The following is a 57,002-nucleotide window of genomic DNA, read 5'->3' on the forward strand; positions in this document are numbered from 1 at the left end:
CAAGTGCTCAAGCCAAGCGGCATCCTGTTCAAGAATGACTCCGCTGCCCGTGATGCCGAAGGCCTCAACCGCTACGTCGAAACCGTGTTCGGCCTGGTGCCGGAATGGGTCGCGCTGGAAGAGAACGGCGTGAAATTCGAAGCACCGGTCATCCAGGGTCAGAAAACCGGCTGGTTCTACGACCACCGCATGAACCGCGCGCGCCTGGCCCCTTATGCCAAAGGCAAACGCGTGCTGGACCTGTACAGCTACATCGGCGGCTGGGGCGTGCAAGCGGCCGCATTCGGCGCCAGTGAAGTGTTCTGCGTCGACGCGTCGGCCTTCGCCCTCGACGGCGTCGAGCGCAACGCCGCGCTGAACGGTTTCGCCGAGAAAATGACCTGCATCGAAGGCGACGTGTTCGAAGCCCTCAAAGAGCTGAAAGCCAGCGAAGAACGTTTCGACGTGATCGTCGCCGATCCGCCGGCCTTCATCAAACGCAAGAAAGACATGAAGAACGGTGAAGGCGCCTACCGTCGTCTGAACGAGCAAGCCATGCGCCTGCTCAGCAAGGACGGCATTCTGGTCAGCGCATCGTGCTCGATGCACCTGCCGGAAGACGATCTGCAGAACATTCTGCTGACCAGTGCCCGCCACCTGGACCGCAACATCCAGATGCTCGAGCGTGGCGGCCAGGGCCCGGATCACCCGGTTCACCCGGCCATCGCCGAAACCCGCTACATCAAGAGCATCACCTGCCGGTTGCTGCCAAACAGCTGATTACGCCGGTTTGACGGGGAGCCGGCCGGCTCCCCGTTCTATTATCTGTTACTGAACCCCCTCAAACTTCCTACACTTGCAGTCCTACGAACTTGCAGGACGTTTCCCTGTGTCTTTAATTAATAAGAATTCGCCTGACAAAACTTGTTCACACCTATGATTGTTCCGACAAAATTTCTGGAGAATTCCTACCTAATATCGCCTTGATAAGCGCTCATTACACTCTATGATTGAGAGTGTCACAACGAAGTGACACTCACTTTCAATTACAAGGAGTTCCAAAATGAAAGCAATTACTCTGGAAGCTAACAGCATCGCCAACCTGGCTTTTCTGGTTGCCCCTAAAGCCCGTTAAGTAAATGAGGCGCTGGGGAGTGCCGGCTACCCAGCGTTTTCCATGGCATTGCCCAGAGCGAACCGCCCATCATGCAGATCAGCCCTCATTTATTCATACTTCCTCGCACGCCGGGTCAGATAGTTTGGGATTACAAGAACCACAAGCAGTTTGAACTGAACCTTAAGTATTCAACTCGACTGGCCGAACTAATCGACAACCCCGAAAAATTTAACAACCACAATACAATTGACACTCAGCTACTCAACGCCGGAATACTCACAACATCAACAGCAAACATTATTGAATGGGGCTGGGACGAACTATCGAAGATATATCATATCGGCACCAAGAACATTCCTTGCGAACATATTCCGCAAGACATTAATGAATGGTCAAAACAATACCTTGATCATTGCACCGACGTGCTGAGCACACCCTCGCCGAAAGCCAGACGCTCCGAACGCCTGGAAGGCGAGCTGATCGCCCTGCCAAAACCTCCCTGCCTGCCGGAGGGCTCCCTGGCAAACGCCTTGGTCAATCGGAAAACCTGTCGCACCTTCACCGGTGAAGCCGTTTCACTCGAAGCGGTGAGTACATTGCTGTACCTGTCCCTTGGTTATCTGCATGAGCGCAAAAACGACGTCGACGAAAGCATTGTCGAAGGTCTCGGCGCCCGGCGAAGCAGCCCGTCCGGTGGTGGACTGAACGCCTGCGAAGGCTTTCTGCTGGTGCAAAACGTCAGAGGCCTGCAACCCGGTCTCTACGCCTACCACCCCGTCGGGCATGCACTGAGTTTTGTTAATCCGTTGCCTCGTCAGCCTTTGGGTCAACTGATGTGCGGGCAACATTTCATCAACAACCTGCCCGCAGGCCTGTTCATCACCAGTCGATTCGACAAGCTGTGGTGGAAATATGAACACTCGCGGGCCTACCGAATGGCTTACGTCGAGGCCGGCCATATTTCTCAGACCTTTCAACTGGCGGCCACTTCACTGGGATTGAACACTTGGCTGACCGGCGCCTTGACGGATGATCAGGTCGAGACACTGTTGGGCCTTGAGAACAGTGCAGAACAACCGTTGTTTTTTGTCGGCTGCGGCCAGAGCGACGGGCAAGTGATGTGCAAGGAGTTGAAAGCGCTGTTGTGCAATCGGGGGCAGGAACAATGACCGAGCCTCTCATCGACCCCGCCTCATGGGCCAATCGCTTTACCCTCGGAGACTGGAATACCCGAGCCTCGGTGCGCATCAGCGAACACGCCTATCAATTGCCCTCGGACCTGCAGCATCAACTGGAAACCCGCCACTGGTTTCCACCGGCCTTTCTGCCTTACCTGAATCACCCGGCGGTCAAAGCAGCAGGCAGAGGGATCATTCATCGCCTGACCGCCAACCATTTGGTGCATTTCCTCGACTACACCACCCTGCTCGAACACCGCATCGTCAACCGATCCGTGGAAACCATCGCTCACAACGAACTGGGGGTCTCCATCCCCCAACGGATGAAAACGGCCGCGCTGCAGCTCTACACCGATGAGGCCTATCACGCGCTGTTTTCAAATAGTCTCGCCGAGCAGATTGCTGACATTTACAGCATGACTGATCGCCCGGTCATGCCCCAGCGGATAGCCCGGCTGAACGCCCTTCTCGACCGCACACCGGACAAGCACAAAGCACTGGCGTGGTTTCTCGTCGGTTTCGTCTCGGAAACGATTATCGCCAAGGAACTGCTCGACGTTTGCCGCGACACGTTGGTCAGCAGCGTTCAGGAAATGCTCAGGGACCACCTCGCCGACGAGGCGCGACACAGTCGCTACTTTTGCGAAGTGTTCCATTATCTGTGGCTGCAACTGAGCTGCGGCCAACGCACGTTCACCGCCAGGTTGCTCCTGGAAATCCTGCTGATCTTCTTTGAAGTCGATGAACGCTGGCTTGGCGAAAGTCTGCGCAGCGCCGGCCTGGGTGAAACGCCTGTGGCGCAGATCCTTTGTGATCTGAGCGGCCCGCAAGCACAACGCCTGCGCGCCCGGTCAGGTGCTGGTGCCACGCTCGGCGCAATGAAAAAGGCAGGGTTCTTCGATCTGCCTGCCAATCGGCAGCTTTTCTCCAGGGCAGGGCTTCTCGATGAATGAAGAAAACGATGCAGTCGGCGGCAAAAAACGTCGGTCCGCGGTGATTCTGTTGATGACGATGGTGTTGCTCGGCGTCTTTCCCCTCGATGTCCTGCTGCCGTCCTTCCCGGCCCTGGCCGAACACTTCCAGACCACGCCAGCCGACATCGCGTTCTCCATCAGCCTGTTTGCCATCGGCATTTCCCTTTCTCAATTGCTGATTGGGCCACTGTCGGATGCCATCGGGCGCAAGGGTTTATTGCTGGCTGGAATGGCCGTCTCGATTGTCGGAGCGATAGGGTGTGTCCTGTCGACCGAGTACGCCTGGTTCCTGATATTCCGGTTGATCCAGGCCATCGGCTGCGGCTGCTTTGTGCTCTCACAGGCGCTGGTTCAAGACCTGTTCAGCGGCAAGGAGCGCGATCAATTGCGGATCATGATGGTCACCGCCAGCGGAATGTTCATTTCGGTTTCGCCTCTGGCGGGCACTTTGCTGCAAGAGGCCATGGACTGGCCCGGAAGCTTCGTAGCCTTTATCGTTTTGGCCGCCGCGGTGTTCCTGAAGGCCTGTTTCTTTCTGGAAAACCTGCGTCCCGTGCCGGCTCCGCGCCAAAGCATCATCCAGTCGTATCGGAAGATCTGTCTCGATGCAGGTTTCCTCGGCTATTGGCTAATCGCCGCCATTGCCTTCACTTGCCACTTTTCCTTCATCGTCATCTCGCCACTGATCTTCATGGAACAGTTGCAACTTTCGCCGTACGAATTCTCTTTGACCCTGTTGCTTTACGGTGCGGCCTACCTCGTCGGAGGGGTCGTCGCTCGGGTTTTCGCCAATCGGGTAGCGCCCGACACTCAGATCATCGTGGGCCTGGGCCTGATCTTTTTCTCGGGGCTGTTCATGCTGTTGCTTTCTGCCTTGGTGGGGCTTTCGATCCTGACGGTGCTGGTCCCGATGATCATCTGCACCGCCGGCACCACCATCGCCCGCCCGGTGGCCACGTCCAAAGCCATGGACGTATTCCCGGACAACTCCGGTACTTCAGCCTCGGCCGGCAATACCTTGGTGTTTATCTTCGGCGGGGTGATCAGCGCCCTCATCAACTTGAGCGGGAGTCATCTGCAAACGACTCTTGGATTAACTTTCCTGATATTGAGCACCCTTGGTGTCGGCCTCAATGCACTGATTACCCGCCGGCATCAGGCAGTGAGTAACGGGTGAAACCTGCCAGTCGTCATCCCGCACGTTGTGTCAGCGCTGGATCAACGCTTCCCGGCATTCCCTCCTGACGCCAGCCGTGTAGAATCGCGGCATTCATCGCCAGTCATCCCCCGGCGGGTTTATGAGCTCAAGCTGAAGCGCGCGGCGATCCCGCAAAGTTATCGGCAACTTCCGGACACACGGCCATTTCTGGGTGTTCCAGACGTCAATAGAAGCTCACTTCCCTTTTGATACCTGATTAGCCGCCCGGAGTGCTTCATGCCTGATTACCGCTCGAAAACGTCCACCCATGGCCGCAACATGGCCGGCGCCCGCGCACTGTGGCGCGCCACGGGGATGAAAGATGACGACTTCAAAAAGCCGATCATCGCCATTGCCAACTCGTTCACCCAATTCGTACCGGGTCATGTCCACCTCAAGGACCTCGGCCAGCTGGTCGCCCGCGAAATCGAACGCGCCGGTGGTGTAGCGAAAGAATTCAACACCATTGCCGTGGATGACGGCATCGCCATGGGCCACGACGGCATGCTCTATTCGCTGCCGAGCCGCGAGATCATCGCCGACTCCGTCGAATACATGGTCAACGCCCACTGCGCCGACGCCATCGTCTGCATCTCCAACTGCGACAAGATCACCCCCGGCATGCTGATGGCGGCCCTGCGCCTGAACATTCCGGTGATCTTCGTCTCTGGCGGCCCGATGGAAGCCGGCAAGACCAAACTGGCCAGCCACGGTCTCGACCTCGTCGACGCTATGGTGATCGCCGCCGACTCCAGCGCTTCTGACGAGAAAGTCGCTGAGTACGAGCGCAGCGCCTGCCCGACCTGCGGTTCGTGCTCCGGTATGTTCACCGCCAACTCGATGAACTGCCTGGTTGAAGCCCTGGGCCTGGCCTTGCCGGGCAACGGTTCGACCCTGGCCACCCACAGCGACCGCGAGCAGCTGTTCCTGCAGGCCGGCCGCACCATCGTCGAGCTGTGCAAGCGTTACTACCACGACAACGACGAATCGGTATTGCCGCGCAACATCGCCAACTTCAAGGCGTTCGAAAACGCCATGACGCTGGACATCGCCATGGGCGGTTCCACCAACACCATCCTGCACTTGCTGGCTGCCGCCCAGGAAGCCGAAATCGATTTCGACCTGCGCGACATCGACCGCCTCTCCCGCCACGTGCCGCAACTGTGCAAAGTCGCGCCGAACATCCAGAAGTACCACATGGAAGACGTGCACCGTGCCGGCGGGATCTTCAGCATCCTCGGTTCGCTGGCTCGTGGCGGTCTGCTGCACACCGACCTGCCGACCGTGCACAGCAAGACCCTGGCCGAAGGCATCGCCAAGTGGGACATCACGCAGACCGACGACGAAGCGGTGCATATCTTTTTCAAGGCCGGTCCTGCGGGCATCCCGACGCAAACCGCGTTCAGCCAGTCGACCCGCTATGAAACCCTGGACGATGACCGTGAGAACGGCTGCATCCGCAGTGTCGAGCACGCTTATTCGAAAGAAGGCGGCCTGGCCGTTCTCTACGGCAACATCGCTTTGGACGGCTGCGTGGTGAAAACCGCTGGCGTCGACGAATCGATCCACGTGTTCGAAGGCAACGCGAAGATCTTCGAAAGCCAGGACAGCGCCGTACGCGGCATCCTCGCGGACGAAGTGAAGGCCGGCGACATCGTGATCATCCGTTACGAAGGCCCGAAAGGCGGCCCGGGCATGCAGGAAATGCTCTACCCGACGTCGTACCTGAAATCCAAAGGCCTGGGCAAAGCCTGCGCCCTGCTCACCGACGGTCGTTTCTCCGGCGGCACGTCGGGCCTGTCCATCGGCCACGCTTCGCCAGAAGCGGCTGCGGGCGGCGCGATTGGTCTGGTACAGGACGGCGACAAGGTACTGATCGACATTCCGAACCGCTCGATCAACCTGTTGATCAGCGACGAAGAAATGGCTGGGCGCCGTGCCGAGCAGGATCAGAAAGGCTGGAAGCCTGTGGAAAAACGTCCACGCAAGGTGACCACTGCACTGAAAGCCTACGCTCTGCTGGCAACCAGCGCCGACAAGGGTGCTGTGCGTAACAAGGCGATGCTTGACGGGCTGTAAGGCTTAACCGTCGAACAAAAAAATACCCCGCCATGTGCGGGGTATTTTTTTGCCTGATCGTTCCCACGCTCTGCGTGGGAACGAACATCACAGATCCAAAGTAGGAGCGAGGCTTGCCCGCGAAGGCAGCACCTCGGTCTTACTGAATCTCCTCCGGTTTCACGATCACCCAGTTCTTGTCCGCCGTCACCGGCAACCCTTCCTTGGCCTGAGCTGCCGCGTGCTTGGCCATCATGCCGTTAATCTGGGTCATGTATTTGTCCTTGCGGTTGACCCACAAGTGGATGCCGCCCTTGGCCACGTCGACGCTGTGAAACAGCATGAAACCGTCGCTGCTCGGGGTGTCGCCGCCCACCAGCACCGGTTTTTTCCACTCATCGATGTAGGTCAGGATCGCCGCTTGTTTACCTGCCATCCAGGTCGCAGGGGTCCACAGGTACGGGGTCAGTTCGAGGCCGAGGTTGGCCTTCTCGTCATACTTGCCAGCGGTGATTTGCTTGCGTGCCGTGGTCAACTCGCCGGACTTGGGGTCCTTGAGCAGCAGGCTCACGCCAATGACGTTTTGCGGTTTCACGTTGTAGCCGTACTTCGGATCGGAAGCGACCATGCGCACCAGCTCTTCGGAGGCGGCGGTCATCACATAGACCTCGATGCCGTTCTCCATCAGCTTGTTGTACAGCTCGGTTTGACCCGTGAAGACTTTCGGCGGATTGACGTCGAGTTTCTTGACCACGTCGCCTTCGTAATAAGTGGCCGGCACCGGTTTGCCGGACGCCATCAACTCATCGACATAAACCTTGAGCTCTGTGAGCGTGAAACCGGAGAACACCTGGGCGACCCATGGATAGCAAACCATGTCGTCGAGTTCGCAGAGGCGATAGTAGTAACTGAACAGGCTTTCCTTGTGGTCGGCGGTGTCCTTGAACGGAATCAGTTTCAGGGAGGGGTCGAGTTTCTCGCGGGTGATCAGGCCCTTGTTTTCCATGTACGGCAGCAACGACTCTTCGAGGTCGTAGCGGTAACTGGTGTTGTCCATGTCGAACACCGCGTAGTTACCTTTGTTGGCGTTGGCCGCAATCATCGCGTCCAGCGCCTTGGCCTGATCGGCTGGCCAATGCTTCAAATCCGTGGCAAACACCTGGCCAGCTAGGCCCAGACAGAGTGCGGCAGCCAGAAATTTCGGTGCGAACTTCATCTGCATTTCTCCCTGATTCAAAGATATCGACGCTATCAAATTAGTGTGACAGTCCCCGTCTGCCTGCGACCGCCCGCGTCCCTTCCGCGTCAGGTGCATCTCCGACAACGACACCCTCTTATTCCAAAAACGACAGTTAACAGACTTTTTTGATATTAATTCATTAGTTTTCAAGCTGTTAGGCTTGCCGGTTCACAGCTGCCCCGGAAGGTGGCTGGCACAAGTCTCTCTCGGAGTTCACATGAATCTGCCGCTGATCCTCAATCTGCTGGTGTTCCTCGCGCTACTATTCGGTCTCGCCCAAACCCGCCACACCACCTGGAGCCTGGCGAAAAAAGTCCTGCTCGCGCTGGTGCTGGGCGTAGTGTTCGGTGTTGCTTTGCACACGATTTACGGCGCCGGCAACCCGGTGCTGAAAGCCTCGATCGGCTGGTTCGATCTGGTGGGCAACGGTTACGTGCAATTGCTGCAAATGATCGTGATCCCGCTGGTGTTCGCCTCGATCCTCAGCGCCGTGGCGCGCCTGCATAACGCGTCGTCGCTGGGCAAGATCAGCTTCCTGACCATCGGCACGCTGCTGTTCACCACCGCCATTGCGGCGCTGATCGGCATCGGCTTGACCAACCTGTTCGGCCTGACCGCCGAAGGCCTGGTGGCAGGGACGCAGGAAATGGCTCGCCTGCAAACTATTCAGACCGACTATGCGGGCAAGGTTGCCGACCTGAATGTGCCGCAACTGCTGTTGTCGTTCATTCCGCAAAACCCGTTTGCCGACCTCGCTCGCGCCAAGCCGACCTCGATCATCAGCGTGGTGATCTTCGCTGCGTTCCTGGGTGTCGCGGCGCTGCAACTGCTCAAGGATGACGCCTCGAAAGGTCAGAAAGTGATCAATGCCATCGACACCCTGCAAGCCTGGGTGATGCGTCTGGTGCGTCTGGTGATGAAATTGACCCCGTACGGTGTTTTGGCGCTGATGACCAAAGTGGTCGCCGGTTCCAACCTGCAAGACATCATCAAGCTCGGCAGTTTTGTGGTGGTTTCCTATATCGGTTTGGGCCTGATGTTTGTGGTCCATGGCTTGCTGGTGTCGGCGGCCGGGATCAACCCGCTGCGGTTCTTCCGCAAGATCTGGCCGGTACTGACGTTTGCGTTCACCAGCCGCTCCAGCGCCGCGACGATTCCGCTGAGCATCGAAGCGCAGACCAGCCGCTTGGGCATCCCGCAGTCCATCGCCAGTTTCGCCGCTTCGTTCGGCGCGACCATTGGCCAGAACGGTTGTGCCGGCCTGTACCCGGCGATGTTGGCGGTGATGGTTGCGCCCACCGTGGGCATCAACCCTCTGGACCCGCTATGGATCGCAACGCTGGTGGCGATTGTGACGTTGAGTTCGGCCGGTGTGGCGGGCGTGGGTGGCGGGGCGACGTTTGCCGCGCTGATTGTGCTGCCGGCGATGGGCTTGCCGGTGTCACTGGTGGCGTTGCTGATTTCGGTTGAGCCGCTGATCGATATGGGCCGCACGGCGTTGAACGTGAGTGGTTCGATTACGGCCGGGGCGATTACCAGCCAGATGATGCAGCAGACGGATAAAGAATTGCTGGATGCGGATGAGCATGCGGAGTTGGCTCACGCTTAAGTCTTCATTGACAGGGCAGGCCTCATCGCGAGCAAGCTCGCTCCCACAGGGTTCGGCGGTGCTTACACAATTTGTGTTTCACCTCGTCCACTGTGGGAGCGGGCTTGCCCGCGATGCTTTCAGGCTTTTTCCCAGACTTCGAAGTTGTACGCCGGCTTATCATCCGCAGCCGGATTCTCGATGTTCGACACCAGTTTCCACGCCTTCAAATCAAACTCCGGAAACCACGCATCCCCTTCCGGGCTCAACGCCACGCGCGTCAGGTACAGCCGATCCGCCTGAGCCATCCCCTGCGCATATAACTGCGCCCCGCCAATCAGCATCACCTCGTCGACGCCCTGTTCCTTCGCCCATTCCTGCGCGCGAACCACGGCAGCCTCCAGCGATGGATAAACCTCCGCGCCTTCCAGCACCAGATCCGCCTGACGGCTGACCACGATGTTCAACCGGCCAGGCAACGGACGACCGAGGGAATCCCAGGTCTTGCGACCCATGATGATCGGCTTGCCCAAGGTGGTGGCCTTGAAGTATTTGAAGTCCCCCGGCAAGTGCCAGGGCATGCTGTTGTCGACGCCGATCACACGGTTTTCACCGAGGGCTGCAATCAGGCTGAGGGGGAGTGATTTAGTCATGGCCGCGAGGATACCAGAGCCTTCCGTACCCCGATAAGCGCCACAGCGGTTATGCTCACAGCTCAATTGAGCGACGGGAAGCCGCGTGACTGAACTGACTCCACTGCAAAACCTCTGGCTGACCGAGACGGTACGCCTGCGTGAAGAACACGCCGGCCCCCTGGATGATCTGGAAGCCAACCGACTGGCCCGCAGCGCCGGCGGCGATCTGCCGACGCGGATTCAGCGCCGGGCGGTGTGGCTGGCCGAGCGCGACGGTTTGGCCGACGCCCTCAACCATTGGCTGCAAGGCGCGCGACTGGCGCTGATCGTGATGGCGGTGCTGGCGATCGTCAGCGGCGCGGGCCTGGCGTTTGCCGCGCTGGGTGACGGTCAGACCCCGGTGAATGTGTTCTGGGCCCTGGGCAGTCTGCTTGGGCTCAATCTGATTCTGCTGTTGAGCTGGGCGTTGGGACTGGTGTTTGCCGGTGAACACGGCGCCAGCCTTGGACGCTTGTGGCTGTGGCTCAGCGAAAAACTCGCTCGCGATGCCAAAGCCGCGCAACTAGCGCCGGCCCTGCTGCTGTTGTTGCAACGACAGAAACTCAATCGCTGGGCGATCGGCGTGCTGGTCAATGGGCTGTGGTTATTGGCGATGCTCAGCGCCCTGGCGATATTGCTGACGCTTATGGCGACGCGACGCTACGGCTTCGTCTGGGAAACCACCATTCTCAGCGGCGATACTTTCGTCGCCATGACCCAAGCCCTCGGCGCCCTGCCGGCCTTGCTCGGTTTCAGCGTACCCACGGTGGAGATGATCCGCGCCAGTGGCGATGCCGCGCTGAACATCGAAAGCGCTCGCCAGGCCTGGGCGGCATGGCTGGTGGGCGTGTTGCTGGTCTACGGCGTTTTGCCGCGTCTGTTGCTGGTGGTGTTCTGCCGCTGGCGCTGGAAGTCCGGCCAAGCGGCTTTGCGCCTGGATTTGAACCTGCCCGGTTATGCCCAGCTACGCGAACGCCTGATGCCCACCAGCGAACGACTCGGCATCAGCGATGCCGCGCCTGCGCAACTTCATCGTGTGGAAAGCGGTGTCAGTGAACAACAAAGCGATGGCGCGCTGCTGGTGGCCATCGAGCTGGATGATCAACGCCCGTGGCCGCCGCAACTGCCGAAAACCGTGAGCAATGCCGGCATCCTCGACAGTCGCGAATCGCGCAACAAACTCCTCGAACAGCTGAGTCGTTTCCCCCCCGAGCGTTTGGCCATCGCCTGCGATCCACGGCGATCGCCGGACCGTGGCAGTCTCGCGCTGATCGCCGAACTGGCGCGCAACGCCGCCGCGACCCGGGTCTGGCTGTTGCAAGCGCCAAGCGGCGAAGCGCTGGATGCCGAGCGTCTGGGCGACTGGCACATCGCACTGCAACAGCTGGACTTGCCGTTCGCCGATTGCGCGCCGCTGAACTGGCTGGAGACGGGTCATGACTAATCCGTGGAAAGCACCGTTGAAGCTCGCCGTGGTCGGCCACACCAACGTCGGCAAAACTTCCCTGTTGCGCACCCTGACCCGGGATGTCGGTTTCGGCGAAGTCTCCCATCGACCAAGCACCACCCGCCACGTCGAAGGCGCGCGCTTGTCGGTGGACGGCGAGCCGTTGCTGGATCTCTTTGACACGCCAGGCCTGGAAGACGCCATCGCCCTGCTCGACTACCTCGAACGTCTGGAGCGTCCCGGCGAACGGCTCGACGGGCCGGCACGGCTCGCAAGATTTCTTGAAGGCAGCGAAGCCCGGCAGCGCTTTGAACAGGAAGCCAAGGTGCTGCGGCAATTGCTCGCCTCGGACGCGGGCCTCTATGTGATCGACGCCCGGGAGCCGGTGCTGGCCAAGTACCGCGACGAACTGGAAGTGCTGGCCAGTTGCGGCAAACCGCTGCTGCCGGTGCTGAATTTCGTCAGCAGCGCCAACCATCGCGAGCCGGATTGGCGTGAAGCCCTGGCACGCCTGGGTTTGCATGCCCTGGTGCGTTTCGACAGCGTCGCGCCGCCCGAGGATGGCGAACGTCGACTCTATGAAAGCCTCGCCTTGCTGCTGGAAAACTCCCGCGAACAATTGGAGCGCCTGATCGCCGATCAACAGGCCCAACGCCTTGCCCGCCAGCAAAGTGCGGCGCGGCTGATTGCCGAGTTGCTGATCGATTGCGCCGCGTGCCGGCGCAGCGTGATCAGCGATGCGGAGCAGGAACGGCAGGCCATCAGCGAACTGCGCAAAGCCGTTCGCCAACGGGAACAACGTTGCGTCGAAGCCTTGCTCAAGCTTTACGCCTTCCGCCCACAGGATGCGGCGGCCAGTGATCTGCCGCTGCTCGATGGTCGTTGGGGCGATGATTTGTTCAACCCGGAAACCCTAAAGCAACTCGGCGTCAGGGTTGGCGGTGGCATTGCGGCCGGTGCGGCCGCCGGTGCCGGGGTCGACTTGCTGGTGGGCGGCCTGACCCTCGGCGCGGCGGCACTGGCCGGCGCGATTGCCGGCGGTGCGCTGCAAACCGCACGCAGTTATGGCAGCCGGTTGATGGGCAAGATAAGAGGCCAGCGGGAATTGACGGTCGACGACAGCGTGTTGAGGTTGTTGGCATTGCGTCAGCGGCAATTGCTGCAAGCGCTGAATGCGCGTGGGCACGCGGCAATGGACAGCATTCAGGTGGCCACGCCGCAGGACAAAACCTGGCGCGAAGGCAAACTGCCCGAAGCCCTGCACAAGGCCCGGGCGCATCCGCAGTGGTCGTCGCTGAATCCTCATCCCAAGTTGAGTCAGGCGGAGCGGCAGGAGCAGATAGAAGCGTTGGCGCAGCAACTCTGAATCTGATCGTTCCCACGCTCCCGCGTGGGAATGCAGCCCGTGACGCTCCGCGTCACTGGACGCAGAGCGTCCCTTGAGGCATTCCCACGCAGAGCGTGGGAACGATCATGCGGCTAGGAGGCGCAACGCCTTTTCCTTCAAGACCCCAAGATCAATCACCGGCACCCACATCTCCTTGGCCAACTCATCCCACTGCCGCATGCGCAAACTGACTTCGCACAACGGATCCTGTTCGAAGGCTTCAGCCTCGGCAGGCGTCATCACCCCGCCCTGATATTCCAGGGTCCGGCGGCTGGCTTCGCTCAAGCGCTCGTAGTACCCGGGCTCTTTGAGCGTCAGGTAACGCTTGGCCTGAACGTGGTATTCCACCAGCCGCGCCATGCGCTCGCTGAAACCGGCTCGACGCAAGTAATCGGCGCCCAGACGCTCGTGGCTGACCACGCCGAAACCGCCCATGTTCTCGGCGCTCTCGCCACAGATATGGCCGATGTCATGGAAGAACGCGGCCAGCACCACTTCATCATCGAAGCCCTCAGCCATGGCCAGCTCAGCCGCCTGGGACATGTGCTCGATCTGCGACACCGGCTCGCCGATGTAATCGCTGTCGCCAAAGCGCTCGTACAAACCGAACACCTCGGCAATCACTTGTTCATGACGCGCCATCAATCTTCCCCCAACACTTGAGCGACATTACGTTCGGCCATCGCCGGCCCGACACTCATGCCGACCCCGGTGTGCATCAGCGCCACGCTCACACCTGGCGCAGGACGCAAGAACGAGAACGGCCCTGGCCCACGTGAACCATAGACACCCTGCCAGCGCTCGACCACTTGCACCTTGCAAGCCAGGGTTTGTTCAGCGAGCTCGATCATCCAGCTGTCCACTTGCTCGGCATTGAACGGCGACGGATCGCTGCCGTAATGGTGGGAGTCGCCGATGATCAATTCGCCGTAAGGCGTCGGGCTGATCAGCAGGTGGATGCCGTTTTCATGCAGGTGCGGTTCCTCGCGCAGGATTTGCGCCTGCACTGCCGCCGCTTCCGGCAGATCAGCGAAGGCACCGTAGTGCACGCAGCTCAAACCGGTGAGCAACGCGTGCTGCAAGTTGAGGTTGACCTGCGGTCGGGCGCGGAGCATTTGCAGGCGACAGACTTGCGGGTTGAGCGCGGCAATCGGCTCGGCCAGCAACGTCTGATAGTCATGACCGGAACAGACGATGATCTGCTCGGCGCTGAAAGTACCGGCGGTGCTGTGCAGGCGACCCGGCTCGATGTCGCGCACCAACGTGGAGAAGTGAAACTCGACGCCGAGGTCGCGGCGCAGGTAGTCGATCAACGCCGGAATCGCTTCGCGCGAATACAGTTGCTGATCGTCCATACCGTGCAACGCGGCGCGGTGATGGCTGAACTGCCCGCCGTACAGATCGCGCAATGCAGCGCCGCGCAGCAGGTCGACGCGGTAACCGTGTTCCACGGCGCGGCCGGCGCAGAAGGCTTCCAGCAAGTGTTCTTCGGCTTCGCTGCGGGCAAACAGGTACGAGCCGTTGCGCTTGAGTTGCAGGCCGGCCCGTTGTGCCCATTGGCCCCAGATCTCGCGGCTGGCTCTGGCCAGTTCGAGCATCGGGCCCGGTGGCTGGCCGGTGACGAGGGCCTGGCCGAAGTTGCGGACCGAGGCGCCGAGCGGGGTTTCGCTGCGTTCGAAAACCGTGACTTTGAGACCGCGTCTGGCAGCGGCGTAGGCGTGGGACAGGCCAAGAATGCCGGCGCCTACGATCAGCATGTCGTTGTGTTGTGTCATGAAGTTCCCCCAATGATCGTTCCAACGCTCTGCGTGGGAATGCAGCCATGGACGCTCCGCGTCCACTGTGACGCAGAGCGTCACGGGATTCATTCCCACGCAGAGCGTGGGAACGATCGGTGTCAGTTACTTGGCAGCCACTTTCTCGGACTTGCCGTCATAACGCTTGCGCCACTCGGTCAGGATCTCGTCACGATTCTTCGACGCCCAGGCAAAGTCGTTCTTGATCAAACGCTGCTCATAATCCGCCGGCAATTCGGTCTGCGGTTTGGCGATGCCAGGCTGTGCAAGGACAGCAAAGTTCTCTTTGTACAAATCCATCGCCGCCGGACTTGCCGAGAAGTCAGCCAGTTTCTTCGCCGCCTCTTCGTGCGGTGTGCCCTTGATCACAGCGGTCGCTTCGATCTCCCAGCCCAGGCCTTCCTTCGGCAGGATGATGTCCAGCGGTGCACCCTGGCGCTTCAACTGAACGGCCGGGTACTCGAAGGAAATACCGATCGGGAACTCACCCGCCGCCGCCAGTTTGCAAGGCTTGGAACCGGAGTGAACGTACTGGCCGATGTTCTGGTGCAGGTCGTCCATGTACTGCCAGCCCTGCTTCTCGCCGAAGGTTTGCAGCCAGGCGCTGACGTCGAGGAAACCGGTGCCGGACGAGGCCGGGTTCGGCATCACGATTTTGCCTTTGTACTCAGACTTGGTCAGATCCTGCCAGCTCACAGGCTTGGTCAAACCCTGTTTTTCGGCTTCGACAGTGTTGAAGCAAATGGTCGCGGCCCAGACGTCCATACCGACCCAGGCTGGCGGGTTGGCCGCATCGCGGTAGTTGCCGCCGATCTTGCCCAAGTCCTTTGGCGCGTAGCTTTGCAGCATGCCTTGCTGATCGAGGATCGCCAGGCTCGACGCCGCCAGGCCCCAGACTGCATCAGCCTGTGGACGGGCTTTTTCGGCCAGCAGTTTCGCAGTGATGATCCCGGTGGAGTCGCGTACCCACTTGATCTCGATGTCCGGGTTGGCCTTTTCGAAGGCTTCTTTATAGGTCTTCAGCTGTTCGGCTTCGAGGGCGGTGTACACCGTCAACTCGGTTTGCGCTGCGAAGGCGTTCAGGCTGAAAGTAGCGAGCACAGCAGCGGCCAGGGCCATAGGCTTGAACATGATCGGTTTCCTGTCTTGTGAGTTGAGGGTGTGAATCAGTGGCCAGGCGCGGTCTGCCGCCAGGCCTGGGAGCGGCGCAGCAAACCGCGCGAAGCCCAGGCCAGCAGCAGGGACACGCCCGCCGAGGTGAACAGAATCAGGGTCGACATCGCCGCCGCGCCGCCGACATTGCCGGCGTCATCCATGTTCAGCACCGCCACCGCCGCGAGGATGGTGTCGGGGCTGTAGAGGAAGATCGCCGCCGAAACGGTGGTCATCGCCGAGACGAACAGGTAGCGCACGATGTCCAGCAACGCCGGCAGGCAGATCGGCACGGTGACCCGCAGGTAGTGCCGATACAGCGGCGCCTTGAGCGACAGCGCGGCGGCTTCGAACTCGGCGTCGAGTTGACGCAACGCCGTGGTCGCCGTCATTTGCGCGGTGGTCAAATAGTGAGCAATCGTGCAGACCACCAGCAGGGTCATGGTTCCGTAGAGCACATGCAGCGGGTTGCCGGTGAGGTTGAAGAAGAAGACATAACCCAGGCCCAGCACCAGACCCGGCACCGCCATCGGTACGAAACTGAGCATGCGCAGGGTCAGGTTCAGTCCGCGCTGGCCTTTGGTTTTTTCCATCAGGTAGGCGCCGGTGAAGATCAGCACGCTGCCGATCAACGCTGTGCACAAAGCCATCTTCACGCTGTTGCCGTAGGCCAGCCAGCCGCCGCCCGCCGTGTCGTTGAACTGGTAGTGGTTGAGCGACAGCGACAGGTTGTACGGCCAGAATTTCACCAGCGAGGAGAACACCGCCATGCCGAACACCAGCAGCAACACCGCGCAGATCAGCAGCACGATGGCCAGGTAGCAGCCGTCCCGCAGCTTCGACGGAGCCGGTTGAAACACCTGGGCCCGGCCGCTCATGGAGTCGCCATGACGCCGACGCAACCAGGCATCGACCGCAAAACTGAACAGCGCCGGCAGCAACAGCACCATGCCGATCAACGCGCCGCGACCGAACTGTTGCTGACCGACCACAGCCTTGTAGGCTTCCAGCGCCAGCACTTGATAGTCGCCACCGACCACCACGGGCACGCCGAAGTCGGTGATGGTCAGGGTGAAGACCAGACAGAACGCCGCGAACACCGCCTGACGGGTCGCCGGCCAGGTGATGCTGCGAAAGGCTTTCGCGGGGCTGGCACCCATGCTGGAAGCGGCATCGAACAGTCGCGCATCCGCCAGGGAAAGCGCCGACAGAAGAATCATCAGTGCGTGTGGGAAGGTGTAGATGACCTCGCCGAGGACAATGCCCCAGAAGCCGTAAATATTGTCCGAGAGCAAACCGCGCAACATGCCTTGGTTGCCGAACAGATACACCAGCGCAATGCCCGGCAACATCGACGGCGCCATCAGCGGCAACAACGACATCCCGCGCCAGATACCTTTGCCGGGGATCAACGTGCGTTGCAGCGCGTAGGCAAACAGATAAGCCAGCGGTACGACTATCGCCGCAACGCTGAGGGAAACTTTCAGGCTATTGCCGAGCAACCAATGGAAGTTCGCACTGGTCACCAGTTCGCGAGCCGCGACCAGACCACCGCCCTGCCCCGCTTCAGAACTGAAGCCACGCCAGAAGATCGCCAGCAACGGCATCAACACCGCGATGCCGAGCAGCACCAGTAAAAGGACTTTGCCGCCGACCACGAACACCCGGTCGCCGATCTCGGCACGGGAGGTCTGCCGAACCTGCTTGTGCGGTATCGGCAGCGCGATGTTCGCGCTCATCAGGCAAACACCTGCAGGCTGCGCGGTGGCAAGGCGACCATGATCTGCTGCGCGCCAAGACGCGGCATCGCTTCCGGCGCGAGTTCCGCCAGCAATGCGTGGCCGGGCAGTTGATCGAGTTCGAAGCTCATGCGGCAACGGTTGCCGAGGAAGGTGATCTCGCGGACCTTGGCCGGGAACAGGTTTTCTTCATGCACCAGCGGGTTGACGTTGATCGCTTCCGGGCGGCAGAACAGACGGCCGGACGTGGTTTTAGCGCTGCCATCCGCCAGGCGCATGCTCATCCCGCCGACCTGGGCGTGGCTGTCGCTGCTGCGGCTGAAGGGCAGCCAGTTGCCCTGGCCGACAAACTCCGCCACAAACGGTGTCGCCGGGCGGTCGTAGATTTCCTGCGGCGTGGCGTACTGCTCGACCTTGCCGTTGTTCATCACGGCGATGCGGTCGGCCATCAACATGGCCTCGTCCTGATTGTGGGTGACCATCAGCGTGGTGATGCCGAGGTTGCGCTGCAGTTGACGCAGTTCGGTGCATAGATGTTCGCGAACGCGGGCGTCGAGGGCCGACATCGGTTCGTCGAGCAGCAACAACGAAGGCGCTGGCGCCAATGCCCGCGCCAGTGCGACACGTTGCTGTTGGCCGCCGGAGAGTTGGCCGGGGTACTTTTTCTCGCTGCCGATCAGACCGACCAGCTCCAGCATCTGACCCACGCGCTTGCGCACTTCATCGCGACCACTGCCGGCGAGGCCGTAGGCAATGTTCGCTTCGACGGTGAGATTGGGGAACAGCGCGTAGGACTGGAAGAGAATGCCGTAGTCCCGCGCCTGGGGTGCCAGGTGCGAAACGTCGCGATCGCCGAGGTACAACTCGCCGCTGTCTTGTTTCTCCAGACCGGCGATGCAGCGCAGCAAGGTGGTCTTGCCACAGCCCGACGGGCCCAGCAGGCACACCAGCTCACCGGCCGCCACGTCGAGGGAAACATTATCCAGCGCGGTGAAAGCGCCAAAGCGTTTCTGCACGCCGCGCACTTTCATCGGGGCGCCGGGGTTGGTCAGGGCAGTTGCGATCGAGTGGTTCATGGACGGGCCTCATCAAGCAGATGAAGCCATCCTAGGGATGTAATGCGTACGTCATGTGGCAGTGAGGCAAAAATGGCTGATAGTGGTATTCAAGGATTTGGGTCCACCGCCGATCGTTCCCACGCTCCGCGTGGGAATGTAGCCCGGGACGCTCCGCGTCCCATCAAGAGCCGAACGCGGAGCGTCCGTTGAAGCATTCCCACGCGGAGCGTGGGAACGATCATTACGCCGGGGCCATTTCCTGCGCCAATCCCAGAAACGCCGCCGGCAGCCGCGCGCCTTTGCGTTCCTTGAGGCAGTACAAATACTCGGGAATCTGCGGCGCATTCTCAATCGTCAGCACGCGCAGTTGTGGATCATGCGGCACTTCCTGCCGGGCGATGATGCTGATGCCGATGTTGCGCAGCACCGCCTCACGAATCGATTCACGGCTGCCTATCTCCAGCAACGGCCCGAAACTCACCCCGGCGCTGGCCAACAATTCTTCGGTCAATCGCCGAGTGGTCGAGCCCGACTCACGCATCAACAGCGTATGCCCGGCCAGCGCACTGAGCGACACATGATCGTGTACCGCCAGCGGATGATTGCGATGCACCGCCAACACCAGCGGATCGCTGCCGAGCACCCGACGAATCAGCCGCGCATCGTCGAGCAACTGCGAGGACGCCGCGACGTCGACCCGGTAATCCTCCAGCGCCTCCAGCACCTGCTGGGAGTTGCCGATTTCCACCGAAACCTCCACCTGCGGCAGGCGCTCGCGGAAGGTCTTCACCAGATCGAGGATGTAATACGGCGCCGTGGCGGCGATGCGCAACGTGCCCTGGACCTGGCCGCTGTTGCGCAGGAAAAACTCGATGTCGGCTTCCTGCTGCAACAACGCCTTGACCATCGGCAGCAGCCGCGCGCCTTCCTCGCTGACACTGAGGCGGCGGCCGCCACGGTAGAACAGTTCAACGGAGTACTGACTTTCCAGATTGCGGATCTGCGTGGTCACCGTGGGCTGACTCAGGCCGAGCTTTTTCGCCGCCAGGGTAATGCTGCCCAGACGGGCAACCATGTAAAACGCCTTCAGCTCGGCACTCAGCACACCCGTCCCTCTCGCTTACTTGCGCAGCAGGCGCAAACCGTTGAACACCACCAACAGGCTCACGCCCATATCGGCGAACACCGCCATCCACATGGTGGCGATCCCGGCGAAGGTTACCCCAAGAAAGATAGCCTTGATGACCAAAGCGAGCGCGATGTTCTGTTTGAGGATGCGCGACGTCTGCCGCGACAGGCGGATGAATGCAGGGATCTTGCGCAGATCGTCGTCCATCAGGGCGACATCGGCGGACTCGATGGCGGTATCGGTGCCGGCGGCGGCCATGGCGAAACCGATCTCGGCCCGGGCCAGTGCTGGCGCATCGTTGATGCCGTCGCCGACCATGCCGACGTTATGCCCCTGTGCATAAAGGGCTTCGATGGCTTGCAACTTGTCGGTCGGCAGCAGATCGCCCTTGGCCTCGTCGATGCCGACTTGCGCGGCAATCGCTTGGGCGGTGTGGACGTTGTCGCCGGTCAGCATCAGGGTTTTGATGCCCAGGTCGTGCAGTTGCTGGATCGCTTCGCGGCTGGACTCTTTGACCGTGTCCGCCACGGCGAACAGCGCCAGCGGGCCGGATGTGTCGAGCAACAGCACCACGGATTTGCCCTGTTTTTCCAGTGCAAACAGCTTTTCCTCCAGTTCGGGCGAGCAAAGGTTCAGCTCTTCTACCAAGCGGTGATTGCCCAGATGGTAGACCTGACCGTTGATTTCGCCGCGTACGCCGCGGCCGGCCAGCGCCTCAAAGTTATCCACAACCAGCGGTGCCACTTGTTTATCCACAGCCGCATTGGCGATGGCCAGCGACACCGGGTGATCCGATCGCCCGGCCAGTGCCGCTGCAATCGCCGGGGCGGTTGCGTCAGCGGTTGGATCAAGCGACAAATAATCGGTCTGCACCGGTTTGCCGTGAGTAATGGTGCCGGTCTTGTCCAGGGCCAGGTAATCGAGCTTGTAACCGCCCTCCAGATAAACACCGCCCTTCACCAAAATGCCTTTGCGCGCCGCCGCCGCGAGGCCGCTGACGATGGTCACCGGGGTGGAAATCACCAAGGCGCATGGGCAAGCGACCACCAGCAACACCAGCGCCCGGTAGATCCAGTCAAACCAGACGGCGCCCATGAACAGCGGCGGAATCACTGCAACGGCCACAGCCAGCAGGAACACCACCGGGGTATAGATTTTCGAGAACTGATCGACGAAGCGCTGGGTCGGCGCCCGTGCGCCTTGGGCCTGTTCCACGGCATGGATGATCCGCGCCAGAGTCGAATTGTTGGCCGCGGCGGTCACGGTGTATTCCAGCGATCCCGCCTGATTGATGGTGCCGGCGAAGACTTTATCGCCCACAGTCTTCTCGATCGGCAGGCTTTCGCCGGTGATCGGTGCCTGATCGATGGTCGAACTGCCCGACACCACTTCGCCGTCCAGGCCAATCCGCTCGCCGGGACGTACCCGCACTCTCGCGCCGAGCTCAATGGTTTTGACGTCTTGCTCGACCCAACTGCCGTCGGCTTGCTGCACCGTGGCCTGTTCCGGGGTCATCTGCATCAGGCCGCCAATGGCGTTGCGCGCCCGGTCCAGCGACTTGGCTTCGATCAACTCGGCCACGGTGAACAGGAACATCACCATCGCCGCTTCCGGCCATTGGCCGATCAGAACAGCGCCGGTCACCGCGATGCTCATCAGCGCGTTGATGTTCAGGTTGAGGTTCTTGAGCGCGATCCAGCCTTTCTTGTACGTGGTGAGGCCGCCACTGAGGATCGAAATCAGCGCGATGATTGCCACCACCCACGTCGGTGCGGCGTTGGTGAAGTGGATAACTTCCGCAGCCAGCGCACCCACGCCGGACAGCGCCAGGGGCCACCAGTGCTTTTTCTCGGGTATTGGAGCGGGCGCTTCGGTGCCTTGCTCCATCGGTTCGGCCACCATGCCCAGGGACTTGATCGCCTCGATAATCGGCGCCGTGCTCGGCAGGTCATGGGTCACGCCCAGTACCCGATTGATCAGGTTGAATTCCAGTTGCTGCACACCCGCCAGCTTGCCCAGTTTGTTCTGGATCAGCGTCTGCTCGGTCGGGCAATCCATGGCGTCGATGCGAAAACTGCTCAGCCGTGCGCCGTCGGTCGGCTTGTCGCTCAACTTGATCAGCGATGGCGCTGCCGCTTTTGAGGAACAGCAAGAGTCCCCGTGGCCGCCATGCTCGTGTTTCTGCACAGGTTGCAGCTTGTGGCTGTGATCGTGATCGTGATCGTGATCGTGATCGTGATCGTGATCAGCCTCGGGTTTGTGGGTGTGAAGGGAATCGCTCATTAGGTTGCGTCCATGAAGGTGCCTGTTGCCAAGTAAAGACCCTGTAGCCACTATAGGGTCAAGCACCCTTTTGGAGATTGTCGCGATGAAGATCGGAGAACTGGCCAAACTGACCGACTGCGCCGTGGAAACCATCCGCTACTACGAGCGCGAAAACCTGCTGCCGGAACCGGCCCGCAGCGACGGCAACTACCGCCTCTACACCCAGGCCCACGCTGAGCGCCTGACCTTCATCCGCAATTGCCGCACCCTCGACATGACGCTGGAGGAAATCCGCAGCCTGCTGTCCTTGCGCGACAGCCCGCAGGATCAGTGCGAAAGCGTGAATGCGCTGATCGACGAGCACATTCATCACGTGAAGGCGCGGATTGATGGGCTGATGGCGTTGCAGGTGCAACTGCTCGACCTGCGCCAACGCTGTGGCGAGGGGCCGGAGATTGACCAGTGCGGGATTTTGCAGCGGTTGGAAGTGAGCGGCGGGGTTGTGGCGACAGAAGTGGAGCATTCCCACGTTGGCCGCAGTCACGGCCACTAAACACACCGCAAAACCAAATGTGGGAGTGAGCCTGCTCGCGATGAGGCCGTCACATTCAACATCGATGTTGACTGTAAGACCGCCATCACGCCCTGAGCCTTTCCGTCAACGCGATTTTGCTGTGTTCAGCTCGCTGGTCAACGGCGAGCCGTGCCGGAGCAAGGCCTGTAAATAAACCTTTTCGTCGTACACGGTGCTGGTCTTCCAGCACCGATAAACGATCCGGATCCACTTGAACGCCAAGGCCCTGAGGGCGGCTTGGTAAGAGCAGCCTTTGGCCCTTTGCTGGCGATAATAAGCTTCTGCCCACACCGATTGATTGATGCTGTGTGCAGCCCACTCAACAAAGGTCTGGCGCAAAAAAGTTGCGCATTGATAGCGCCAATGAACGACTTTTTTCTTGCCGCTACGTTCGGTAACCGGTGCGATCCCGGCGTATCGCTGCATCGAACTGGCATCCTTGAAGCGATCTCGCTGCTCACCAAAAGCCACCATCAACCGTGGCGCAAGCTGCTGCCCCGCGCCGGGCAAGGCCTGGAAGAGGCGGTAGTCAGCCAGGGTATTGGCGGTTTTTTCGATCTCCAGATCAAAGTCTTTGATCGCCGTGATGACCCCTTTCAGTTGCGAGACCAGGGCCAGCACATACAGCGCTGAAGGACTGACCACGCCTGGATCTTCAGTCAACGGCATGGCTTTGGTGATCAACGCCAAACGCTGCTGATTGAGTTCAGCATGGCGAACATTATGCGCGTGAAGGAACTTCAAAACGCTGGCCGGCCGAGCGCGCTTAAGCACTTCAAATGTCGACCAGCGCGCCAAAAACTCACAGAAAACCAGCGTGTCATGGTCATGAAACAGCTCAAGAGCCAACGGATAATACTGTTTGAGCATGCAGACCAGACGGTTGCTGATCTTGACCCGGTCATCGACCAGCCCACGGCGATGTTCGGTCAGACTGGCGAGCGAACGCATGGCGGAGCTTTGCTGGACCAGTTGAGGAAACCGTTCTGGGTGATTCAGCAACAGCTCAAGCGCCCATTGAGCATCCGTTGGATCATCCTTGGCGCCACTGGGGACGAAGGTTTTACGGTGCCGGGCCAAGGTGCTCGGATTGATCGGAAAGATACAAAAAAACTCATATTTTTGCAGAGCCGCTATCAGTGGCCCTTTGTTCAGCTCCACGGCGACCGCGATCGGGCCACCGTAACGTTGATGCAGCGACTTGGCCCAGCGATCAATCGACTCGGGCTTGTGGTCGATGACCTCGAAACTCCGCTGAGCCTCTCCAGTTATCTGCAAACAGATGTCGTGCTTGGCATCTGCCCAATCAATTCCGATATAAGCAGTGAACCTCTGAGACAGGAGCGTTTGCATGGAACACCTCCACAGGCGCTAAAGTACATGCAGGGACATGCATGCTTGCGTCCAGCGAAGGCGATATAGAGAGCCGTGTCGGGCTTTCCCTGAGAATTCGTTAGAGGGCGCAAGCGCACCTGTGGGCTCGAAGGTGATGGCGTAATCATCGAGTGCTTCGCGAGCATATTCGTAGCCCGCAGGTGCATGTTCCTTCCTCGCCGACAGCGAACTTCCAGCGAAGTCAGTATGGAAGAGAAAGGAACGGACTACCTATATCGCGAGCAGGCTCGCTCCCACAGGGTCTGTGGTCGTTCTTTCGACCGCCATCGGCGCGGGGTGCTGTTTACGAGCATCGCCATACTAATCGACTAGACCAGTTTGAACTCCAGGGTGCCTCGGGGCCCCATGCCGTAACTGATGCCCGGAACCATGCCCGAACCCAGGAAAAGGCTGCAGAACAGATGAACCGACTCACCCCGATGGCCCTGATAGACAGAAGGCTCAATCCGAAACCCGGTGGGTGAATCGGGACTGACCGTCAACTTGCGCTGATAGTCCCGCCAGGCTCCGCCCGACCCGCCATTCGCGCTACTTTTCCAGGACACTTCAATGGCGTTGTTTGTTCGCAGGTTTTTAATCGTTGGAATGATTAGAAAAACGCCATCGGGGTATTGATCAATCTCCAGAACACCCTCCGAGACACCCTCAATAGCAATAGGTCCGGTTTGAATCAGTGCCGGGGCGAACGTCATGAACAACGATGCGGAAGGTAGCGTGATTGCCCCCCTTTCGATCACAAAAATCACCTCGACCCGGTCTCCTTCAAACTGCCTGGCCGTTTCATCGGGAACAGTAAAATGCAATGAGGTGAAGCTCACTGCCGGCTGGGATAGCGACCGGTAACAGTTCCCGGTCCCGCCAAACGCCTGCCATTGCACATGAACCTGATCGCCGATCTGAAATTCCCTATCGTTTACGGGTACGACCACACGCAGTGAATCGACGAAGATAGGTGCGCCGGTGAAAATCTCCATGGGCACCACGCACCCCCATGGATCCAGGCTCGGAATGAAATGAAAGAGCCCCGACTGGCTTTCACAGCCAATGAGCGGCACTCCTGTTAACCCGGTGCTCAGAAGCTTCGTGCCGAAATGTTTCTCCGAAAAGCCGACAGTTCCACCGGCCGCAGTGTTTTTCATGACAAGGCTCCAGAAACAAAAAAAGGGTGTTGCTGACCACGGCCTGATGGCCTCGTGATCAGTCAAACACCCTCTCATTTGTTCGCCTACTGTCAGAAATGACAGTCAGGTAGAACCTTTTCTAATAAAAAAGCCCTACCCGCCAAACGATCAGACAGCCATCGGCGCGGTCATCGGCGCATGGTGCTGATACCCCTCAAGCGAGAAATCACCCGGCTCGATCAACTCCAGCCACTCCGGCTGGTAAACACCGGTCTTGGCAAACTCCGGCACACGATCACTGATCACCAGTTTCGGCATCGGGAACGGCTCGCGCGTGAGCTGTTCGTTGAGCATGTCCAGATGGTTCTCGTAGACGTGGGCATCGCCGATGAAATAGGTGAACCAGCGCGGCGTGTAACCGGTGAGGCGACCGATCAGGCTCAGCAGCGCGGCGCCTTCGGTGAGGTTGAACGGCGTGCCCAGGCCCAGGTCGTTGGAGCGGATGTAGAGGGTCAGGGAAATTTCCTTGGTCTCGACATTCGGGTGGAACTGGTACAGCAGGTGGCACGGCGGCAAGGCCATTTCATCGAGCTGCGCGACATTCCAGCCGTGGAACAGGATCCGGCGGCTGCCCGGGTCCTTGATGATGGTGTCCACGCACTGGCGGATCTGGTCGATCGCCTTGTACAGAACGACGTAGGCCTGCCCGTCTTCTTCGCCTTCGGCGATCTGACGATAACCCTGGCTCAGGGTCTGCTCGATGGCGGCTTTATTGCTGATCGGAATCTGCTTGTACGCTGGCCATTTGCGCCATTGCACACCGTAGATTTCGCCGAGGTCGTCTTCACCCTGACGAAACGGGTTGGCCAGCCACTGCGCGTTTTCGTTGGCGTTCTGGTCCCAGACCTTGCAGCCCAGGGCACGGAATTCGGCGGCGTTGTTCACCCCACGCAGGAAACCGCACATCTCGCCGATGGCCGATTTGAAGGCCATCTTGCGCGTGGTGATCGCCGGGAAACCTTCTTTCAGGTCATAACGCAGCATCGCGCCCGGAAAGCTGATGGTGTTCACGCCGGTGCGGTTGGCCTGTTTGGTGCCGTTCTTGATGACGTGGGCGACCAGTTCGAGATATTGCTTCATGAGTTACCTGTGTCCTTGAACCCGGGGTCGTCACCCCGGGGTTCGAATTTATACAGCGGCCGCCGGAGTCGCCGGGGCGCGGTGATACGCCAGCCATATCAGGAACAGCCCGCCGACGATCATCGGTACGCACAGTACCTGGCCCATGGTCAGCCAGTTCCAGGCCAGATAGCCCAGTTGCGCGTCCGGTACACGGACGAATTCCACAATGAAACGGAAGATGCCGTAGAACAGGGCAAACATCCCGGACACCGCCATGGTCGGCCGCGGCTTGCGTGAGAACAGCCAGAGAATGGCGAACAGCGCCACGCCTTCCAGGGCGAACTGATACAGCTGCGAGGGGTGACGCGGCAGCTGCGCCGGGTCGCTGAACGGCGGGAAGATCATGGCCCACGGCACGTCGGTCGCCTTGCCCCACAACTCGGCGTTGATGAAGTTGCCGATACGCCCGGCGCCCAGGCCGATCGGCACCATCGGCGCGACAAAGTCCATCAGCTGGAAGAACGACTTGTTGTTCTTCTTGCCGAACCACAACGCCGCCAGCATCACGCCGATGAAGCCGCCATGGAACGACATGCCGCCCTTCCAGACTTCGAAAATCAGCGTCGGGTTGGCCAGGTAAGCGTGCAGATCGTAAAACAGCACATAGCCCAGGCGTCCGCCGACGATAACGCCCATCGACATCCAGAAGACCATGTCGGAGAGCTTCTCCTTGGTCCAGGTCGGGTCGAAGCGGTTGAGCCGGCGCGATGCCAGCAGCCAGGCGCCGCCGATGCCGATCAGGTACATCAGACCGTACCAGTGGATTTTCAGCGGACCGATGGCCAGGGCCACCGGGTCGATCTGCGGGTAAGGCAGCATTGCGACTCCTTGTTAAGTTGAAACCAGAATTCCCGGGCGACGCTGCCACCTCAGGATTAAGCCAGCATTGCGAGCTAGAGCAAGAAGCTCAGGCCTACGCAGAACAGCAAAGCGGCGAACAGCCTTTTCAGCAACTTCGGCGACAGCCTGTGGGCCAGTCGTGCGCCGATGCGAGCGAAAAACATGCTGGTCAGGGCAATCCCCAGCAGCGCCGGCAAATAAATAAAACCGAGACTATGGGCCGGCAGCAAGGGATCGTGCCAGCCCAGAATCATGAAACTTAATGCACTGGCCAAGGCGATGGGCAGACCGCAGGCCGAAGAAGTCGCCACCGCTTGCTGCATCGGCACGCTGCGCCAGGTCAGGAACGGCACGGTCAACGAGCCGCCGCCAATCCCGAAAATCGCCGAGGCCCAGCCAATCACACTGCCGGCCACGGTGAGCCCGAGTTTGCCGGGCACCGTTCGGCTGGCCTTGGGTTTGACGTCCAGCGCCAGTTGCACGGCGATGATCAGCGCAAACACACCGATGACTTTCTGCAGGTTCGGGCCGGAGATCGCTTCGGCCGTCAGCGCACCGAAACCGGCGCCCATCAGAATGCCAACGGTCATCCACACGAATATCGGCCAACGCACCGCGCCGCGACGCTGATGCTCGCGGACCGCATTGACCGACGTAAAGATGATCGTCGCCAGGGACGTGCCGACCGCCAGGTGGGTCAGGATCGAAGCGTCAAAGCCCTGCAAGGTGAAACTGAACACCAGCACCGGGACGATGATGATCCCGCCACCAACCCCGAACAGCCCGGCCAGCACGCCTGCGCAGGCGCCCAGCGCCAGATAGAGCAGAAATTCCATGGACGATCCCAATGCTTAGCCAAAACCGGAGCGGCATGGTAACGGATGCGTGGCCTCAGGCTCCACTGCGGATGGCAATGGATCGACAGGCGACGACTGCGTAGAGTGAGCAAAAAACACACAAGGACCACCTTATGTGCCTGATTGTTTTTGCCTGGCGACCGGGCCACGCCCAGCCGCTGATCGTGGCGGCCAACCGCGACGAATTTTATGCCCGACCCAGTCTGCCCTTGGCGCAATGGCCCGAAGCGCCTCAAGTCCATGCCGGTCGCGACCTGGAGGCCGGCGGCACCTGGCTCGGAATCGGGGCCAATGGGCGCTTCGCTGCGCTGACCAATATTCGTGATCCGCATCAGCCACCGTCGCGAAAATCCCGAGGTGAGCTGGTGGCAGGTTTTCTCTTGGGCGACATGCCAATTGATGATTACTTAAGCGACGTTGTCCGACGATCGCTGGAATATGCTGGATTTAACCTGCTGATCGGTAATGCAAACGAACTGTGGCACTTCAATGCGCGGGCGTCTGAGGCAGTGATGCTGCCACCCGGGGTGTATGGGTTGTCGAACGCCGGGCTGGACACGCCGTGGCCGAAACTGCTCAAGGCGCGGGCGGCGCTGGAGGAAGTGCTGGAGGATCCGCAGCCAGAGGCGTTACTGGCGCTGTTGAATGATCCGCAGACGGCGCCGTTTGCCGAGTTGCCGGATACCGGGGTGGGGTTGGCGACCGAGACGTTGTTGTCGAGTGTGTTTATTGCCAGTCCCACGTACGGGACGCGGGCGAGTACGGCGCTGATTGTTCAGGCGGATGGCACACGGCATATGGTCGAAAGGAGTTTCGGGCCGTATGGGGGGCATTTGGGGGAGGTGGAGATAAAGATCTGACAGTCTGGCAATAAATTGTGGCGAGGGAGCTTGCTCCCGCTGGGCTGCGAAGCGGCCCCAAAAAATGGGACTGCTACGCAGTCCAGCGGGAGCAAGCTCCCTCGCCACAGGGCCATCAGCGTTTTAGAGGGCTTTGACCGCAGCCGGATTGACCATCTTCGCCAACCCGAGGTTCTTCAGCGCCAGTTGCAGCGAGCTGTGGATAACTTGCGGGTTGTCGATGGTCATCAGCTCGGCCAGCAATTCCTTGGCCTTGCTCAGGTTGATCTGACGCAGCATCCACTTCACTTTCGGCAGGTTGGTGGCGTTCATCGACAGGCTGTCGAAGCCCATCGCCATCAACAACACCGCAGCCGCCGGATCACCAGCCATTTCGCCGCAGATACTCACAGGCTTGCCTTCGGCATGGGCATCGCGCACCACGTTCTGCAACGCTTGCAGCACTGCCGGGTGCAGGTAGTCGTAAAGGTCGGCGACACGCGGGTTGTTCCGGTCCACCGCCAGCAGGTACTGGGTCAGGTCGTTGGAGCCGACCGACAGGAAGTCCACTTGCCGCGCCAGTTCCTTGGTCTGATAAACAGCCGCCGGAATCTCGATCATCACGCCAATCGGCGGCATCGGCACGTCGGTGCCTTCGTCGCGCACCTCGCCCCAGGCCCGGTGAATCAGGTGCAGGGCTTCTTCGAGTTCGTGGGTGCCGGAGATCATCGGCAGCAGAATCCGCAGGTTGTTCAGGCCTTCGCTGGCCTTGAGCATGGCGCGGGTCTGCACCAGGAAGATTTCCGGGTGGTCGAGGGTGACGCGAATGCCGCGCCAGCCGAGGAACGGGTTGTCTTCCTTGATCGGGAAGTACGACAGCGACTTGTCGCCGCCGATGTCCAGGCTGCGCATGGTCACCGGTTGCGGATGGAACGCGGCGAGTTGCTCGCGGTAGATCGCCAGCTGCTCCTTTTCGCTCGGGAACCTCTGGTTGATCATGAACGGCACTTCGGTGCGGTACAGACCGACGCCCTCGGCGCCACGCTTCTGGGCGCGTGCAACGTCCGCCAGCAGGCCGGTGTTGACCCACAGCGGCATGCGATGGCCATCGAGGGTCACGCATGGCAGGTCGCGCAGGGTATCAAGACCGAGCGCCAGTTGTTTCTCTTCTTCCACCACCTCGGCGAACTGCTTGCGCAGCACATCGCTGGGGTTGGTGTAGACCTCGCCGCGATTGCCATCGACGATCAATTCGATGCCGTCGACCTTGGCATACGGCAGGTCGACCAGGCCCATCACCGTCGGAATGCCCATCGCCCGAGCGAGGATCGCGACGTGGGAGTTGCCTGAGCCGAGGACCGAAACCAGACCAACCAGCGTGCCTTCCGGTACCTCGCCAAGCATCGCCGGCGTCAGCTCTTCGCTGACCAGAATGGTTTTTTCCGGGTAGACCAGATTCTGCTGGCGCTCTTCCTGCAAGTAGGCGAGCAAGCGGCGACCAAGGTCCTTGACGTCCGAGGCGCGCTCACGCAGGTAGGCGTCGTCCATCAATTCAAAACGGTTGACGTGTTCAGTGACCACCTGGCGCAACGCGCCCTGGGCCCACTGACCGGTCTTGATCACCGTGGTCACTTCGTTGCCCAGCGCCTCGTCGGCGAGCATCATCAGGTAGACGTCGAACAAGGCCCGCTCTTCAGGGCGCAGCTGCGAGGCCAATTTGGCGGACAAGGCGCGCATGTCGGCGCGCACGCCTTCGATGGCGGTCTTGAACAGGCCGAGCTCGGCCTCGATGTCGGTGATGGTCTTGTCGGGCACCACGTCCAGATCGGCTGGCGGCAGCATGACCACTGCGGTACCGACCGCCGCACCCGGCGAGCCCGGTACGCCGACGAACTTGGCTTCCTGGATGCCTTTGCCCTGACGGCCCAGGCCACGGATCGAACCGGTGGCTTCGGCGTGGGCGATTACACCGGCAAGCTGCGCGCTCATGGTCACGAGGAAGGCTTCTTCACCTTCATCGAACTGACGGCGTTCTTTTTGCTGAATGACCAACACGCCGACGACGCGGCGGTGGTGAATGATCGGCGCCCCAAGGAAGGAGGCGTAGCGTTCTTCACCGGTCTCGGCGAAGTAACGGTAGCGCGGGTGATCCGCGGCGTTTTCGAGGTTCAGGGGTTCTTCACGCGTGCCGACCAGGCCGACCAGACCTTCGTTGGGCGCCATGCTGACTTTGCCGATCGAGCGCTTGTTCAAGCCCTCGGTGGCCATCAGCACGAAGCGGTTGGTCTCAGGGTCAAGCAGGTAGACCGAGCAGACCTGGCTGCCCATGGCCTCTTTGACGCGCAACACAATAATCCCCAACGCCGCCTTGAGATCCTTGGCGGAGTTAACTTCCTGGACGATCTTGCGCAGCGTATTGAGCATGGCTCGGGGTCGAACTCCGTCGTCAGTCGCGCGTTAAAAGGCGCGGGGCAAGCTCTTTGAGAGCGCGTCGATACACCTCGCGCTTGAATGTCACCACCTGGCCCAACGGATACCAATAACTGACCCAGCGCCAGCCATCGAACTCCGGTTTACCGGTCAAATCCATCCGCACCCGCTGCTCGTTGGAGATCAGGCGCAGGAGAAACCATTTCTGTTTCTGGCCGATGCACAGCGGTTGGCTGTGCGTCCTGACCAGACGTTGCGGCAAACGATAGCGCAACCAGCCCCGGGTGCAGGCGAGAATTTCAACATCTTCGCGCTCAAGACCCACTTCTTCGTTCAACTCGCGATACAAGGCGTCTTCCGGCGTCTCCTGGGGGTTGATCCCGCCCTGTGGAAACTGCCAGGCATCTTGATTGATACGGCGAGCCCATAGCACCTGTCCGGCATCATTCGTGAGAATGATCCCGACATTGGGGCGGAAACCATCGGGGTCGATCACGGCAACAACCTCGCAAACGCATGTCGCCGCATTGTTCCACAAAGGTTGTGAAGGCAGCAACGAGCCGACCTACCTTATGTGCACTCTTGTGAAAAGTCCGTATTCTGGACGCCTTTCTACAGACTTTTCAGCGAGTAACTGCAATGCGGCTGGCTTTATTCGACTTGGACAACACGCTTTTGGGCGGCGACAGTGACCACGCCTGGGGCGATTACCTGTGCGAACGCGGCTTCCTCGACGCCGTCGCCTACAAGGCACGCAACGACGAGTTTTATCAGGACTACCTGGCCGGCAAGCTGGATAACGACGCCTATCTGAACTTCTGCCTGGAAGTCCTCGGCCGCACCGAAATGGCCACGCTGGGTCAGTGGCACAGCGATTACATGCGCGATTGCATCGAACCGATTGTGTTGCCCAAGGGACTTGAGCTGCTAAAGAAGCACCGCGATGCCGGCGACAAACTGGTGATCATCACTGCGACCAACCGGTTCGTCACAGGCCCCATTGCCGAGCGTTTGGGCGTTGAAACCCTGATCGCCACCGAGTGCGAGATGGTCGATGGCCGATATACCGGACGCAGCACCGATGTTCCGTGCTTCCGTGAAGGCAAGGTCACGCGGTTGAATCGTTGGCTGGAAGAGACCGGGTATTCGCTGGAAGACAGTTACTTCTATAGCGACTCGATGAATGATTTGCCGCTGCTGGAGCAGGTGGCGAATCCGGTGGCGGTTGATCCTGATCCGAATCTGCGCGCCGAAGCCGAGAAGCGTGGTTGGCCGGTAATGTCGTTGCGCGACTGATATCGCCTGTAGCAGCTGCCGAGGTACGAGGCTGCGTTGCGGTCCGCAGGACCGCCCATGGGGCCGCTTCGCAGCCCATCGCAGCCTTGTACCTCGGCAGCTGCTACAGATTCTGCGTTAAACAGGCTTGGCGCCCATCAATCCCGCAATCGCGACAAAACAAACAAAGCTGAACAGTGCGAGGGCAAAGGTGAACTTACCGCTGCCTCCCGGCGCAGTGCGCAACTTGTTAAGCCGCACCAACAACCAAAACCACCCCAACGCCGCCACGGTGTAAAGCACACTCGACGCCAGCAACCAGGTCTGCCCCAGCGGCCAACCCACCAGATGCACCATCCACCAGCCGGTGAACGGCATGCTCAGCAACGCCAGGCCCATCAACAGCCAGACAAACACTCGTGGCCGCTGTAGCGTGCGTGCTGCAGCAGTCGCATCGCCACTACGCCGCGTTTGCCAAACCCATATCCCCAGGCCCAGCGCACAGCCCAACAATATGGCCGTCGCCGCAGTGTGCGCCATTTTCAGGGCGGTTAACGTTTCCATGGTTCGATTTCCTTATAGCCTGCCCATCAGAGTAGCCGCTCAGCCAAGAAACAGCTGATAGGCCGGGTTGTCGCTTTCGTCCCAGTACGGGTAACCGATTTCTTCCAGCGCAGCCGGCACCAGATGACGTTCGTCGTGAGGCACTTGCAGCCCCGCGACCACGCGACCATCCGCGGCGCCGTGGTTGCGGTAGTGGAACATCGAGATGTTCCAGCGCCCGCCGAGCTTGTTGAGGAAGTTGAACAGCGCACCCGGACGCTCCGGGAATTCGAAACGCAGAATCACTTCATCGACCACGTGAGCCGCACGACCGCCCACCATGTGGCGAATGTGCAACTTGGCCAGTTCGTTATCGGTCAGGTCCAGCACCGGGAATCCCTGCTCGCCGAGGCTGGCAATCAGCGCACTGCGCGGGTCGGTTTCCGGATGCGTCTGCACGCCAACGAAGATGTGCGCTTCGCTGCCGGTGTTGTAGCGGTAGTTGAATTCGGTGATCTGGCGCTTGCCGATGGCTTCGCAGAACGCCTTGAAGCTGCCCGGCTTCTCGGGGATGGTCACGGCGATAATCGCCTCACGACCTTCGCCCAGTTCGGCGCGCTCGGCGACGTGGCGCAGGCGGTCGAAGTTGACGTTTGCTCCCGAGTCGATGGCCACAAAGGTGTGCCCGGTGACGCCATTCTGTTCGACGTATTTCTTGATCCCGGCCACGCCCAGGGCGCCGGCAGGTTCAGTGATCGAGCGGGTATCGTCGTAGATGTCCTTGATCGCGGCGCAGATTTCGTCGGTGCTGACGGTGATGACGTCATCGACGTAGTCTTTGCAGATGTCGAAGGTGTGCTGACCGATCTGCGCCACCGCCACGCCGTCGGCGAATAGACCCACGGTCGGCAACACCACGCGCTCGCCCGCCGCCATGGCCGCTTGCAGGCAGTTGGAATCGTCCGGCTCGACGCCGATGATTTTGATTTCCGGGCGCAGGTATTTCACATACGCCGCGATCCCGGCGATCAGGCCGCCGCCGCCCACCGGGACGAAAATCGCATCCAGACGCCCGGGGTGCTGGCGCAGAATCTCCATGGCCACGGTGCCCTGCCCGGCAATGGTGTGGGGATCGTCGTAAGGGTGGATGTAGACGTAGCCTTTTTCGTCGACCAGTTTCAGCGAGTAGGCCAGGGCTTCCGGGAACGAATCACCGTGCAGCACCACTTTGCCGCCGCGCGAACGTACGCCTTCGACCTTGATTTCCGGGGTGGTCTTGGGCATCACGATGGTGGCCTTCACACCCAACACCTTGGCCGCCAGGGCCAGGCCCTGCGCGTGGTTGCCCGCCGACGCGGTGACCACGCCACGAGCGCGCTCTTCATCGCTCAACTGCGTCAGCTTGTTGTAGGCGCCGCGAATCTTGAACGAGAACACCGGCTGCAAGTCTTCGCGCTTGAGCCAAATACTGTTGCCCAGCCGCTCGGAGAGCTGGCGGGCAGTCTGCAATGGGGTTTCTACGGCAACGTCGTAAACGCGCGAGGTGAGGATCTTTTTGACGTACTGTTCGAGCATCGGAAAGCATCACTGAGCGGGTTGGGCAGGGTCAAGGAGTCTAACCCGGCTTTCGGGCGGGCGACCACACTAAACAGGTGGTTTTAGACACCATCGAACCCTTGTGGCGAGGGAGCTTGCTCCCGCTGGAGCGCGAAGCGGTCCCCTGCATTCTTTCGGACATACAGTGCAAACAGGTTTTGCGACTGCTGCGCAGCCGAGCGGGAGCAAGCTCCCTCGCCACAAAAGCAACCTGCCAATCGGGCAATGACCTTCCCCGCCCCGAAGCCTATAATGCCGGCCTTTCGTTCCCTCCTTCGGCACCTCGGAGCCCGCATGACCCAGGATCAACTCAAACAGGCAGTGGCTCAGGCCGCCGTCGACTTCATCCTCCCGAAACTCGACGACAAGAGCATCGTCGGGGTCGGCACCGGCTCCACCGCCAACTGCTTCATCGACGCGCTGGCCAAGCACAAAGGCGCGTTCGATGGCGCGGTCGCCAGTTCCGAAGCCACCGCCGCCCGCCTCAAGGGCCATGGCATTCCGGTGTATGAGCTGAACACCGTCAGCGACCTGGAGTTCTACGTCGATGGCGCCGATGAAAGCGACGCGCACCTGAACCTGATCAAGGGCGGCGGCGCGGCCCTGACCCGCGAGAAGATTGTCGCGGCCGTGGCCAAGACCTTCATCTGCATCGCCGATGGCAGCAAACTGGTGCCGGTACTTGGTGCGTTCCCGCTGCCGGTCGAAGTGATCCCGATGGCCCGCAGCCACGTGGCCCGCGAGCTGGTGAAGCTGGGCGGCGACCCGGTTTACCGTGAAGGCGTGCTGACCGACAACGGCAACATCATCCTCGACGTGTTCAACATGCAGATCACCAACCCGGTTGAGCTGGAGACGCAGATCAACGCGATTGTCGGCGTGGTCACCAATGGCTTGTTCGCGGCGCGTCCGGCGGATTTGCTGTTGTTGGGTACTAGTGAAGGCGTGAAAACCCTGCGCGCTCAGTAAGAAATACGCCACCCCTTGTAGGAGCCGGCTTGCTGGCGATGAGGACTTAACATTCAACATCCATGTTGGCTGTTAAACCGCTATCGCCAGCAAGCCGGCTCCTACAGGAGGTTGGGGTGTTGATTAGGGTTGCGGTGGTTTTTTGAAGACGTAGAACAGGTTCGGCTCGCTCACCAGGTACATGGTGCCGTCGTCATCCATGGCGATGCCTTCCGCTTGCGGCACGGTCTTCTGCAACCCCTGACGACCTTTGCTCAATGACATGGTACTCAGCGGTCGCCCGTCCACATCCAGTTCCAGAATCAGCCGCGACTCGTCGGACAGTGCCAGCAAATGACCGCTGCGCTCGTCGTATTGCAGGCTCGACAGGTCCCGCACAAACATCCCGGCATCGCGCTTGGGGTTGTTGACCACGTGCACCGCGTAGGATTTCTCCGGGTTGTAATGTGGGAAGCCCTGCACTTCGTAGATCAGCATCGGGTCGCGCTCCTTGGCGACAAACAGACGCTTGCCCACCGAATCGTAGGCCAATCCTTCGAAACCCTTGTTGCCGCTCATGTGCACGCCGAGGGTCATCTGCTCGGCATCCGCCGCATCGAGGAACGTGGTGTCCTTCTCCAGATGAATCTTGATCAGCCGTTGCTCGCGTTCGTCGGTGATCACATAAGTGTCGGCGCTGATGAACTCCACCGCCTCCGGATCACCGAAGCCAACCAGCGAAATGCGTCGAATGATCCGCCCGTCCAGCGACAGCTCGATCAGCTCGGCGTTTTTATTGGTGACGGTGAACAGGCTTTTGCGCACCGGATCGAAGGTCAGCGCCGACACATCGTCGTTCAGTCCGTCGATGACCCGGGCTTCGATCTCCACCCGGTATTGATCCAGACCGATGGACTCGCTGCTGAGCGGTTGCCAGAGGGTGTTCAGGTTGAACCAGGCGCGCTCGAACAGACGCATGTATTGGCCGACCGCAACCAGTGCGGTCAGTGCAATCACTGTCAGGATCAGAATGAGGGGTTTGGGACGGACAAGTCGGCGCATTCAGGCGAGCTCGGAAACAGAAACAGGCGGATGAAATATCACGCCTGTATGAATTCAAGCTTAATGGCCAGTTGCCTTGGACCACAACTGCTGGATTCGGGGCGCCTATTTCTGCTTTTCGAAACGGTAAAACAGGTTCGGCTCACTCACCATGTACAGGTTGCCTGCATCGTCCATGGTCACGCCTTCGGCACGCGGAATGGTCTTCTTCAGGCCGTTGAAGCCGCCCAGCAAGGTCATGAAGCTGACCTGCTCGCCCTTCTCATCCAACTCCAGCAGCAAGTGGGAATCGGCAGACAGCACAAGGGTGTGGCCAGTGCGCGGATCGATGGCCAGCCCCGACAGGTTGCGGATGTCCAGTTCGTCATTGGCGAGTTTCTGCTTGTCACCCTTGAGGATCTGACTGCCGTCGCTTTTCCAGCTGAACAGCGCCGGCGGGCGCTCCTCACCCAGCAGCAGTTGCTGGTTGCGCGGGTCATAGGCGATGGCTTCGAAGGCCTTGTTCTGGTCTTTCGAAGGGCCGAGGTCGTATTTTGGGAAGTTATCGCGGTTCAGTTCGCGAGTCTCGGCATCGACCTTGACGATGGAGAGCATGTGCTCACGCTCATCGACGATGGCCAGCAGGCCGTTGCCCATCACGGTCACGCCTTCCGGGTTGCTCCAGCCCACCAGCGGCATCTTGCGCAAGACGTCGCCCTGCAAGGTCAGCTCAACGAGGAACGGGTTTTTGCCCATGACCGAAAACAGGGTTTTGGTTTGCGGGTCGTAGGCCAGGTCCGATGCTTCGTCCTTCTCCATGCCCGGCAGCAGCTTGGCGTCGATCACCGCGCGGTAATCCGGCAGCCAGATACTTTCCTGACGCTCGGCCGGGCTTTCAAAACGCTCATGCAGCCAGAGCACACCGCGATCATCCCAATGCATCGCAAAGGCGAGGCCATAAGCGGCGGCAGCCACCAGCAAAAGCCAGGAATACCAACGCATGACAAAGCGCGAGCGGCGGGCAGTTTTGACAGTGGGTAGCGGTCGGGTGGCCATTCAGGAAGCGTTCCAGAAATTCAGGCTATGGGTAATAGCACAATTGGGACCGGCTCAGACGCCAGAATCCGCGGAATTATCCAGACAAGATGTGAAAAAAACGGGAAATGGCGGGATTGCCCTACACAGTGATCGTTCCCACGCTCTGCGTGGGAATGCCGCCCTGGACGCTCCGCGTCCGCTTCGGGATGTGACGCGGAGCGTCACGGGATGCATTCCCACGCAGAGCGTGGGAACGATCATTTGGCTTGGACTAGCGGACGGAAGTGTTGAAACTGCTCGCGCCCGGCAGCTCCAGCACGATCTCATCACCGACATTCAACGGACCAACGCCCACCGGCGTGCCGGTCAGGATCACGTCACCGGCCTGCAGCGAGAAGCAGCCGGCCATGTGCTGGATCATCGGCACGATCGGGTTGAGCATGGCGCTGCTGTTGCCATCCTGGCGCACTTCGCCATTGATGGTCAGGCGAATACCGATGTCGGTCAGGTCGGCAAAGGTGCTGCCGGCCACGAACGGCGCAATCACCGCCGCACCGTCGAAAGACTTGGCGATTTCCCACGGCAAGCCCTTGGATTTCAGCTCGGCCTGTTTGTCGCGCAGGGTCAGGTCCAGGGCTGGAGCGAAGCCGGAGATGGCATCCAGCACTTCTTCACGGCTCGGCTTGGTCGACAAGGGTTTACCGATCAACACCGCGATTTCCGCCTCGTAATGCACCGAGCCACGCTCGGTCGGAATGCTGAAGCTGCCTTCCAGCGGCACCACGCAACTGCCCGGCTTGATGAACAACAGCGGCTCTGTAGGCACCGGGTTGTCCAGTTCCTTGGCGTGTTCGGCGTAGTTGCGGCCGATGCACACCACCTTCCCCAACGGGAAGTGAATACGCGTACCGTCGACATACTGGTGCTGATAGCTCATGGACCGACTCCTGGTTCGTAGCTCTTGAATTCGAAAATCAAACAGCGAAGATCTTGCCCGGGTTCATGATGCCGTTCGGGTCGAACACCGCTTTGACGGCTTTCATGTACTCGATCTCAACCGGCGAGCGGCTGTAGGTCAAGTAATCACGCTTGGTCATGCCCACGCCGTGTTCGGCGGAAATCGAGCCGTTGTACTTCTCGACGGTTTCGAACACCCACTTATTGACGGTCGCGCACTTGGCGAAGAACTCGTCCTTGCTCAGGTTTTCCGGCTTGAGGATGTTCAAGTGCAGATTGCCGTCGCCGATGTGGCCGAACCAGACGATTTCGAAGTCCGGGTAGTGTTCGCCGACGATCGCGTCGATTTCCTTCAGGAACGCCGGGACTTTCGACACAGTGACCGAAATGTCGTTCTTGTACGGCGTCCAGTGGGAAATGGTTTCGGAGATGTATTCGCGCAGTTTCCACAGGTTCTGCAACTGGGTTTCGCTCTGGCTCATCACGCCGTCCAGCACCCAGCCCTGCTCGACGCAGTGCTCGAAGGTTTCCAGGGCGTGGTTGGCCACTTCTTCAGTGGTCGCTTCGAATTCCAGCAGCGCGTAGAACGGGCAATCCGTTTCGAAAGGCGCCGGGACATCGCCGCGAGCCATGACTTTCGCCAGGGCCTTGTCGGAGAAGAATTCGAAGGCGGTCAGGTCGAGTTTGCTCTGGAACGCATGCAGTACCGGCATGATCGAGTCGAAATCGGTGGTGCCGAGGACCATCGCGGTGAGGTTTTTCGGTGCGCGGTCCAGACGCATGGTCGCTTCGACCACAAAACCGAGGGTGCCTTCAGCGCCGATAAACAGCTGACGCAGGTCGTAGCCGGTGGCGTTCTTGATCAGGTCGCGGTTCAGTTCCAGCAGGTCGCCCTTGCCGGTGACGACTTTCATGCCGGCCACCCAATTGCGGGTCATGCCGTAGCGAATCACCTTGATCCCGCCGGCATTGGTGCCGATGTTGCCGCCAATCTGGCTCGAACCTGCCGAAGCGAAGTCCACCGGGTAGTACAGGCCCTTTTCTTCGGCGACGTTCTGCAAATGCTCGGTCACCACGCCCGGCTGGCACACAGCCGTGCGGTCAGTCAGGTTCACGTCGAGAATCTGGTTCATGTAGTCGAACGACACGACCACTTCACCATTGGCCGCCACGGCAGCAGCAGACAGCCCGGTGCGACCGCCGGACGGCACCAGCGCCACCTTGTGCTCGTTGGCCCAACGCACAATGGCCTGGACCTGCTCGGTGGTCTTGGGAAACACGATGGCCGTCGGGGCCGGGGCGAAATGCTTGGTCCAATCCTTGCCGTAAGCATTCAGGGAGTCGGCGTCGGTCAGCACCTTGCCAGGCTCAACCAGGGTCTTCAGCTCATCAATCAGGGCAGGATTGGTCATCGACAGAACTCTCGAACAATTCATGGTCATCCTGAGAACGCTTCACGTCGCAGGAATGAGTGTTTAGCGGGGTGCGTATGCTAGCATACCGACCCCGCAGGGTAGTGCCCAACGGCTATTCTGCGGAGACGGCATTGTTGCCGTCCGGGTCAGCGTCTGCTGGCTATTTCCTGCCATTTTTCTCCGGGATACAGGTTTACGCAGATGAGCAAGACTTCTCTCGATAAGAGCAAGATCAAGTTCCTTCTTCTCGAAGGCGTCCACCAATCGGCTGTCGACGTTCTCAAGTCGGCGGGCTACACCAGCATCGAGTACCTCACAGGTTCTCTGCCGGAAGCCCAGCTGAAGGAAAAGATCGCTGATGCGCACTTCATCGGCATTCGCTCCCGCACTCAACTGACCGAAGAGATCTTCGATCAGGCGAAGAAACTGGTCGCTGTCGGCTGTTTCTGCATCGGCACCAACCAGGTTGACCTGAACGCGGCTCGCGAACGCGGTATCGCGGTGTTCAACGCTCCGTACTCCAACACTCGCTCCGTTGCCGAGCTGGTGCTGGCCGAAGCGATCCTGTTGCTGCGCGGCATTCCTGAGAAAAACGCTTCCTGCCACCGTGGCGGCTGGATCAAGAGCGCAGCCAACTCCTTCGAGATCCGCGGCAAGAAGCTGGGCATCGTCGGTTACGGCTCGATCGGTACTCAACTGTCGGTCCTGGCTGAAGGCCTGGGTATGCAGGTGTACTTCTACGACACTGTGACCAAGCTGCCATTGGGCAACGCCACTCAGGTCGGCAACCTGACCGAGCTGCTGGGCATGTCCGACATCGTCACCCTGCACGTTCCGGAAACCGCTGCGACCCAGTGGATGATCGGCGAGAAGGAAATCCGCGCCATCAAGAAGGGCGGCATCCTGATCAACGCGGCTCGCGGCACGGTCGTTGAACTGCAAGCCCTGGCAGACGCGATCAAGGACAAGCACCTGATCGGCGCGGCCATCGACGTGTTCCCGGTGGAGCCACGCTCCAACGACGAAGAGTTCGAAAGCCCGCTGCGTGGCCTGGACAACGTGATCCTGACCCCGCACATCGGTGGTTCCACCGCTGAAGCGCAAGCCAACATCGGTCTGGAAGTGGCAGAGAAACTGGTCAAGTACAGCGACAACGGTACCTCGGTATCGTCGGTGAACTTCCCGGAAGTGGCTCTGCCGGCTCACCCTGGCAAGCACCGTCTGCTGCACATCCACGAGAACATTCCGGGTGTGATGAGCGAGATCAACAAGGTCTTCGCCGAAAACGGCATCAACATCTCCGGTCAGTTCCTGCAGACCAACGAGAAAGTCGGCTACGTGGTGATCGACGTCGACGCCGATTACTCGGAAATTGCCCAAGAGAAGCTGCAGCACATCAACGGCACCATTCGTTGCCGCGTGTTGTTCTGATAGCGACTTGAGCGACAAAAAAAGGAGCCCCTCGGGGCTCCTTTTTTCATGGGCGCTACACTGTCATTTAACGTTGACGGTGATCTTCTCGGAGACGATGGGTGGATCGAAGGCCTTATGGCTCATGTCGCCCAACTCCAACTGCAAGGTGTGCTTGCCAGGTGTCAGCGTCAGCTCGGTTTCTGTCTGCGCCTTGCCAAAATGAACGTGATTGGCATCTGCCGGGATGACTGCCCCTGCTGCCACTACCTCCTTGGCATCGACCAGCAAATGGTGGTGGCCAGTATTCCTGGTGGTATCGCCCGCTGGCGCCAACGCAACGTTCTCAACAGCGAATTTAATCTTGAAAGTTTGCGGGACAGTAGCACCATCTTCAGGAGAAACGATGGACACTTCGGCGCCTTTAGGGGCCGGCGTTGCAGCACTGGCCAGCACCGAAACGCCCATCAATAGGCCAGCCAATGCAGCTCGTGACATAAACGTTTTCATTCTCTTCTCCAGTTTTTCCGTAAAATCCGCGTGGCCGAGACAACTTCACGGCCATTCGTTGTCGAAGGATCTCGACAACCATAGCAAAGCGAGCCTGAACTGAGCGTCGCGATAATGAATTCAAAGGAGTGACCATGCGCTTTTTGCCTGGCCTGATCTGCCTGCTACCCCTTTTGAGCCCTTTGGCTCATGCCGAACTGATTGACGATGTCTTCGATCGTGGCGAATTGCGCATTGCTCTTGAGGCTAATACACCGCCTTTCAATTTCAAGGACGACGGCAAACTCACCGGCTTCGAAGTCGAATTGGGCCAACTGCTGGCCAACGAACTGGATGTGCGGGCCGACTTTGTCGTCACCGATTCCAGCGATCTGTTGCCCGGTGTTGAAACCGGCAAGTACGACATCGCCATCAACCACATAGCAATGACCCCGGAACTGAAGGATCGTTTCGACTTCACCGAGCCTTACATTCACACCAATGCGCAATTGATCGCGCAGAAAGAAGAAGAGCCACGGTCAATCCTTCTGGTGCAGTCGCTGACGGAAGAAAAGCCGAAAGCCGCCCCGGCGGTGGACCTGGCGATTCCGTTTCAGAAGGGCAACCCGGCATTTCACGCCAGCCTGGAGAATGCGTTGCAGCGGATCAAGGCGGATGGGCGACTGGAGGCGCTGGAGCAGAAGTGGTTTGGGGCGGATACGAGTGTGGCGCCGAAACCCACTGATGAGCTGAAGTGAAAGAGAAACTTGTGGGAGCGGGCTTGCCCGCGATGACTGAGTTACATCCGACAAAGGTGTCGGCTGACACACCGCCATCGCGGGCAAGCCCGCTCCCACAGTGTTTTGAGTTGTTCTTAGTCCTGTGCAGCCAAGGCTGCCGAAGCTTCGGCCAACTCCAGCTCACTGAAAACCTGGACACCGTGACGCTTGAGCAACGCCGCAGTCACACCCTCGCCACTCACCTTCACGCCGCTGAAGCTCCCGTCATACGTCAGCAGATTCCCGCACGACGGGCTGTTGGCCTTGAGCACCGCAATGCGGATGCCATGCTCTCGCACCAGTTCCAGCGCCTGATAAGCCCCCGAAAGAAACTCGGCGCTGACATCCTCGCCCTCGGTAGTCATTACAGAGGCGCGCCCATCCAGCACTTCCCCACCCTGCCCACCCGGAATTTCCGCCGCGGGCCTGGGTGTCGGCAAACCACCGGCCACTTCCGGGCACAACGGCACCACCCGACCTTCGTCGATCCACTGTTGAAGCTGATCGAACGGCCCGCTCGCCCCGCCGTCGTAACGCACGCGGTGGCCCAGCAGACAGCGGCTTACCAGAATTTTCTGCATGATCAGAACGGCTCGTTACCACGACGCCGGAACCAGCCCGTCAACGACAGGCGATCCCGGGTCGCGGGCAGGACTTCGTGGGGCACCTCGCCCGACAGGAACACCACCAGGCATCCGCCGGTGGGCACCACGTCGTGTTCGACGCCTTCATCCAGGTACATGCGCAACTGGCCACCGTGTTCGGGCAGCCAGGCGTCATTGAGGTAGATCACCGCCGATACCATGCGCCGGTCATCATCACGAAAACGATCGACATGCTTGAGGTAAAACGCACCGGGCGGGTACAGCGCGAAATGGCTTTCGAAATCTTCCAGGCCCAGATACAACCCGCGATTCATTGCCTCGCGCAGGCTGTCCATCAAGCTCAGATAACGGTCACATGCTTGGGCCTGACCCGGTTCGATCCACTGAATGTGGTCGCCGCGAATCCCCTCGCGAATCTCCGACGTCGGCCCGCGCCCCACGGCCGCCGGGGCCAATTCGCCCTCGGCTGCACGTTTACGGCACTCAGCTGCCAGTTCGCGGGTCAGACCCAGAGGCAGGAAAATATTCTGCTGCGACCAGCCGCGCTCGGCCAGGTCGTCGACGATACGTAACAGCAGCGGGTGATCAAAGGATATTTGCATGGCGCGCATAGTATTCCTGTGCCTGCAAATCCGACAGAGCCGCGCAGCGGAGGATTTGTCGGATTACTGATACGAATTCTCGACAAGTACGGAAGCCGCACGGAGAATAGTCGCCTGCTGACAGGAGTCCCTATGCGCCGTTTGCTTTTTTCACTGCTGATGCTCTGTGTTTTGCCCGCTTGGGCAGACGGCCACGACCAGTTATACAAGGTCGCCGGTTGGCCAGATCAGCGCGCGCATTTTAACGACGCCCTCTCAGCCGCCCAGCAGCGCTACCAGAACAGCCTGCCACCCGCGGTGTTCCAAGCTTTGGTGAACAACAGCAATCAACGTTTCGCCCCCCAGGCCGTGGACCAGCGTGCCGAAGCGCAACTGCGCAAAAGCCTCAGCGATCCGAAACCCGCACTGACCTTCTTTCAATCGCCCCTTGGCAAGAAAATCGTCGCCGCCGAACTGCTGGCGACCCGACGCGATCAGTTGGCGAAAAACGCCAAGGGTTTACCCAAGATTCAAGCCAGCGACAGCCGCATGCTGATCATCGGTCATCTGGCCCAGGCCCTGCCCGCTCGCGAGGCCGGCGCGGAAGTCAGCCTGGCGATTGCCGGCGTCGCAGCTGACAGCCTGAGTTCGATGATCCCCGGTTTGCTCGGTGGCGGGCAGGCGCAGGGCATGTTGAACGGCCAACGCCAGCGCTTGATGGACCAGATCGGCAACGACCTGAACAACACGCTGCTGTATGTCTATCGCGACTTGTCGGATGAAGAACTGGAAGAGTTCGCCACGTTTGCCGAGTCCACCGAGGGCAAGGCGTATTACCAGGCGGCGCTGGCAGCGATTCGGGCAGGGTTGGCGGTGGGGCAAAGCACCTCGAACCTCAACCAGTAATCTGCAGTGCATGAAAGACCGCTATCGCGAGCAAGCTCGCTCCCACAGGTTTTGTGATCGACGTAATTCATGTGGGAGCGGGCTTGCCCGCGATGGGGCCTTAACGGTCACTAAAGATTCCGGCCTTTAATTCGCTTCGTCAAAAACCCGAAATACTCATCTCGCATCTCCACCGTCTCATTCGCCAAATGATGCCGCGCCTCAGGCAGCATCAGCACCTGCGGCCGATCAAACTTGGCCTTCAACACCTCAAGGTTATGCTCCCAATCCACCGTCATGTCCGACTGCCCCTGCACAATCAGCGGTCGCCGCGGGCTGTTCGGCGCCGCCTCGATTCGCTTGATCCACCGCGCCAACGCGCCAACCCAGGCCGTTGGCAGTCGCAGCGGTTGCAACGGATCGGCTTGCAGGAACGGCAAGAAGTCAGGGTCGTTGGAGTTCTCGCTGAAGCGCCGGGCGATGGCTTTGACGAAGGGCTTGAGCAGGTAATAACTAAGCTGCGACCAACCCCAGGCACGCGGCCGAACCAATGGTGACAACAGAATCACCTGGCCTTGCGCCGGACTGTTCGTGCCCTGGTTGAGTACATGATCGATCACGATCGCTCCGCCGGTACTTTGCCCGCACAGGTGCCACGGCTGCGGAAGGTCCAGCGACTGCGCCTCGGTAAACAACCCTTCCAGCGTGTGCTGATACTCGGCGAAATCCTTGATGCTCGCCCGTTCACCGCTGGACAGACCATGCCCCGGCAAGTCGCAGCCAATCACCGCAAAGCCCTGATCCAGCGCCCACTCGATCACATGCCGGTAAAGCCCGGTGTGGTCGTAGAAGCCGTGGAACAGAAACAGCGTGGCCTTCGCCTGCTCGGGCCACCAGACCTGGCTGACCACTTCATAGCCATCGACCTCGAACCGCCCCAACCCGCTGCGCTGGGTTCGCCCCGGAAAATCCAGCCCGTAAAACCGCTGATAGGCCAGCGCCTCCACCGAAAGCGGCTGCCACTCGGCCAGTGGCCGCAGGCTGGCGCGCAAATGATCGGGGTCGAAAGTGGCAGACATGGGCTAATCCAGAGCGCTAAACAGACTTTATGGGCCTGCGATATTCATCTGTCGCGGCAAGCATGGCAAGCTAGCCGACCTTCGAGGATTGAAACCCATGCGTCCGGCCTACCGCACCACACTGCTTGCCAGCCTGCTCGCCCTCGTGTGTGCCGGCGTCTTGTGGGCGGCCTATGACTGGTTTCAGGGGCGCTACCTGCGCGCGTTCAGTTCGCACACCGCGCTATTTTCCGGCGATCCGTTGCGCTTGCCCGACGAACTGGCCGGCCCCGGCGCCATTCGCCTGGTGCATTTCTGGGACCCGGCCTGCCCGTGCAATGTCGGTAACCAACAACACCTGACCGAATTGGTCGAGCACTATGTACCGCAGGGCGTGGAGTTTTACGCGGTGCAAAAACCCGGTAGCCACGGCCAGTTGCCCAGCACCTTGAGCAGCCTGAAAACCATCACCGTTCTCCCCGGCTCAGAACAGATCCCTGCCAGCCCGGCGGTGGCGATCTGGGATCGCAGCGGCAAACTGGCGTATTTCGGTCCGTACAGCGAAGGCCTGACCTGCAATTCGAACAACAGCTTTATCGAGCCCATCCTGCAAGCATTGAGCGAAGGTCGCGCGGTGGGCGCCACCCATACGCTGGCGGTCGGCTGCTACTGCCCTTGGCCGGAGGAAGTGAAGTAAGGCAAACCTGACTTTTCCAGGACCGCGATGCCCGGCACAGAAGGTCTGTGCTACATGTTTGCAGCCCGCACGGGCGGCAATCCCGAAGAACAAGGAGTCACCATGAAACGCGTCCTGACCGTACTGGTATTGCTGATCGTCACGCTCGTCATCGGGGTCGGCGGGTACGTGTACATCAAGCAGCCGACGCGCCAGGGCCAGGTGGAGTTGCAGCACCTACAAGGTTCGGTGACCGTGCGTTACGACGAGCGCGGCGTACCGCACATCCGCGCCGAGAACGAAACCGACCTCTACCGCACCCTCGGCTACGTGCAAGCCCAAGACCGCTTGTTCCAGATGGAAGCCATGCGCCGCCTCGCCCGGGGTGAGCTGGCAGAAGTCCTCGGCCCGAAACTGGTCGACACCGACAAGCTGTTCCGCAGCCTGCGCATCCGCGAACGCGCCGACAGTTACGTGGCCACGCTGGATCGTCAGTCACCGGCGTGGAAGGCGCTGGAAGCCTATCTGGATGGCATCAATCAATATCAGGACACTCACGCGGCGCCCATGGAGTTTGACGTGCTGGGCATCCACAAGCGCCCTTTCACCGCCGAAGACACCATCAGCGTCGCCGGATACATGGCTTACAGTTTTGCCGCCGCGTTTCGCACTGAACCGCTACTGACGTTTGTGCGCGACCAGCTGGGCGCCGAATACCTGAACATTTTCGAACTCGACTGGCAGCCCAAAGGCGTGTTGGCCAAATCCCGTTCAACACCCGGCCCCGCCCTCGCCGCCGCTGACTGGAAAGACCTGAACGCCCTCGCCCGCCTGAGCGAACAAGCGTTGGCCGACAACGGCTTACCGCAATTCGAAGGCAGCAACGCCTGGGTGATTTCCGGCAACCGCAGCAAAAGCACCAAACCGCTGCTGGCCGGTGACCCGCACATTCGCTTCTCGGTGCCGTCGGTGTGGTACGAGGCGCAACTGTCGGCGCCGGGCTTCGAACTTTACGGCCATCATCAGGCACTGGTGCCGTTTGCCTTTCTTGGCCACAACCTGGATTTCGGCTGGAGCCTGACGATGTTCCAGAACGACGACCTCGACCTGATCGCCGAGAAGGTCAACCCGGACAACCCGAACCAGGTCTGGTATCGCGGCAAATGGGTCGACATGGTCAACACCGAGCAACAGATCGCTGTGAAGGGGCAGGCGCCGGTCACCCTGACGCTGCGTCAGTCGCCCCACGGCCCGATCATCAACGATGCACTCGGCACCGCCGCCGGCAAGACGCCGGTGGCCATGTGGTGGGCGTTCCTTGAAACGCCGAATCCGATCCTCGACGGTTTCTACCAGCTCAACCGCGCTGACACGTTAGCCAAGGCCCGTGCCGCAGCGGCCAAGGTTCAGGCGCCGGGGTTGAATATCGTTTACGCCAACGCCAAGGGTGACATCGGCTGGTGGGCCTCGGCGCTGCTACCTAAACGCGCCGCCGGAGTGAAACCCGGCTTCATCCTCGACGGCAGCACCAATCAGGCGGACAAGGAAGGTTTCTACCCGTTCAGCGCCAACCCGCAGGAAGAGAACCCGGCGCGTGGCTACATCGTCTCGGCCAACTTCCAGCCTGTGTCGCCGACCGGCATGGAGATTCCCGGCTACTACAACCTCGCCGATCGTGGCCAGCAACTCAATCGCCAGCTCAGCGACAAGAACGTGAAATGGGACAACGACGCCAACCAGAAGCTGCAACTGGGCACCACCACCGACTACGGCCCGCGTCTGTTGGCGCCGCTGTTGCCGGTCCTGCGTGAAGTGGTGAGCGATCCCGCCGAGCTCAAACTGGTGGAGCAACTGGCGCAATGGAAAGGCGATTACCCGCTGGATTCCACCAGCGCCACGCTGTTCAACCAGATCCTGTTCAACCTGGCCGACGCGACGATGCACGACGAGTTGGGCAATGATTTTTTCGAGACCCTGCTCTCGACCCGTGTGATCGACGCGGCGCTACCACGCCTGGCCGCGACCGCCGACTCGCCGTGGTGGGATAACCGCAACACCCTCGGCAAGGAAACCCGCGCCGACACGGTGAAGGTGGCCTGGCAAGCGAGTATCGCCCATCTCAAGACCACCCTGGGCGCCGACTTCGCGCTATGGCAGTGGGGCAAGGCGCACACCCTGACCCACGGTCATCCATTGGGCATGCAGAAACCGCTGGACCGGATCTTCAACGTCGGGCCGTTCGCGGCGCCTGGCACCCATGAGGTGCCGAACAACCTCTCGGCCAAAATCGGCCCGGCACCGTGGCCTGTGACTTATGGCCCGTCGACGCGGCGGCTGATCGACTTCGCCGACCCGGCCCACAGCCTGACCATCAACCCGGTCGGCCAGAGCGGCGTGCCGTTCGACAGCCACTACGACGACCAGGCTGAAGCGTATGTCGAAGGGATTTACTACGAGGCGCATTTCAATGACGAAGAAGTCACGGCCAATACGCGCAGTACGTTGAAGTTCTTGCCGGCGCGGGCAGCGCCGTAGATTTTGGTTGCCCGGGCTGACGCCATCGCGGGCAAGCCCGCTCCCACAGTTATTGGTGTGAAGCCACAATTCTGTGTTCAACACAAAACCTGTGGGAGCGGGCTTGCCCGCGAAGAGGCCCTGACAGGCAACACAAATGTCCGCTAAACCATCGCCGCAAAATTCAGCCTGAACTGCTGCGGCGTCACCCCCAGCCTGCGGTTGAACACCGTGCGCATATGCTGGGCATCGCGAAATCCGCACTGATACGCCACCGTCTTGAACGGCGAATGGGTACTTTCCAGCAGCACCCGCGCCGCATCCACCCTCGCCCGCTCGACGAATTCCGCCGGGGTGATTTTCGCTTCCTTGGCGAACACCCGGGAAAAGTTGCGTGCGCTCATGTTGGCGGCGTTCGCCAGATCGGCAATGGTCAAGTCGCCGGTGAGGTTGGCCAGGACGTAGAGCTGCACCAGCGCCACCGCCGACGTCGGTTCGGCGTGGGGCGTGAGGAACGGGCTGAACTGCGATTGCCCGCCCGAGCGCTGGGTGAACACCACCAGGCGCTTGGCCACGCTCAAGGCCACTTCCGGCCCGTGGTCCTGCGCCAGCAAGTACAGCGACAAATCGATCCCCGCCGTGACCCCGGCCGAGGTGAAGAGCTCGCCGTCCTGAACGTAGAGACGATCGGCCTCAACCTGAGTCGAGGGGCACAACGTGGCCAGCGCCGCTGCATCGCCCCAGTGGGTGGTAACTGTCCGCCCTTCGAGCAATCCGGCCCGGGCCAGAATGAATGCGCCGTTGCAGATCGAGCCAAACCGCTGCGCCCGCGCGCAGGCATCACGCAACCAGGCATCGAACACCGCGCCAAAATCCAGGAACGGCAACTGCGGCCCGCCGGCTACCAGCAGCAAGTCATAAGCGTCCAGCGCTTCGCTGAAATGCCGATGGGCATTGAGTGACAAACCGTTGGAGCACGGCATCACCCCGCGCTCGACACCGATCACCTCCAACCGGTAATGATCGTGCGGTTCGAGGAAACGGTTGGCTTCGGAAAACACATCCATGGGACCGGTGACGTCCAGCGACTGGACGCCTGCGAACACCACGATGGCAACGGTTTTACTCATGGCAGGAATCGCCTCAATTGTGAGCCTCACACGACCTGTAATTGGATGGACTCGCCCAAGCCGAGGCGTCAATGCGCCACGATGGCAGTCTAAACAGCCAACGACAGCGAGGGCGAGTCCATGAAAAAGCATACTTCGATTGATCAATCCCTGTCTTCTTCCGATTTGTCGGCCTGCACAACCGTGGCGGTCGATCTGGCCAAGCAGGTCTTTCAGGTCGCCGGTGAAGACGTCCTCGGCCAAGTGCACTACGAGCAACGGATCAAGTCGCGCGAGGCGTTTTATGAGTTTCTACGCCAGTTGCCGCCTCATGTCGTGGTTCTGATGGAGACCGGTCCGGGTGCTCAAGCCTGGGCCCGGCAGCTGCAAGACCAAGGCAATCTGGCGCGGATTCTTCCAGCCCGTTTGGTGGCCACACATCGTAGCGGGCCTAAAAATGATCGCAACGATGCGCTGGCGATTCTGCGCGCTGGTCGCGATGAAAAGATCTACGCAGTGCCGGTCAAAAGCGTTGCGGCGCTGGCAATGCAGGCGTTGCATCGCGCCCGCCAAGGCTATGTGCGTCGACGCACGGCGGTGAGCAATCAGATGCGCGGCCTGCTGCTCGAGCATGGCGTGGCCTTGGCGCAGGGCGATGTTGCGATCAGCCAGAAAATTCCGCGGGTACTGGAAGATGCCACCCAGCCGGTGCCGGGCCTGCTGCGTGAACTGATCGACGAACTGTTGGCCGAGTGGCACCATTTGGGCGAACGCATCAGCGTGCTGACGGGGCGCCTGGAAGTGGCCGCCAACGCCGACATGACGGCGAAGCGACTGATGACTGTGCGCGGCATCGGCCCAGTCACTGCCACGGCACTGGTGGCCAAGGAAACCAAGCCTGAGCGATTTCCCAATGCCCGCAAGTTTGCCGCGTACTTTGGCATGGTGCCTGACCAGCACAGCAGCGGGCAGACGGTCCGGCTGGGGGACATGACCAAGCGAGGCGATGTTTATTTACGCAGCCTGATGATCCAGGGAGCCCATGCGGTACTGCAACAACTACGACCTGATTCCCAGCAACCCGATGACCGCCGCTTGTTGCGCTGGATGAGCCGGCTGGGTCGTAAGGAGGCTGCGATCAGGCTAGCCAACCGCAACCTGCGAATCGTCTGGGTGCTTCTACAGAATGACCAGACTTATCGTCGCCAGGCGGGTGATGGCCAGCAAGCGACGATGAGCCACTGAGCGACAGAGTTCTGCCACCGAGGTACCAACTGTCCGACCCTTTGCTGAAAAACATTGACCCCAGGTAAGACCGGCGTGGATTGATGCCTTAGCTGCTACTGGCCTTCGAGGCCTGACTGTAATCGGCATACCACGAGCTCTTCCAATTTTGGCCAGAAGCCGAAGACGGCTTCCTCGAATAGGCCTAATACATAGATGCAACGGGGCGGCGGTTTTTCAAAAGCGGGTAGACAGTGGGGGCGAGTCCATACATAGCAGCTGCCGAGCCCGCGAGGCTGCGTTCGGCTGCGAAGCAGTCGTAAACCCTGCGCACGCGATTCCCCTGAAAGAACGCAGTGCCTGATTTTACGACTGCTTCGCAGCCGAACGCAGCCTCGCAGGCTCGGCAGCTGCTACAGGGCATGCGTGCAACCCGGATTCAAACTTAGCCAATCCGGGCGCAACAAGCGAGGTTGGCGCGATATGCATGCTCATTGGCCGGGATCACAGCCATGGATCGATTGTCCGGTTGGGGAGGCGGGAACAGACTTGTTCCATCAGCGCCACCACGGCGTTCCCCACGAGGAAAGCACCATGAGCAGCAACATCGCCGGTATCAAAATCCCCGACAGCGCGTTGGCCCGGGCCACCACTGAATACATTCGCGACGCCGAATCCGACCTGCTTTTCCACCACTCGCGCCGGGTGTTTCTGTTCGGCGCCCTGAGCGGTGAGCGCAAGCAGTTGGCCTATGATCCGGAGCTGTTGTACGTCGGCGCGATGTTCCATGACCTCGGTCTGGTGGAAGGTCATCGCAGCGACAATGAACGCTTTGAAGTCGATAGCGCCAATGCCGCCAAAGCGTTCCTCAAGCCTTACGGCCTGAGTGATGACGATATCGAGCAAGTGTGGTTGTCGATTGCCCTGCACACCACGCCGAATGTGGTGCAGCACTTGCGGCCTAACGTCGCGCTGGTCACGGCGGGTGTGGAAATGGATGTGCTGGGCATCGACTACGCCGCGTTTTCCACGGTGCAACGAGAAGCGGTGGTGCATGCGCATCCACGGGGAGAGGGGTTCAAGGAATGCATCCTGTGTGCGTTCGCCAATGGCTTCAAGCACAAACCGGACACCACGTTCGGCACAGTGAACGCGGATGTATTGGTGGACAGCGAGCCGGGGTTCAAGCCGATGAACTTCGTCGAGATCATCCGCAAATCCCCTTGGATTTCCTGACCACCAAAAAACCTGTGGGAGCGAGCTTGCTCGCGATGGCGTCATCACAGTCAACATTGATGTTGAATGTAAATCCGCTATCGCGAGCAAGCTCGCTCCCACAGGGTGCTAGGTTGACCACAGATTTGTGGTCAACCCATCAGGCTCAAGCCGCTTCTGGCGCCTGCGCGCGACGCACGTCCGGTTGTTTCCAGGAGTCGGCAGCGCTTTCTTCGATCGCTTGCTGGATCGCACGCTTGCGCGCTTCTTCGGCACGACGGCTGAAGAACCAGACCAGGAAGGTCATCAGCGATACCGCCAGCAGAATCAGGCTGGCCACGGCGTTGATCTCGGGTTTAACCCCCAGACGCACCGCCGAGAACACTTCCATCGGCAGGGTCGTGGAACCCGGCCCCGACACGAAGCTTGCCAACACCAGGTCATCCAGCGACAGGGCGAAGGACATCATGCCGCCCGCCCCCAGCGATGGTGCGATCATCGGGATGGTGATCAGGAAGAACACCTTCCACGGCTTGGCTCCGAGATCCATGGCCGCTTCTTCGATGGACAGGTCCAGCTCACGCAAGCGCGCCGACACCACCACCGCCACATACGCCGCACAGAACGTCGTGTGGGCGATCCAGATGGTGACGATGCCGCGTTCCTGTGGCCAACCGATCATCTGCGCCATCGCCACGAACAGCAGCAACAGCGACAGACCGGTGATCACTTCGGGCATCACCAGCGGCGCGGTGACCAGGCCACCGAACAGCGTACGACCCTTGAAGTGGGTGATACGGGTCAGGACGAACGCCGCCAACGTACCCAGTGCCACCGCCGCCACCGCCGTGTAGCAGGCGATTTCCAGCGAGCGCACCACCGAGCCCATCAGTTGCGTGTTGTCCATCAACCCGACATACCACTTGATCGACCAGCCGCCCCACACCGTCACCAGTTTCGAGGCGTTGAACGAGTAGATCACCAGGATCAGCATCGGCGCGTAGATGAACAGCAATCCCGCGATCAGCATGAAACTCGAGAAACGGAAGCGCTTCATTCTTTACCCTCCATTTCCTTGGCCTGACTGCGGTTGAACAGGATGATCGGCACAATCAGGATCAACAGCATCACCACCGCCAGGGCAGACGCCACCGGCCAGTCACGGTTGTTGAAGAACTCTTGCCACAGCACTTTACCGATCATCAGGGTTTCCGGACCGCCAAGCAGTTCCGGGATCACGAACTCACCCACGACCGGAATGAACACCAGCATGCAACCGGCGACTATGCCGTTCTTGGACAGCGGAATGGTGATCTTCCAGAAGCTGTTGAAGGTGCTCGAACCCAAGTCCGATGCGGCTTCCAGCAGACTGTTGTCGTGCTTCACCAGGTTGGCGTAGAGCGGCAGGATCATGAACGGCAGGTACGAATAAACCACGCCGATATAAACGGCCAGGTTGGTGTTGAGGATTTGCAGCGGCTCGTCGATCCAGCCCATGGTCATCAGGAAACCATTGAGCAGACCGTTGTTGCTGAGGATGCCCATCCACGCATAAACGCGGATCAGGATCGCGGTCCAGGTCGGCATCATGATCAGCAGCACCAGCACCGTTTGCATCTCTTTACGGGCACTGGCAATGGCGTAGGCCATCGGGTAGCCGATCAGCAAACAGAGAATGGTGCTGATCAACGCCATCTTCAGCGAGCCGAGGTAGGCGGCGATGTACAACTCGTCCCCGGCCAGCATCGCGTAGTTGCCCAGGTTCAACAGCACCTGGAGCTTCTGGTCGATGAAGCTGTAGATCTCGGTGTACGGCGGAATGGCCACGTCGGCTTCGGCGAAGCTGATCTTCAGGACGATGAAGAACGGCAACATGAAGAACAGGAACAGCCAGATGAACGGAACCCCGATGACCAGTTGGCGGCCACCGGGAATTATTCGATTGAGGCGGCGTTTTAACTTGCGCATGTTCATGAGCGAAGTACCACGCCGCTGTCGTCTTCCCAGTACACGTAAACCTGGTCACCCCAGGTTGGGCGCTGGCCACGACGTTCGGCGTTAGCCACGAAAGACTGGACGATCTTGCCGCTCGGCAGTTCGACGTAGAACACCGAGTGACCGCCGAGGTAGGCGATGTCGTGCACCTTGCCGCTGGACCAGTTGTATTCGCACGTTGGCTGGATCGGCGTCACCAGCAGTTTTTCCGGACGGATCGCGTAGGTCACGGATTTGTCCTGCACCGAGGTGCTGATGCCGTGGCCGACGTAGATCTGGCGGTCCAGGTCCTTGCAGGTGATGGTCGCGTGGCCTTCGGCGTCGTCGATCACTTCACCGTCGAAGATGTTGACGTTGCCGATGAACTCGCAGACCAGGCGGCTGGTCGGGGTTTCGTAGATATCGATCGGGCTGCCGATCTGAGCGATCCAGCCCAAGTGCATGATCGCGATGCGCTCGGCCATGGTCATGGCCTCTTCCTGGTCGTGGGTCACCATGACGCAGGTTACGCCGACGCGCTCGATGATCTCGACCAGCTCCAGCTGCATTTGCGAACGCAGCTTCTTGTCCAGCGCACCCATCGGTTCGTCGAGCAACAGCAGTTTCGGCCGCTTTGCCAGGGATCGAGCCAGGGCCACACGCTGACGCTGGCCACCGGACAACTGATGCGGCTTGCGCTTGGCGAACTGCGTCATCTGAACCAGCTTGAGCATGTCCGCGACACGGGCATCGACTTCAGCGGCAGGGATTTTGTCCTGCTTGAGGCCGAAGGCGATGTTCTGCGCCACGGTCATGTGCGGGAACAAGGCGTAGGACTGGAACATCATGTTGATCGGCCGCTCGTACGGCGGCATGTCGGTGATGTCTACGCCATCGAGGAAAATGCGCCCCTCCGTGGGCCGTTCGAAGCCTGCGAGCATGCGCAGCAACGTGGATTTGCCCGATCCCGAACCGCCGAGCAGGGCGAAAATCTCGCCTTTCTTGATTTCCAGGGACACATCGTCCACGGCAATCGTCTCGTCGAACTTCTTCGTGACCCGGTCGATTTTGACCAACACCTGTTTAGGTGTCTGGTCGCCCTCGAGGGCTTTCTTATAGGCGCCGGAGGCAACTGCCATTTACGAAACTCCCAACAAAATTTGCAGAACGCCCGAGGTGGGCGAACCTTGGATAGTTTGAGCCTTGTCGCTATTTACCCGACTTGACCTTGGTCCAGCTACGGGTCATCAAACGTTGAATGTTTGGTGGTAACTCGACGGACACGTAGGTCTTGTCGAGGACGGCTTGCGGTGGATAAACCGACTCGTCGGTGCGGATGGACTGGTCCATCAATTTGTCCGAGCCAGGGTTGGGGTTCGCGTAGCCAACAGAATCACTGACTTGTGCGATGACCTCGGGTTTCAACAAATAGTTGATGAAGGCGTGGGCTTCTTTGACGTTGGTCGAATCCTTCGGAATCGCCAGCATGTCGAACCACAGCGCACCGCCCTCTTTGGGAATCGTGTAGGCGATATTCACGCCTTTCTTCGCTTCAGCCGCGCGGTTTCTGGCCTGGAACATGTCGCCGGAAAAACCGATCGCGATACAGATATCGCCGTTGGCCAGATCCGCGATGTACTTGGAGGAGTGGAAGTAAGTTACATAAGGCCGCACCGCCAGCAACTTGGCTTCGGCCTTCTTGTAATCTTCGGGGTTGGTGCTGTTGGCGTTCAGGCCCATATAGTTGAGGACCGTCGGCATCATTTCATCGGCGGAATCGAGGAACGCCACGCCGCAACTGTGCAGCTTCTTGATGTTCTCCGGTTCGAATACCACGTCCCAGGAATCGATCTTGTCGACGCCCAGCACAGCCTTGATCTTGTCGACGTTGTAACCGATGCCGTTGGTGCCCCACAGGTACGGCACGGCGTACAAGTTACCCGGATCGTTTTGCTCAAGACGCTTGAGCAACACCGGATCGAGGTTGGAATAGTTCGGCAGCTTCGACTTGTCGAGTTTCTGGAAAGCACCCGCCTTGATCTGCTTGCCAAGGAAGTGGTTCGACGGCACGACCACGTCGTAACCGGTACGCCCGGCCAGCAACTTGCCTTCCAGGGTTTCGTTGGAGTCGAACACGTCGTAGACCGGCTTGATGCCGGTCTCTTTCTGGAAGTCGGCCAGGGTGGTCTCGCCGATGTAGTCCGACCAGTTATAAATATGCACGGTGCCGGCGGCCTGGACACTGACAGCGAGCGTCAGCCCGGCGCCGACCAGCATGGCATTGCGCAACAAAGAAAAAATAGGCAAGTGGAGGTCCTCTAAAATTAGTTGGGCCCAAGTTGCCCCGCGTTACATGACAGTCATGGCTGCCCAGCAACAAAACCGGCGCGCAACTTACCCTCGAAAAACCGTTCCAGCAAACTTTATGAAGATCTGTAGCAGCTGCCGCAGGC

50 protein-coding genes (1 of these 50 running past the window's edge) are annotated in these 57,002 nt (G+C 60.0%); 19 read left to right on the top strand and 31 right to left on the bottom strand.

Annotation, left to right across the window (positions count from 1 at the left end):
- From ACYZT8_RS28135 to ilvD, 5 genes are all read left to right on the top strand, one after another.
- Window positions 1–759, top strand: partial view of a class I SAM-dependent rRNA methyltransferase gene (locus tag ACYZT8_RS28135; protein WP_157712544.1) — the 3' portion only. The gene continues 438 nt to the left of window position 1, outside the view; only the last 759 of its 1,197 coding nucleotides appear in the window; the start codon falls outside the window, past its left edge; its stop codon occupies window positions 757–759.
- 426 nt (window positions 760–1,185) lie between these two features.
- The gene (locus ACYZT8_RS28140) at window positions 1,186–2,265 is read left to right on the top strand and encodes a SagB family peptide dehydrogenase (RefSeq protein WP_461977568.1); all 1,080 of its coding nucleotides are present in this window, start codon (window positions 1,186–1,188) and stop codon (window positions 2,263–2,265) included.
- Window positions 2,262–3,227: a diiron oxygenase gene (locus ACYZT8_RS28145; RefSeq protein WP_461977570.1), complete on the top strand. Its 966-nt coding sequence runs from the start codon at window positions 2,262–2,264 to the stop codon at window positions 3,225–3,227. Before ACYZT8_RS28140 ends, ACYZT8_RS28145 begins: the two co-directional genes overlap by 4 nt.
- Window positions 3,220–4,425, top strand: coding sequence for a multidrug effflux MFS transporter (locus tag ACYZT8_RS28150; protein ID WP_461977573.1), 1,206 nt, complete (start codon window positions 3,220–3,222; stop codon window positions 4,423–4,425). The genes ACYZT8_RS28145 and ACYZT8_RS28150 overlap by 8 nt, the downstream gene beginning before the upstream one ends.
- A 258-nt stretch (window positions 4,426–4,683) precedes the next feature.
- A complete protein-coding gene (gene ilvD / locus ACYZT8_RS28155; protein ID WP_461977575.1) occupies window positions 4,684–6,525 on the top strand; it encodes a dihydroxy-acid dehydratase in 1,842 nt (613 codons plus the stop codon).
- Window positions 6,526–6,664: 139 nt separating this feature from the next.
- On the opposite strand, the gene ACYZT8_RS28160 is transcribed toward ilvD, so the two are convergent.
- Window positions 6,665–7,720 carry an HAD family hydrolase gene (locus tag ACYZT8_RS28160; protein WP_461977577.1) on the bottom strand — a complete coding sequence of 352 codons (1,056 nt, stop codon included), beginning with the start codon at window positions 7,718–7,720 and terminating at the stop codon, window positions 6,665–6,667.
- Between the two features lie 241 nt (window positions 7,721–7,961).
- Between ACYZT8_RS28160 and ACYZT8_RS28165 the strand changes: the two genes are divergently transcribed.
- On the top strand, window positions 7,962–9,353 hold the full coding sequence (locus ACYZT8_RS28165; RefSeq protein WP_461977579.1) for an L-cystine transporter: 1,392 nt from the start codon (window positions 7,962–7,964) through the stop codon (window positions 9,351–9,353).
- Between the two features lie 119 nt (window positions 9,354–9,472).
- On the opposite strand, the gene ACYZT8_RS28170 is transcribed toward ACYZT8_RS28165, so the two are convergent.
- The gene (locus tag ACYZT8_RS28170) at window positions 9,473–9,985 is read right to left on the bottom strand and encodes a dihydrofolate reductase (RefSeq protein ID WP_461977581.1); all 513 of its coding nucleotides are present in this window, start codon (window positions 9,983–9,985) and stop codon (window positions 9,473–9,475) included.
- A gap of 85 nt (window positions 9,986–10,070) precedes the next feature.
- On the opposite strand from ACYZT8_RS28170, the gene ACYZT8_RS28175 reads away from it, so the two are divergent.
- On the top strand, window positions 10,071–11,450 hold the full coding sequence (locus tag ACYZT8_RS28175; protein WP_461977583.1) for a DUF2868 domain-containing protein: 1,380 nt from the start codon (window positions 10,071–10,073) through the stop codon (window positions 11,448–11,450).
- Window positions 11,443–12,819 (top strand): GTPase/DUF3482 domain-containing protein, encoded by a 1,377-nt coding sequence (locus ACYZT8_RS28180; RefSeq protein WP_461977585.1) that lies wholly within the window; start codon window positions 11,443–11,445, stop codon window positions 12,817–12,819. The genes ACYZT8_RS28175 and ACYZT8_RS28180 overlap by 8 nt, the downstream gene beginning before the upstream one ends.
- 105 nt (window positions 12,820–12,924) lie before the next feature.
- Here ACYZT8_RS28180 and ACYZT8_RS28185 read toward each other — a convergent pair whose 3' ends face one another.
- From ACYZT8_RS28185 to ACYZT8_RS28215, 7 genes are all read right to left on the bottom strand, one after another.
- Window positions 12,925–13,482: a phosphonate degradation HD-domain oxygenase gene (locus tag ACYZT8_RS28185; protein ID WP_461977587.1), complete on the bottom strand. Its 558-nt coding sequence runs from the start codon at window positions 13,480–13,482 to the stop codon at window positions 12,925–12,927.
- Window positions 13,482–14,615 (bottom strand): TIGR03364 family FAD-dependent oxidoreductase, encoded by a 1,134-nt coding sequence (locus ACYZT8_RS28190; RefSeq protein WP_461977588.1) that lies wholly within the window; start codon window positions 14,613–14,615, stop codon window positions 13,482–13,484. The genes ACYZT8_RS28185 and ACYZT8_RS28190 overlap by 1 nt, the downstream gene beginning before the upstream one ends.
- A 126-nt stretch (window positions 14,616–14,741) precedes the next feature.
- Window positions 14,742–15,767, bottom strand: a complete 1,026-nt coding sequence (locus tag ACYZT8_RS28195; RefSeq protein ID WP_461977590.1) for a putative 2-aminoethylphosphonate ABC transporter substrate-binding protein — start codon at window positions 15,765–15,767, stop codon at window positions 14,742–14,744.
- Between the two features lie 35 nt (window positions 15,768–15,802).
- Entirely contained in the window at window positions 15,803–17,527 is a 1,725-nt protein-coding gene (locus ACYZT8_RS28200) for a putative 2-aminoethylphosphonate ABC transporter permease subunit (protein ID WP_461977592.1), read from the bottom strand.
- Window positions 17,527–18,603, bottom strand: coding sequence for a putative 2-aminoethylphosphonate ABC transporter ATP-binding protein (locus tag ACYZT8_RS28205; protein ID WP_461977594.1), 1,077 nt, complete (start codon window positions 18,601–18,603; stop codon window positions 17,527–17,529). Before ACYZT8_RS28205 ends, ACYZT8_RS28200 begins: the two co-directional genes overlap by 1 nt.
- 223 nt (window positions 18,604–18,826) lie before the next feature.
- Window positions 18,827–19,690 carry a LysR family transcriptional regulator gene (locus ACYZT8_RS28210; protein WP_461977596.1) on the bottom strand — a complete coding sequence of 288 codons (864 nt, stop codon included), beginning with the start codon at window positions 19,688–19,690 and terminating at the stop codon, window positions 18,827–18,829.
- A gap of 15 nt (window positions 19,691–19,705) precedes the next feature.
- Window positions 19,706–21,997, bottom strand: a complete 2,292-nt coding sequence (locus tag ACYZT8_RS28215) for a heavy metal translocating P-type ATPase (protein WP_461977598.1) — start codon at window positions 21,995–21,997, stop codon at window positions 19,706–19,708.
- Window positions 21,998–22,082: 85 nt separating this feature from the next.
- Here ACYZT8_RS28215 and cadR point away from each other — a divergent pair, with 85 nt between their 5' ends.
- Window positions 22,083–22,532 (top strand): Cd(II)/Pb(II)-responsive transcriptional regulator, encoded by a 450-nt coding sequence (cadR, locus tag ACYZT8_RS28220; protein ID WP_461977600.1) that lies wholly within the window; start codon window positions 22,083–22,085, stop codon window positions 22,530–22,532.
- A 105-nt stretch (window positions 22,533–22,637) separates the two neighbouring features.
- On the opposite strand, the gene ACYZT8_RS28225 is transcribed toward cadR, so the two are convergent.
- The 5 genes from ACYZT8_RS28225 to ACYZT8_RS28245 all read right to left on the bottom strand — a co-directional run bounded on the left by ACYZT8_RS28225 (window position 22,638) and on the right by ACYZT8_RS28245 (window position 27,927).
- Window positions 22,638–23,906: an IS110 family RNA-guided transposase gene (locus ACYZT8_RS28225; protein WP_461977602.1), complete on the bottom strand. Its 1,269-nt coding sequence runs from the start codon at window positions 23,904–23,906 to the stop codon at window positions 22,638–22,640.
- Between the two features lie 350 nt (window positions 23,907–24,256).
- Window positions 24,257–25,087: a hypothetical protein gene (locus ACYZT8_RS28230; RefSeq protein ID WP_461977604.1), complete on the bottom strand. Its 831-nt coding sequence runs from the start codon at window positions 25,085–25,087 to the stop codon at window positions 24,257–24,259.
- Window positions 25,088–25,237: 150 nt separating this feature from the next.
- On the bottom strand, window positions 25,238–26,209 hold the full coding sequence (locus ACYZT8_RS28235) for a thymidylate synthase (RefSeq protein ID WP_461977606.1): 972 nt from the start codon (window positions 26,207–26,209) through the stop codon (window positions 25,238–25,240).
- Between the two features lie 48 nt (window positions 26,210–26,257).
- The gene (lgt, locus tag ACYZT8_RS28240; protein ID WP_109635668.1) at window positions 26,258–27,070 is read right to left on the bottom strand and encodes a prolipoprotein diacylglyceryl transferase; all 813 of its coding nucleotides are present in this window, start codon (window positions 27,068–27,070) and stop codon (window positions 26,258–26,260) included.
- A 74-nt stretch (window positions 27,071–27,144) separates the two neighbouring features.
- A complete protein-coding gene (locus tag ACYZT8_RS28245; protein ID WP_461977608.1) occupies window positions 27,145–27,927 on the bottom strand; it encodes a sulfite exporter TauE/SafE family protein in 783 nt (260 codons plus the stop codon).
- 134 nt (window positions 27,928–28,061) lie between these two features.
- Here ACYZT8_RS28245 and ACYZT8_RS28250 point away from each other — a divergent pair, with 134 nt between their 5' ends.
- The gene (locus ACYZT8_RS28250) at window positions 28,062–28,808 is read left to right on the top strand and encodes an NRDE family protein (protein ID WP_461977610.1); all 747 of its coding nucleotides are present in this window, start codon (window positions 28,062–28,064) and stop codon (window positions 28,806–28,808) included.
- 123 nt (window positions 28,809–28,931) lie between these two features.
- Here the strand turns inward: ACYZT8_RS28250 and ptsP are convergent, their stop codons facing one another.
- Complete coding sequence (gene ptsP, locus ACYZT8_RS28255) at window positions 28,932–31,211, bottom strand: phosphoenolpyruvate--protein phosphotransferase (RefSeq protein WP_461977612.1); 2,280 nt, start codon at window positions 31,209–31,211, stop codon at window positions 28,932–28,934.
- A 22-nt stretch (window positions 31,212–31,233) separates the two neighbouring features.
- Complete coding sequence (locus tag ACYZT8_RS28260; protein ID WP_007945562.1) at window positions 31,234–31,713, bottom strand: RNA pyrophosphohydrolase; 480 nt, start codon at window positions 31,711–31,713, stop codon at window positions 31,234–31,236.
- 143 nt (window positions 31,714–31,856) lie between these two features.
- Here ACYZT8_RS28260 and ACYZT8_RS28265 point away from each other — a divergent pair, with 143 nt between their 5' ends.
- Complete coding sequence (locus ACYZT8_RS28265; RefSeq protein ID WP_461977614.1) at window positions 31,857–32,513, top strand: histidinol-phosphatase; 657 nt, start codon at window positions 31,857–31,859, stop codon at window positions 32,511–32,513.
- 117 nt (window positions 32,514–32,630) lie between these two features.
- Here ACYZT8_RS28265 and ACYZT8_RS28270 read toward each other — a convergent pair whose 3' ends face one another.
- Window positions 32,631–33,056 carry a DUF2269 domain-containing protein gene (locus tag ACYZT8_RS28270; RefSeq protein ID WP_461977616.1) on the bottom strand — a complete coding sequence of 142 codons (426 nt, stop codon included), beginning with the start codon at window positions 33,054–33,056 and terminating at the stop codon, window positions 32,631–32,633.
- 39 nt (window positions 33,057–33,095) lie between these two features.
- Window positions 33,096–34,610: a threonine ammonia-lyase, biosynthetic gene (ilvA, locus tag ACYZT8_RS28275; RefSeq protein ID WP_461977618.1), complete on the bottom strand. Its 1,515-nt coding sequence runs from the start codon at window positions 34,608–34,610 to the stop codon at window positions 33,096–33,098.
- Between the two features lie 315 nt (window positions 34,611–34,925).
- Here ilvA and rpiA point away from each other — a divergent pair, with 315 nt between their 5' ends.
- Complete coding sequence (rpiA, locus tag ACYZT8_RS28280) at window positions 34,926–35,600, top strand: ribose-5-phosphate isomerase RpiA (protein ID WP_461977620.1); 675 nt, start codon at window positions 34,926–34,928, stop codon at window positions 35,598–35,600.
- A gap of 123 nt (window positions 35,601–35,723) precedes the next feature.
- On the opposite strand, the gene ACYZT8_RS28285 is transcribed toward rpiA, so the two are convergent.
- From ACYZT8_RS28285 to ACYZT8_RS28300, 4 genes are all read right to left on the bottom strand, one after another.
- On the bottom strand, window positions 35,724–36,641 hold the full coding sequence (locus tag ACYZT8_RS28285; protein ID WP_461977622.1) for an SdiA-regulated domain-containing protein: 918 nt from the start codon (window positions 36,639–36,641) through the stop codon (window positions 35,724–35,726).
- A 105-nt stretch (window positions 36,642–36,746) separates the two neighbouring features.
- Window positions 36,747–37,676: an SdiA-regulated domain-containing protein gene (locus tag ACYZT8_RS28290; RefSeq protein ID WP_461977624.1), complete on the bottom strand. Its 930-nt coding sequence runs from the start codon at window positions 37,674–37,676 to the stop codon at window positions 36,747–36,749.
- A 253-nt stretch (window positions 37,677–37,929) separates the two neighbouring features.
- Window positions 37,930–38,595, bottom strand: coding sequence for a fumarylacetoacetate hydrolase family protein (locus ACYZT8_RS28295; RefSeq protein WP_461977626.1), 666 nt, complete (start codon window positions 38,593–38,595; stop codon window positions 37,930–37,932).
- A gap of 37 nt (window positions 38,596–38,632) precedes the next feature.
- Window positions 38,633–40,027, bottom strand: coding sequence for an FAD-binding oxidoreductase (locus ACYZT8_RS28300; protein ID WP_461977628.1), 1,395 nt, complete (start codon window positions 40,025–40,027; stop codon window positions 38,633–38,635).
- A 204-nt stretch (window positions 40,028–40,231) separates the two neighbouring features.
- On the opposite strand from ACYZT8_RS28300, the gene serA reads away from it, so the two are divergent.
- The gene (gene serA, locus ACYZT8_RS28305) at window positions 40,232–41,461 is read left to right on the top strand and encodes a phosphoglycerate dehydrogenase (RefSeq protein ID WP_461977630.1); all 1,230 of its coding nucleotides are present in this window, start codon (window positions 40,232–40,234) and stop codon (window positions 41,459–41,461) included.
- Between the two features lie 63 nt (window positions 41,462–41,524).
- On the opposite strand, the gene ACYZT8_RS28310 is transcribed toward serA, so the two are convergent.
- A complete protein-coding gene (locus ACYZT8_RS28310; protein ID WP_461977632.1) occupies window positions 41,525–41,950 on the bottom strand; it encodes a DUF4399 domain-containing protein in 426 nt (141 codons plus the stop codon).
- 134 nt (window positions 41,951–42,084) lie between these two features.
- Here ACYZT8_RS28310 and ACYZT8_RS28315 point away from each other — a divergent pair, with 134 nt between their 5' ends.
- Complete coding sequence (locus ACYZT8_RS28315; protein ID WP_461977634.1) at window positions 42,085–42,687, top strand: transporter substrate-binding domain-containing protein; 603 nt, start codon at window positions 42,085–42,087, stop codon at window positions 42,685–42,687.
- A 116-nt stretch (window positions 42,688–42,803) separates the two neighbouring features.
- On the opposite strand, the gene ACYZT8_RS28320 is transcribed toward ACYZT8_RS28315, so the two are convergent.
- Window positions 42,804–43,289, bottom strand: coding sequence for a 2-thiouracil desulfurase family protein (locus tag ACYZT8_RS28320; RefSeq protein WP_461977636.1), 486 nt, complete (start codon window positions 43,287–43,289; stop codon window positions 42,804–42,806).
- A gap of 2 nt (window positions 43,290–43,291) precedes the next feature.
- Window positions 43,292–43,924 carry a 2OG-Fe(II) oxygenase gene (locus ACYZT8_RS28325; protein ID WP_461977638.1) on the bottom strand — a complete coding sequence of 211 codons (633 nt, stop codon included), beginning with the start codon at window positions 43,922–43,924 and terminating at the stop codon, window positions 43,292–43,294.
- A gap of 123 nt (window positions 43,925–44,047) precedes the next feature.
- Between ACYZT8_RS28325 and ACYZT8_RS28330 the strand changes: the two genes are divergently transcribed.
- Window positions 44,048–44,800, top strand: coding sequence for a DUF2059 domain-containing protein (locus ACYZT8_RS28330; protein ID WP_461977640.1), 753 nt, complete (start codon window positions 44,048–44,050; stop codon window positions 44,798–44,800).
- A 110-nt stretch (window positions 44,801–44,910) separates the two neighbouring features.
- On the opposite strand, the gene bipL is transcribed toward ACYZT8_RS28330, so the two are convergent.
- Window positions 44,911–45,858 carry a phospholipase BipL gene (gene bipL, locus ACYZT8_RS28335; protein WP_461977642.1) on the bottom strand — a complete coding sequence of 316 codons (948 nt, stop codon included), beginning with the start codon at window positions 45,856–45,858 and terminating at the stop codon, window positions 44,911–44,913.
- 97 nt (window positions 45,859–45,955) lie between these two features.
- On the opposite strand from bipL, the gene ACYZT8_RS28340 reads away from it, so the two are divergent.
- Window positions 45,956–46,534 carry a DUF6436 domain-containing protein gene (locus ACYZT8_RS28340; RefSeq protein ID WP_461956192.1) on the top strand — a complete coding sequence of 193 codons (579 nt, stop codon included), beginning with the start codon at window positions 45,956–45,958 and terminating at the stop codon, window positions 46,532–46,534.
- Between the two features lie 102 nt (window positions 46,535–46,636).
- On the top strand, window positions 46,637–49,048 hold the full coding sequence (locus ACYZT8_RS28345; RefSeq protein ID WP_461977644.1) for a penicillin acylase family protein: 2,412 nt from the start codon (window positions 46,637–46,639) through the stop codon (window positions 49,046–49,048).
- Between the two features lie 143 nt (window positions 49,049–49,191).
- Here the strand turns inward: ACYZT8_RS28345 and ACYZT8_RS28350 are convergent, their stop codons facing one another.
- A complete protein-coding gene (locus ACYZT8_RS28350; protein ID WP_461977646.1) occupies window positions 49,192–50,157 on the bottom strand; it encodes a GlxA family transcriptional regulator in 966 nt (321 codons plus the stop codon).
- Between the two features lie 165 nt (window positions 50,158–50,322).
- On the opposite strand from ACYZT8_RS28350, the gene ACYZT8_RS28355 reads away from it, so the two are divergent.
- Window positions 50,323–51,381, top strand: a complete 1,059-nt coding sequence (locus ACYZT8_RS28355; protein ID WP_461982331.1) for an IS110 family RNA-guided transposase — start codon at window positions 50,323–50,325, stop codon at window positions 51,379–51,381.
- Between the two features lie 573 nt (window positions 51,382–51,954).
- The gene (locus tag ACYZT8_RS28360) at window positions 51,955–52,596 is read left to right on the top strand and encodes an HD domain-containing protein (RefSeq protein ID WP_461977648.1); all 642 of its coding nucleotides are present in this window, start codon (window positions 51,955–51,957) and stop codon (window positions 52,594–52,596) included.
- Between the two features lie 145 nt (window positions 52,597–52,741).
- On the opposite strand, the gene ACYZT8_RS28365 is transcribed toward ACYZT8_RS28360, so the two are convergent.
- The 4 genes from ACYZT8_RS28365 to ACYZT8_RS28380 all read right to left on the bottom strand — a co-directional run bounded on the left by ACYZT8_RS28365 (window position 52,742) and on the right by ACYZT8_RS28380 (window position 56,856).
- Window positions 52,742–53,632 (bottom strand): ABC transporter permease subunit, encoded by an 891-nt coding sequence (locus tag ACYZT8_RS28365; RefSeq protein ID WP_461977650.1) that lies wholly within the window; start codon window positions 53,630–53,632, stop codon window positions 52,742–52,744.
- A complete protein-coding gene (locus tag ACYZT8_RS28370; RefSeq protein WP_461982638.1) occupies window positions 53,629–54,510 on the bottom strand; it encodes an ABC transporter permease subunit in 882 nt (293 codons plus the stop codon). Before ACYZT8_RS28370 ends, ACYZT8_RS28365 begins: the two co-directional genes overlap by 4 nt.
- A gap of 35 nt (window positions 54,511–54,545) precedes the next feature.
- A complete protein-coding gene (locus ACYZT8_RS28375) occupies window positions 54,546–55,688 on the bottom strand; it encodes an ABC transporter ATP-binding protein (protein ID WP_131061050.1) in 1,143 nt (380 codons plus the stop codon).
- A gap of 70 nt (window positions 55,689–55,758) precedes the next feature.
- On the bottom strand, window positions 55,759–56,856 hold the full coding sequence (locus ACYZT8_RS28380) for a polyamine ABC transporter substrate-binding protein (RefSeq protein WP_461977652.1): 1,098 nt from the start codon (window positions 56,854–56,856) through the stop codon (window positions 55,759–55,761).
- Window positions 56,857–57,002 lie beyond the last annotated feature (146 nt).

It is taken from the genome of Pseudomonas sp. LB3P93 (genome assembly GCF_054898025.1).

Excerpts from the sequence above, each read along its gene's own strand:
- ACYZT8_RS28140 (WP_461977568.1), top strand. The coding sequence starts at position 1,186 with ATGCAGATCAGCCCTCATTTATTCATACTTCCTCGCACGCCGGGTCAG.
- ACYZT8_RS28145 (WP_461977570.1), top strand. The coding sequence starts at position 2,262 with ATGACCGAGCCTCTCATCGACCCCGCCTCATGGGCCAATCGCTTTACC.
- ACYZT8_RS28150 (WP_461977573.1), top strand. The coding sequence starts at position 3,220 with ATGAATGAAGAAAACGATGCAGTCGGCGGCAAAAAACGTCGGTCCGCG.
- ilvD (WP_461977575.1), top strand. The coding sequence starts at position 4,684 with ATGCCTGATTACCGCTCGAAAACGTCCACCCATGGCCGCAACATGGCC.
- ACYZT8_RS28160 (WP_461977577.1), bottom strand. The coding sequence starts at position 7,720 with ATGAAGTTCGCACCGAAATTTCTGGCTGCCGCACTCTGTCTGGGCCTA.
- ACYZT8_RS28165 (WP_461977579.1), top strand. The coding sequence starts at position 7,962 with ATGAATCTGCCGCTGATCCTCAATCTGCTGGTGTTCCTCGCGCTACTA.
- ACYZT8_RS28170 (WP_461977581.1), bottom strand. The coding sequence starts at position 9,985 with ATGACTAAATCACTCCCCCTCAGCCTGATTGCAGCCCTCGGTGAAAAC.
- ACYZT8_RS28180 (WP_461977585.1), top strand. The coding sequence starts at position 11,443 with ATGACTAATCCGTGGAAAGCACCGTTGAAGCTCGCCGTGGTCGGCCAC.
- ACYZT8_RS28185 (WP_461977587.1), bottom strand. The coding sequence starts at position 13,482 with ATGGCGCGTCATGAACAAGTGATTGCCGAGGTGTTCGGTTTGTACGAG.
- ACYZT8_RS28190 (WP_461977588.1), bottom strand. The coding sequence starts at position 14,615 with ATGACACAACACAACGACATGCTGATCGTAGGCGCCGGCATTCTTGGC.
- ACYZT8_RS28195 (WP_461977590.1), bottom strand. The coding sequence starts at position 15,767 with ATGTTCAAGCCTATGGCCCTGGCCGCTGCTGTGCTCGCTACTTTCAGC.
- ACYZT8_RS28200 (WP_461977592.1), bottom strand. The coding sequence starts at position 17,527 with ATGAGCGCGAACATCGCGCTGCCGATACCGCACAAGCAGGTTCGGCAG.
- ACYZT8_RS28205 (WP_461977594.1), bottom strand. The coding sequence starts at position 18,603 with ATGAACCACTCGATCGCAACTGCCCTGACCAACCCCGGCGCCCCGATG.
- ACYZT8_RS28215 (WP_461977598.1), bottom strand. The coding sequence starts at position 21,997 with ATGAGCGATTCCCTTCACACCCACAAACCCGAGGCTGATCACGATCAC.
- cadR (WP_461977600.1), top strand. The coding sequence starts at position 22,083 with ATGAAGATCGGAGAACTGGCCAAACTGACCGACTGCGCCGTGGAAACC.
- ACYZT8_RS28225 (WP_461977602.1), bottom strand. The coding sequence starts at position 23,906 with ATGCAAACGCTCCTGTCTCAGAGGTTCACTGCTTATATCGGAATTGAT.
- ACYZT8_RS28230 (WP_461977604.1), bottom strand. The coding sequence starts at position 25,087 with ATGAAAAACACTGCGGCCGGTGGAACTGTCGGCTTTTCGGAGAAACAT.
- ACYZT8_RS28235 (WP_461977606.1), bottom strand. The coding sequence starts at position 26,209 with ATGAAGCAATATCTCGAACTGGTCGCCCACGTCATCAAGAACGGCACC.
- lgt (WP_109635668.1), bottom strand. The coding sequence starts at position 27,070 with ATGCTGCCTTACCCGCAGATCGACCCGGTGGCCCTGGCCATCGGTCCG.
- ACYZT8_RS28245 (WP_461977608.1), bottom strand. The coding sequence starts at position 27,927 with ATGGAATTTCTGCTCTATCTGGCGCTGGGCGCCTGCGCAGGCGTGCTG.
- ACYZT8_RS28250 (WP_461977610.1), top strand. The coding sequence starts at position 28,062 with ATGTGCCTGATTGTTTTTGCCTGGCGACCGGGCCACGCCCAGCCGCTG.
- ptsP (WP_461977612.1), bottom strand. The coding sequence starts at position 31,211 with ATGCTCAATACGCTGCGCAAGATCGTCCAGGAAGTTAACTCCGCCAAG.
- ACYZT8_RS28265 (WP_461977614.1), top strand. The coding sequence starts at position 31,857 with ATGCGGCTGGCTTTATTCGACTTGGACAACACGCTTTTGGGCGGCGAC.
- ACYZT8_RS28270 (WP_461977616.1), bottom strand. The coding sequence starts at position 33,056 with ATGGAAACGTTAACCGCCCTGAAAATGGCGCACACTGCGGCGACGGCC.
- ilvA (WP_461977618.1), bottom strand. The coding sequence starts at position 34,610 with ATGCTCGAACAGTACGTCAAAAAGATCCTCACCTCGCGCGTTTACGAC.
- rpiA (WP_461977620.1), top strand. The coding sequence starts at position 34,926 with ATGACCCAGGATCAACTCAAACAGGCAGTGGCTCAGGCCGCCGTCGAC.
- ACYZT8_RS28285 (WP_461977622.1), bottom strand. The coding sequence starts at position 36,641 with ATGCGCCGACTTGTCCGTCCCAAACCCCTCATTCTGATCCTGACAGTG.
- ACYZT8_RS28290 (WP_461977624.1), bottom strand. The coding sequence starts at position 37,676 with ATGGCCACCCGACCGCTACCCACTGTCAAAACTGCCCGCCGCTCGCGC.
- ACYZT8_RS28295 (WP_461977626.1), bottom strand. The coding sequence starts at position 38,595 with ATGAGCTATCAGCACCAGTATGTCGACGGTACGCGTATTCACTTCCCG.
- ACYZT8_RS28300 (WP_461977628.1), bottom strand. The coding sequence starts at position 40,027 with ATGACCAATCCTGCCCTGATTGATGAGCTGAAGACCCTGGTTGAGCCT.
- serA (WP_461977630.1), top strand. The coding sequence starts at position 40,232 with ATGAGCAAGACTTCTCTCGATAAGAGCAAGATCAAGTTCCTTCTTCTC.
- ACYZT8_RS28310 (WP_461977632.1), bottom strand. The coding sequence starts at position 41,950 with ATGAAAACGTTTATGTCACGAGCTGCATTGGCTGGCCTATTGATGGGC.
- ACYZT8_RS28315 (WP_461977634.1), top strand. The coding sequence starts at position 42,085 with ATGCGCTTTTTGCCTGGCCTGATCTGCCTGCTACCCCTTTTGAGCCCT.
- ACYZT8_RS28320 (WP_461977636.1), bottom strand. The coding sequence starts at position 43,289 with ATGCAGAAAATTCTGGTAAGCCGCTGTCTGCTGGGCCACCGCGTGCGT.
- ACYZT8_RS28325 (WP_461977638.1), bottom strand. The coding sequence starts at position 43,924 with ATGCGCGCCATGCAAATATCCTTTGATCACCCGCTGCTGTTACGTATC.
- ACYZT8_RS28330 (WP_461977640.1), top strand. The coding sequence starts at position 44,048 with ATGCGCCGTTTGCTTTTTTCACTGCTGATGCTCTGTGTTTTGCCCGCT.
- bipL (WP_461977642.1), bottom strand. The coding sequence starts at position 45,858 with ATGTCTGCCACTTTCGACCCCGATCATTTGCGCGCCAGCCTGCGGCCA.
- ACYZT8_RS28340 (WP_461956192.1), top strand. The coding sequence starts at position 45,956 with ATGCGTCCGGCCTACCGCACCACACTGCTTGCCAGCCTGCTCGCCCTC.
- ACYZT8_RS28345 (WP_461977644.1), top strand. The coding sequence starts at position 46,637 with ATGAAACGCGTCCTGACCGTACTGGTATTGCTGATCGTCACGCTCGTC.
- ACYZT8_RS28350 (WP_461977646.1), bottom strand. The coding sequence starts at position 50,157 with ATGAGTAAAACCGTTGCCATCGTGGTGTTCGCAGGCGTCCAGTCGCTG.
- ACYZT8_RS28360 (WP_461977648.1), top strand. The coding sequence starts at position 51,955 with ATGAGCAGCAACATCGCCGGTATCAAAATCCCCGACAGCGCGTTGGCC.
- ACYZT8_RS28365 (WP_461977650.1), bottom strand. The coding sequence starts at position 53,632 with ATGAAGCGCTTCCGTTTCTCGAGTTTCATGCTGATCGCGGGATTGCTG.
- ACYZT8_RS28375 (WP_131061050.1), bottom strand. The coding sequence starts at position 55,688 with ATGGCAGTTGCCTCCGGCGCCTATAAGAAAGCCCTCGAGGGCGACCAG.